We start from the raw sequence: 57,671 nt of genomic DNA, 5'->3' as shown, positions 1-57,671 counted from the left end.
AAACTGCGGGAAGTGCGCGAAGTCGCCGACCGTATCACGGTCATCCGCCTCGGCGCGGTCGTGGGCGAAGCCAGCCCTACCGCGAGCAACGAGGAATTGGCCACGCTGATGGTGGGCCGCGCGGTCGACCTCACCGTGGAGAAGACCGAGGCCGCGCCCGGTGAGGCGGCCCTGGTCGTGACCAACCTCACGGTGCACGATGCGCTGGGCCACGTCGTCGTCGACGATGTGAGCTTCACGGTCGCTGTCGGCGAGATCCTCGCCATTGCCGGGGTGCAGGGAAACGGCCAGACTGAACTGACCGAGGCCCTGATGGGGCTCCAGCCGCGGGTCACCGGCGGGATCACCCTCGACGGCGTAAGCCTGCGCGGCCGCACGGTACGTCAAGTGCTCGATGCCGGCGTTGGCTTCGTGCCGGAGGACCGAACCGAAGATGGCCTGGTCGGCGAGTTCACCATCGCCGAGAACCTCATGCTCGACCGCTCGCACACCGAGCCGTTCGTCAAGCGTTTCAACGTACAGCTCGAGTACCTCTCCCGCTTCGCCACCGAGAAAGTCGCCGAGTTCGACGTGCGGTCGCAGGGAATCGACACTCCCGTCGCTCGACTCTCCGGCGGCAACCAGCAGAAGGTCGTGCTCGCCCGCGAGCTCAGCCGCTCCCTGCGCCTGTTCATCGCCGCCCAGCCCACCCGTGGGCTTGACGTGGGTTCCATCGAGTTCGTGCACGATCGCATCGTTGCCACCCGGGATGCGGGCACGCCGGTCATCGTGATCTCCACCGAGCTCGACGAGGTGGCGGCACTGGCCGACCGCATCATGGTTATGTACCGCGGTCGCATCGTCGGTATCGTGCCCGGCCTGACCCCTCGCTCCGTGCTCGGGCTCATGATGGCCGGCGAAGTGCCCAACCCGGCCGGTCCCACGAATACGCCCGACACCGACACGCCACGTACAGAAGGAGCTGCCGCATGAGCGACAGTCAGACTCCCGCCCCGAGCACCCCAGCAGCAGGCACTCCCGACTCCACGACGCGCGGCCCAGCTCCCCACACGCCGGAACAGTCGCGCTGGCACAACGCATTCCGGGAAATCACCACGGGGAGCGCCCTCATCTCGGTGCTCGCCGTCCTGCTCGCACTCGTGGTGGGCGCGGTGATGATCGCGTTCACCAATAAAGACGTGCAGGCCGCGTCCGGCTACTTTTTCTCGCGCCCCGCTGATACCGTCTCCGCCATCTGGCAGGCCGTGAGCGGTGCGTACTCCGCCCTGTTCCAAGGGTCGATTTACAACTTTCGCCGCCCCGATTTCGCCGACGGCATCAAGCCCCTCACGGAGACGCTCACCTTCGCCACGCCGCTGATCGCGGCGGGGCTCGGCGTGGCCCTCGGCTTCCGGGTGGGCTTGTTCAACATCGGTGGGCGCGGGCAGATGCTCATCGCCGCGGCCATTGGCGGCTGGGTAGCCTTCGCCGTCGACCTGCCCTACGGCATCCACCTCGTTGCCGCGCTTGTGGCTGGCATCCTCGGCGGCGCGCTCTGGGGCGGTCTGGTGGGCCTATTGAAGGCCCGTACCGGCGCCCACGAAGTGATCACGACCATCATGCTCAACTACGTTGCTTTCTACCTCGTCAGCTACCTCCTGCGCGACGGGTTTCTCAAGACACCCGGCTCGAACAACCCGCAGAGCCCCGCCACTCAACCGACCGCTATCTTTCCCGACCTGCTCGGACCAAACTACAATCTGCACTTCGGCTTCGTGCTGGTGATCGGTGCGACGGTGTTCACCTGGTGGCTACTCAGCCGCTCCAACATTGGCTTCCAGTTTCGCGCCGTGGGTGAGAACCCCAACGCCGCGCGGGTCGCGGGCATCAGCGTGCAGCGCATGTACGTCTACGCCATGTTGTTCTCCGGTGGCCTCGTCGGACTGGCCGGAATCAACCAGGTGCTCGGTACCACGACGAGCGGTTTCGGCGCCGGAATCGACTCCGGAATCGGCTTCGACGCGATCACGGTCGCCCTGCTCGGTCGTTCCAAACCGTGGGGTGTCTTCGCCGCCGGCATCCTCTTCGGTGCTTTCAAGGCCGGTGGGTTCTCGATGCAGGCCGCCGAGGGCGTGCCGATTGACATTGTGCTCGTGGTGCAGTCCCTCATCGTGCTCTTCATCGCCGCGCCGCCGCTCGTGCGCACTATCTTCCGTCTGCCCACACCCGGCGCCCTTCCCCGCCGCCAACGGCCCATCATCACCAAAGAGGCGGCAGCTAAATGAGCGTCATTGCCCCCAGCGTTCCACGCACCCCGTCAGCCCTGAGCGGGGACACGACCCTGGTGAGCTGGAAAGCACCGATCGCCCTCGCGATCTTCACGGCCCTTGGCATCCTGCTGCTCGTCGTTTTCGCCAGGGACGGGATAAGCACCATGCGTCTCTCGACCTCGACCGACCTCCTCCAGCTGCCCGAGGTCGAGCTGCCGACGCGGGCCACCGGCATCGTCGTCACCCTCCTCCTCGCCCTGATCACCGGCTGGAGCTCGTGGCTCGTGCGCTCGTCGAAGAAGACGCCGATCTGGTCGATCAGTGTGTTCGCGTTCCTTTTCCTGGTCGGCTTTTTGGCCTGGGCATCCGCGGGAAACACCATCCCGGTTCCCGGCCTGTTGTTCGGCTCGCTCAGCCTCGCCGTTCCGCTGATCTTCGGCGCCCTTGGCGGAGTCATTTCTGAGCGCGTCGGCGTGGTCAATGTCGCTATCGAGGGCCAGCTGCTCGCCGGTGCTTTCACGTCAGCACTCGTGGCCTCGCTCACCGGTTCGGCCATCGCCGGCCTGTTCGCCGCCATGGCCGCCGGCGTGCTCGTTTCATTCGTGCTCGCTGCGTTCTCCATCAAGTATTTCGTCGACCAGGTTATTGTCGGTGTCGTGCTCAATGTGCTCGTCACGGGCTTCACCGGCTTTCTGTTCTCGCAGCTTCTGGCTCCGAACTCGGACCGGCTCAACCAGCCTCCGCGCTTCGACCGCATCAACATCCCGCTGCTGAGTGAAATCCCTGTTATCGGACCGGTGTTCTTTCGCCAGACGCTCATCGTGTACATCATGTACGTGTCCGTTGCGGCGGTGTATTACGGTATTTTCCACACCAAGTGGGGCCTGCGCCTCCGCGCCGTGGGGGAACATCCGCAGGCCGCCGATACCGTCGGCATCAATGTGGCGGCCACCCGCTTCTGGAACGTGTCGCTGGCCGGCGCCATCGCGGGTCTCGGTGGCGCCTACTTCACCCTGGGCTCGGTGGGAGCGTTTGGCAAGGAGATGACGGCCGGAGCCGGGTTCATCGCCCTCGCCGCGGTGATCTTCGGCCGCTGGGATCCCATCCGCGCCACCCTCGCCGCTCTGTTGTTCGGCTTCGCGAGCAATCTGCAGAACGTGCTGAGCATTATCGGTTCGCCCGTGCCGAGCGAGTTCATGCTCATGCTGCCCTACCTCGTGACGATATTTGCCGTGGCCGGCCTCGTAGGCAAGTCGCGGGGCCCGGCAGCATCCGGCAAACCGTATATAAAATCATGACCGGGGCCGACTTGGTCGACTGGGCCGCCCTGCGCGAGGTCGCCCTCGCCGCCATGAAGACGGCCTACGTGCCGTACTCGAAGTTTCCGGTCGGCGTCGCCGCGCTCGTCACAGACGGGCGAGTCATCAGCGGATGCAACGTGGAGAACGCCTCCTACGGCCTCACCCTCTGCGCCGAGTGCGGTCTGGTGTCGGCGCTGCACCGCAGCGGCGGCGGCCAGCTCGTCGCGTTCACCTGCGTCGACGGCAATGGCAACATCCTCATGCCGTGCGGTCGTTGCCGGCAGCTGCTCTACGAACACTCCGCTCCGGGCATGCTGCTCGAAACGGTGTCGGGGGTCAAGACCATCGACGAGGTGCTTCCGGATGCGTTCGGGCCTCGCCAACTCGCCGACTACCGCGCTGCCAAGGAGTCCACGCCATGACCGCCATCGAAGCGTTTGACGCCGTCGACCTCATTCACACCAAGCGCGATCGCGGTGAGCTCAGCGAGCCGCAGATCAACTGGCTCATCGACGCCTACACGCGTGGTTTTGTCGGCGACGAGCAGATGGCCGCCATGACCATGGCCATCTTTCTGAACGGCATGAGCCGTCACGAGATTCGCGCCCTCACCATGGCCATGCTCGCGAGCGGTGAACGCATGAGCTTCGATGGCCTCGGCAAGCCGACCACCGACAAGCACTCCACCGGCGGTGTCGGCGACAAGATCACCCTGCCGCTGATGCCGCTCGTCGCGGTGTTCGGCGCGGCCGTTCCACAGCTCTCCGGCCGTGGCCTCGGCCACACCGGCGGCACCCTCGACAAGCTCGAGTCCATACCGGGCTGGCGCGCCAACCTCACCAACATTGAGATGCGGAAGCAGTTGCAGGAGATCGGCGGCGTGGTGTGCGCGGCCGGCAGCGGCCTGGCCCCGGCCGACGGCAAGCTCTACGCCCTGCGCGACATCACCGGCACGGTCGAGTCGATTCCGCTGATCGCGTCGTCGATCATGTCCAAGAAGATCGCCGAGGGCACCCGTGCGCTCGTGCTCGACGTGAAGTTCGGCTCCGGCGCCTTTCTCAAAGACATCGAGCGGTCGCGGGAACTGGCCCGCACGATGGTGGAGCTCGGCGAAGATGCCGGGGTGGCGACATCCGCTCTGCTGACCAACATGAACGTGCCGCTGGGACGTGCGATCGGTAACGCCAACGAGGTGCGTGAGTCGGTCGAGGTGCTCGCCGGCGGCGGACCTTCCGACGTGGTCGAGCTCACGGTGGCTCTCGCCGAGGAGATGCTGTCCCTGGCCGGAATCACCGGCGTCGACGTGGGAGCAGCCCTCACGGACGGCCGGGCCATGGATAAGTGGCGTGCGGTGATTCGGGCGCAGGGCGGCGACCCGGATGCCGCGTTGCCGGTCGCCCGCGAAACCCACGTCGTGCTCGCCGAGAGGAGCGGCGTGCTGGTCGAACAGCAGGCACTGCCCTTCGGCATCGGCGCCTGGCGGCTTGGGGCTGGCCGGGCGCGCAAGCAGGATCCCGTGCAGCATGCCGCCGGAATCGACCTGCACGCCAAGCCCGGTGACACCGTCGTCGAAGGCCAGCCGCTCTTCACCCTCAGTGCCGACGAGCCGGCGCGGTTCGCCCGGGCGCTCGAGGCCGTTGCTGGTGCCTGGCGCATCGATGATCCGGGGGAGCCCGTGCACACCGGCGGTCCGCTGATCGCGGAGCGCATCGGGAGTCGGTAGCACAGCGTCACCCGCGTGCCCGGCGCCCTCTCGCGCACCAGTGGTGGCGCGAGGTGCCATCTCTGGTCCCTTGATCTTGGTGAGGTGCCACTTTTGGCCCCATGGTGAGCTTTCATGGGGCTAAAGGTGGCGCCTCGCCTGGGTCGGGCAGTGCTCATGGGGCTAAAGGTGGCATCTCGCCTGGGTCGGGCAGTGCTCTTCGGGCTAAAGGTGGCATCTCGCGTGGCTCACGCGAGGTTGCGGGGCGAGATCGCGGAGGACTGCCTGCAACCCTGTGGATAACTGCCGGGCCGGCCGCCGACCGTGGCACTGTCAGGCCATGCATATCCAAACTTCCCTCCCTCCCGGCTTCGAGTCCGGAGCGTTCACCTGTGCCGAGGCGCTGGCAGCGGCCATCTCGGCTAAGCGCCTGCGGTCGCGCGATGTTGATCATCCGTTCTGGGGAATCTGCGTTGCGGGTGGCAGCGTTCAGAACCTGCAAGACCGTTGCCGGGCATTTCAACAACGGATGCCTGCAGGCGCCTTTTTCAGCCATGCCACTGCTGCCCGCCTGTACGGGGTACCTCTGCCAGCAGGACTCGAGGCTGACCTGCGTATCCACGTGACAGTGGTGGACCCGGATCGGGCTCCGCGAGCAGCGGGGGTCATCGGACATCATGTGGCGAATCTTCCTGGAGTGGGCACCGTCGGCGGGATTCCGGTGCTCGCGCCGATTTCGGCGTGGTGCCAGTTGGCATCCGTTCTGGAATTGAACGATCTGGTGGCCGCTGGAGATCATCTACTGCGCGCCGAGCTTGGACTTGCGACGGCCGTGGAGATCGCCGCGCGGGTTGCGCAGTACGCGGGGCATCGGGGCGCCCTGCGATTGCGCGCGGCTGAGGCACTGATTCGGCCTCGCGTTGAATCCAGGCGGGAAACTTTCCTGCGCCTGTTTCTTCTGATGTGTGAGTTTCCCGAACCGGAAACAAACATGGATATTCCACTGCCGCTCGGTAAGCGACGCGTGCGCGGCGACCTCGTCTACTTTCGCTATAAGGTTTTGGTGGAATACGACGGGGAGCAGCACCGCACCGACGACGTGCAGTACAACCGCGATGCCGAACGCCTGCACGATCTGCGTGAGGCGGGCTGGATGGTGATCACGGTGCGGAAGGGGTCGTCGAAGGAATGGGTGCGTGATGCCGTTGATGCGGCGCTGCGGTCGCGAGGGTGGCGCCCGTAGCTTCGCCGCCGTCACAAAACGGGGCGCCCGTGCCTAAGCTGGGGGCATGCAAAAACGAATCCTCGGAAGAACCGACCGCACTGTTTCCGTGATCAGTCTCGGAACCTGGCAGCTCGGGGGTGACTGGGGCGCCGTGACTGACGCCGATGGGGTTGCTGTGCTCGCGGCATCCGTTGATGCCGGAATCACCTTCTTCGACACAGCGGATGTCTACGGTGACGGCCGCAGCGAGCGTTTGATCGGGCAGTTTCTTGCGAATGACGCTTCCGGTGCTGAAATCACCGTCGCCACCAAAATGGGTCGCCGGGTCGAGCAGCTGCCGGAGAATTTCGTGCTGGCCAATTTTCGCGAGTGGACCGACCGGTCGCGGACCAACCTCGGCATGGACACCCTCGACCTCGTGCAACTGCACTGCCCGCCAGGCGCGGTCTTTGAATCCGGTGAGGTCTACGACGCGCTCGACACCCTCGTTGGCGAGGGCGTCATCAAAAATTATGGTGTGAGCGTGGAGACCTGCGACCAGGCCCTCGCCGCGATCAGCCGCCCGGGCGTCGCCACGGTGCAGATCATCCTGAACGCTTTTCGGCTCAAGCCGCTCGACGAGGTGCTGCCGGCTGCGCGCGCCGCCGGAGTCGGTATCATCGCCCGGGTTCCGCTGGCCAGCGGGCTGCTGACCGGCAAATATTCCCGCGAGACCGTGTTCGCCGACAGCGACCACCGCAATTACAACCGCGACGGCAGCCACTTCGACGTCGGTGAGACCTTCTCCGGCGTCGACTTCGAGGTCGGCCTGCAGGCCGCCACCGAATTCGCTGCCCTGGCTCCGGCTGGCCTCACCCCGGCGCAGGCCGCACTGGCCTGGGTCGCCCAGATCGACGGCGTGAGCGCCGTCATCCCGGGAGCCCGCTCGGTCGCGCAAGCGCAGGCCAATGCCGCGGCCGGTATGGCCGAGCCGCTCGGCGTCGCCTTCAACGAGGGCGTTCAGGACATCTACGACCGGCTCCTGCGGGAGCAGATTCACCCGCGCTGGTGAATGCGACCGGCCCCGGTTGAGCCCGGGATCAGCCGGTCACTCCAATGCGTCAGAGTCGCGGCGGCTGTCGACAGGCCGGCTTCGGATCGATCGCGCCTGCAGGCACGCAGCTCGCAGGCCGCGGAGTCAGCTGGTGGGCCGCCGGCAGGATCATGGCTGCAGTCGCCGCGCATGACGTGATTCGGCAGAGCGGCGGGAGAACCACTAGCCGTGATGACCAAACCTTGCAATCCACTATGAACGGAGTACGGTCCGTCTACGGGTTTTGATTCATTGTGTATCTCGTTTGGCTGGGGCCCGTTGTGCAGACCGGGAACCCCGTCACTGGTTCGATGCCGGTTGCAACATGGATTGATGAGCGGTCGGGCCTGCGACCACCTCCCGCGGTTCCGGGCTCGGCCCGCGGCCGCTCAGTCGAGGTCGTCGGGGTCCTTACCGGTGCGCTCGCCGCTGTCGAGTGCCGCAATCGCGGCAAGGTCCTGCGGGTCGAGCACAATGTCGAACACGTCAATGTTGGCGCGAATGCGCGCCGGTGTGACCGACTTGGGAATGACAATGTTGCCGAGCGACAGGTGCCAGGCGATCACGATCTGCGCCGCCGACTTGCCGTGCCTGGCGCCGATCGCGTCGAGGATCGGGTTGCCGATCGCGCGCCCTCGGGCCAGGGGTGACCACGCTTCGGTCCGGATGCCGCGGGCCGCGTCATACACGCGCACCTTGGTTTGCGGCAACCACGGGTGCAACTCCACTTGGTTGAGCACGGGCACGACCTCGGTCTCGGCCAGGAGCCGGTCGAGGTGGTGCGGGTGAAAATTGGAAACGCCGATCGAGCGGGCCCGGCCCGTGGCGCGGATCGCTTCGAGGGCGCGATAGGTGTCGACATAGCGGTTCTGCTTCGGGGCCGGCCAGTGGATCAGGTATAGGTCGACGTAGTCCAGGCCCAGCTTGGCGAGGCTCTCGTCGAAGGCTTTCACAGTTTCGGCGTAGCCGTGGCGGTCATTCCAGACCTTGGTCGTCACGAATACGTCTTCCCGAGGCACGCCGGAACGCGTGAGTCCCTGCCCGACGCCGACCTCGTTCTCGTAGAGCGCGGCGGTGTCGACGTGACGGTACCCGGCGTCGAGCGCGACCTGCACGGTCTCGGCGGCCAGGTCATCCGCTACCTTGTACACCCCGAGACCGAGCTGGGGAATCAGGTGGCCGTCGTTGAGGGTGAGTGAGTTCATGCCTTCATGCTAGGAGAACTGGGCTAGGAAACCTGCACCTGAATGGGCTCGGTATCGGGGATGGGGCTGATATCCCGGCCGCGCAGGTCGGGGTGCCAGCGGCGACCGAGTGCGGGAATGATGCAGCCGAGGGCGGCGAAGCCCGCTGCGACATAGATCGCGGAGACCGGTCCGGAGTGGTCGATGGAAAAGCCCGCGATGGCCGATCCCATAGCGGCGCCGATCAGCTGGCCGGTACCGACCCAGCCGTAGGCTTCGGCGGTGTCGCTGAACTTCACGCTCGCCGAGACGATGCCGAACAAGACCGCGAAGGCTGGAGCGATGCCGACCCCGGCCACGAGCAAGGCCAGGGACAGCCACCAGAAGGTGAGCCACAGGCTCGCCAGGGCGAGTCCGATCGTGACGATCAGCATGCGGGCGGCCAGTGCCCACGGTCCGATCGGGGAATGGCCGAGCGCGAGCCCGCCGATCAGGGAGCCGATGGCGAAGATGCCCAGCACCCAGCCAGCGTCGGCGCTGCCGTGCCCGAACACCGCGACCACTCCGGCTTCGACGGCGGCGCAGGCGGCTACGAGGGTGAACCCGACGATAGTGCTGAGCAGCACTGCGGGCTTCTTCAGCACCACACCGAGCTTGCGGCGGCTGCGCGGAATGCGCACCCGCCCCACCTCCGGAAGGGAGACGAACCAGATTCCGCCCGCGACCAGAAAGAATGCGGCGAGCAGGATGCCCGCGGTCGTCGAAACCTGGAGCGCCACGAAGGTCGCGATGACGGGGCCGAGCACCCAGATGATCTCCTGCGCCGAGGCGTCGAGTGAGAACAGCGGGGTGAGCTGGCGAGAGTTGACGATTTTGGGATAAATGGTGCGCACGGCCGGCTGAATCGGCGGCGTTGACAGGCCGGCCACGAATCCGATGAGCATGAGGCTCAGCACCGACAGCGGAACCAGCGCCATGACGACGATCGACACCGCGCAGATGAACATGGTCGCGATGATCACCGGGCGCATGCCGAGCTGTCCCATCAGACGGCTGGTGAGGGGGCCCGCGATGGCCTGACCGATGCTCATTGCCCCGAGAACCAGCCCCGCAGCGCCGTAGGAATCAAAGATCTGCTCGATGTGAATGAGAAAAGCGAGCGAGAGCATGCCGAACGGAAAACGGGCCGTCAGCTGCGCGCCGATCAGGCGGGACACGCCGGGTGTGCGCAGGAGCGTCCAGTAACTTTTCACAATGATTTCAGTCTAGAGTCGTGCGCGTCGAAAACCGGGGCGTCGCAACTGGGGCGATCAGACCGGGGCAGTGAAACCGGGGGAGACGGGTGGCCATGCTGGGTCCTTATGCAAAGCCCACTGTAAGGCAAGGCATGCCATACTTAGGTAATGCTTACCTTACCGATTCGGACCGGCTTGGGAGCCCGGGCGGTCACTGACCGCCCGGCTTACCGGCCCTACCGGGGCACCGTGGTCGGCATCCGCTCGCTGAGTGATCATTTCACCCGGGTGACGTTTTTCGGTGCGCAGTTCGATACTTTCGGCACTGCAGGGCTCGACCAGCGCATCAAAATAGTGTTGCCGCTGCCCGGCTGCGGCCTCTGTGATATCGGCGCAGATGATGATCGCGCCGGCGCCGACGGCACCTGGTATGACCGCTGGCGTGCGTTGCCCGACGCCGAACGTAACCCCCTTCGCACCTACACGATTCGAGCAGTGCGCCCCGAACAGCGCGAAATCGATGTGGATTTCGTGACCCACGCCGGACACGGCGCCCTCGGGCCGGCCGCGCGCTGGCTGCAGGCTGCGTCCATCGGGAGTGACGTTGTCATCGTCGGCCCCGACGAACGCAGCCCGGAGCGTGCGATCGGCCTCGACTGGCACCCGGCCCACGCGACCGACCTGCTGCTGGCCGGTGATGAATCCGCCGCCCCCGCTATCTGCAGCATCCTCGAGAGCCTGCCCGCTGGCCGTCGTGCCCGCGCCTTCATCGAAGTGCCTGTCGAAGCGGATGCTCTACCCCTCGTGTTACCGACCGGTTGCGAGATCACGTGGCTGGCCCGCAACAAAGCGCCGCATGGAGAACGCCTGGATGAAGCCGTGCGCGACTGGGTCGCCGACAACGGCGCGCTCATCAATCTGGCGGTCGCCGCACACGCGCAGCCGCTCGCCGAGGTCGACGTGGACTGCGACCCGCTCTGGGAATCACCGAACAACGGGAGCGGCACCGGTTTCTACGCCTGGCTTGCAGGCGAATCCGGCATGATCAAACTGCTTCGACGTTTTCTGGTGAGCGAGACCGGCATCGACCGTTCACGGGTGGCTTTCATGGGTTACTGGCGGCTGGGCCGGTCCGCAGCTCAATGACCCTGGCTCTCGAACGACCTGCACCCGCTGCACCGGCGCCGGCCCGCGTTCACCCGCGTCGCGTCGTCATCGGCTTCATCATGGCCCTCGTGCTGCTGGGGCTCAGCATCGCCGCGTCACTCCTTGTCGGCACCCGCGAGATCTCCCCGGGCACCGTGTGGAGCGCGCTGTTCAACCCGAACCGCACCCTGACCGACCACACCGTCATCCTCGACCTGCGCGTGCCGCGCACGGTCGTGGGCCTACTGGCCGGCCTCGCCCTCGGCCTGGCCGGCGCCCTCATGCAGGGCGTCACCCGCAACCCGCTCGCCGACCCCGGCCTACTCGGCGTCAATGCCGGAGCCTCCCTGTTCGTCGTTGCCGGCATCGCCTGGTTCGGCGTGACGTCCTCGCTCGGCTACGTCTGGTTAGCCTTCGCCGGCGCCGCCGTTGCGGCAACGATCGTGTACCTGATCGGATCGCTCGGCCGTGAAGGCGCGACGCCGGTGAAGCTCGCCCTCGCCGGAACCGCGCTGACGGCAGCGTTCACCTCGCTCATCACGATCGTGCTATTGGCCGACTCCGAGGCTTTCGACCGCTACCGATTCTGGGCGGCCGGCTCACTCGTCGCCCGCGGCCTCGACGCCGCCCTACCGTTGGCCCCGTTCATCCTGGTGGGGACGATTCTCGCCATCGTGGCGGCCCGCATGCTCAATACCCTCGCTCTCGGCGACGATCTCGCCCGTGGTCTCGGCCAGAATCTGGTCACTGCCCGCATCGTCTGCGCCGTCGCGATCGTTCTGCTGTGTGGCTCGGCGACCGCGATGGCCGGTCCGATCGTGTTCGTCGGCCTCGCCGTGCCGCACGTGGCCCGCTGGATCACCGGCCCCGACTACCGGCTCATCATCGCGTTCTCCGCTTTCTTCGGGCCCACCCTGCTCGTCACGGCGGACGTACTCGGCCGCATCATCGCCCAGCCGGGGGAGATCGAGGCCGGCCTCGTCGTCGCGTTCCTGGGGGCACCGGTACTCATCGCCCTGGTGCGCCGTGTGAAGCTGGCCGGTCTGTGATGACCACCCGCAGTAAAATACAAACGGATGTCGCGCCGCTCAGCTACGCGCGCGCCCGGCAGAGCAGGCGCGAGCGGCGGCTCGTGCTCGCGCTGCTCGGTGCCCTCGTTCTCGTGGCCGCCCTCAGCCTGGCGGTCGGCGCGTACTCGCTGAGCGTGCCCGATCTACTGCGCACCCTCACCGGTCAGGGCACCCAAAGCGAGAACTTCATCGTGCTCTCGCTGCGCTTACCCCGGCTGACCCTCGCCGTGCTGGTCGGGGTAGCGTTCGCGATCTCCGGCGCGCTGTTCCAGACCGTGCTGCGCAATCCGCTCGCGAGCCCCGACATCATCGGGGTCACCGGGGGAGCGAGCGCCGCCGCGGTGTTCGGCATGCTCATCCTCGGTTTCGGAAGCGTCGCCACTTCCCTCGCTGCGTTTGCCGGCGCCAGCATCGTTGCCGGCGCCATCTACCTGCTGGCGCGCCGCGGCGGCGTGGTCGGCGACCGCTTCGTGCTCATCGGCGTTGGCGTCGCGTTCATGGTGCAGGGCCTGCTCGGCTACTTATTGTCCCGCGCCGATCTCAACGACGCCCAGGGCGCCCTGCTCTGGTTGGTCGGCAGCGTCAGTGGCGCCGGATGGCACGACATCGCGGTCGTGGCCGTCGTGTTACTCGCGCTGCTGCCCGTCATTCGTATTCTGAGCGGCCGACTGCGCGTACTGCAACTCGGCGATGACCTCGCCACGAGCCTCGGCGTCGGTGCTGAACGCACCAGGCTCGTGCTGCTCGTGGTCGCTGTCGCGCTCGCCGCGACGGCGACCGCCGCCGTCGGACCGCTCGCCTTCGTGGCGTTCGTGGCGGCACCGATCGCCCGGCGCCTGCTCGGCACCGGCGGTCTGGCCCTGATTCCCACGGCGCTTATCGGAGCGCTCATCACGACCGTCGCCGACTTCACCGCCCAACACCTGCTGCCCGGGCAGCTCGAACTACCAGCCGGGATCATCACGGGAGCCATCGGCGCCCCGTACCTGCTCTGGCTGCTCGCCACCAGCAACACAACCGGAAAGAGCGCCTGATGACCCACCTACTGCGCGCCGAGAATGTCAGTCTCGGCTATGACCACACACCCATCATTGAAAACCTCGACCTTGAAATCGTTCAAGGTGCTGTCACGGTCATCGTCGGAGCCAACGCCTCGGGCAAATCCACCCTGCTCAAAGGTCTCGCGCGCCTGCTGAAACCGGATACCGGCCAGGTCACCCTGGGCGGGCGCAACATCGCCGCGCTCCCCGCAAAGAAGGTCGCGACCGTCGTGGGCCTGCTGCCGCAACAGCCCATCGCACCTGACGGCATCACCGTGGCAGACCTCATCAGCCGCGGCCGCTACCCGCACCAGGGGTGGTTTCGGCAGTGGTCGAGCACCGACGACGCGATCGTCGCCGCAGCAATGGCCGCCACCAACACTCACGAACTCGCCGCGCGCCGCCTCGAAGACCTCTCCGGCGGACAGCGCCAGCGCGTCTGGATCGCCATGGCGCTCGCGCAGGACCCCGAGATTCTGCTGCTCGACGAACCGACCACGTTTCTCGACGTGACCCACCAGATCGAGGTGCTCGACCTTCTGCTCGAGCGCAACCGTGAGCGCGGCACGACCGTCGTGATGGTGCTGCACGACCTCAACCTGGCCGCCCGCTACGCCGACCACCTCGTCGTCATGTGCGCCGGACGTATCGTGGCCAACGGAACGCCCGCCGAGACGCTCAACGCCGACATCGTGCGCAACGCCTTCGACCTCGACGCCACGATTGTGTCCGACCCGGTCTGCGGTGCGCCCATGGTCGTGCCGATCGGACGGTTCCACGGACTTGTTCCGCCGGGCTCACCGAGGCTGAACGTCCCTGCTCTTCAGCGTCAGCACATTAGAAATTAGGTTAGGCTAACCTTATATTGGCGGGGCACCCTGTCGCCCGCTCCCGACGACTGGAGAAATTCGTGTCCCGACGCCTGACCGTCACGCTTGTTGCCGCAGCGAGCATCCTTGCCCTGGGCCTGAGTGGTTGCACGGCCGCCAACGATACGGCTGCCCCTGTCGACGCCGCGGCATCCGGCAGCTTTCCCGTCACCATCGAGCATGCCTTCGGTGAAACCACGATCGACTCGCAGCCCGCCCGCGTGGTGGCCTGGGGATGGGGCAGCGCCGACGACGCGATCGCGCTCGGCGTGATCCCGGTGGCTATCCCGTTCCAGAGCTACGGTGGCGACGAGAACGGCGTGCTGCCGTGGATCGCCGAGGCTCTCCAGGGTGAAAAGATTCCCCTCGTGCTGCCCGATACCCAGGAGCCGCCCTATGAAGACATCGCAGCAGCAGCCCCCGACGTGATTCTCGCCGCCTACTCCGGCATCACCGAGCAGGAATATGACCTGCTCAGCAAGATCGCCCCCGTTGTCGCCTACCCGGGCGACGCCTGGGCCACCCCGTGGCGCGATCTGATCGAGATCACCGGAACCGCGCTCGGCAAGACCGACGAAGCAACCGCCCTGCTCGCGTCGATCGACACCGAAATCGCTGACCAGGCCGCCGCGCACCCCGAATTCGCCGGCAAGACCATCGCCCTCACGAGTGACAGCGCCGGCACCTTCTACGTCTACAAGAAGCACGACCCGCGCGTCGATTTCACCCTCGACCTCGGCTTCGTCAGCGCGCCCGCCGTCGATGAGCTCGCAACCGACGAGGCGAGCTTCTATTACACGCTCAGCTACGAACAGCTCGACCAGCTCGGCAGCGACCTGCTGGTGAACTTCGGTTCCACCCCGGAGGAATCCGACGCGTTCCTTGCCGCGAGCTACGCGCAGGCCATGCCGCAGGTGCAGGCCGGCACGGTCGCATCCCCGGTCGGCGCGGCCTTCATCGCCTCGGTCTCCCCGCCCACGGGTCTGTCGTTGTCCTGGGGCCTAAAAGACTACGTCGCGCTGCTCGCAGCCGCAGTCGAGTAGGACTGTTTTCGAAACGGATGCCGCAGCGCCGGCTTGCTGTGGCATCCCTTGGCCTCGGCTTCGACCAGCGACCCGGCGGCGTGTACAAAATGTTCGGTCTGCGGTTGGGCACGTTTCGTGCGATAGATCCGCCGCATCCGCTCGTCAAAATTTCACCGTGGGGTAAACGCTCGAATTTACCGCGCCGCGCGTGCACTAAGCTCGATAGGTCTTACCCGCGTGTGGGTTCATCGGCGAACTCGCGCATTTTCGACCATCTAGAGAAGGAAGTGCCATGCGCGCACGATATCTTATTCCAGCATTCGCTGCCGTTGCCGTAGTGCTGCTGACCGGCTGTGTCGACAACTCCACTCCTGCAGCCACGACGACGCCCGATGCGGCAAGCACCATTGAAGCGGATCCCGCCGCGGTCGCGCTGCTCCCCGCGGACATCAAAAGTGCAGGGGTACTCGTCGTCGGAACGGACGCGGCCTACCCGCCGAACGAGTTCAAGGACCCGTCCGGTGCACCGATCGGCTGGGGTATCGAGCTCGCCGACGGTATCGCCGCCAAGCTCGGCCTCACCACCAAGTATCAGATCGCGTCGTTCGACACCATCATCCCGAGCATCACCGGTGGCACCGTCGACATTGGCGAATCCTCCTTCACCGACAACCTCGAGCGCGAGAAACAGGTTGACTTCGTCAACTACTACAACGCCGGAATTCTTTGGGCCGCGCCCGTTGGCAACACCGTCGACCCCGACAATGCCTGCGGTCTGACCGTCGCCGTGCAGGACAACACGGTTGAAGAGACCGACGAGCTGCCCGCCAAGAACGCGGCCTGCGTCGCCGCCGGCAAGGAGCCCATCGACGTGCTGCCCTACGGCTCCCAGGACGAAGCGACCAATGCGGTCGTGCTCGGCAAGGCCGATGCCCTCAGCGCCGACTCGCCGGTCACTCTCTACGCCATCAGCAAGGCCGACGGCGAGCTGGAGCCCGCCGGCGAGAGCTTCGACACGGCGCCGTACGGAATCACCGTCGACAAGGGATCCGAGCTGACGGCGGCCGTGCAGGCCGCCCTGCAGTCCATGGTCGATGACGGCTCCTACGGCAAGATCCTCGACGCGTGGGGTGTCGCCGATGGTGGCATCGACACCATCACGATCAACGTCGCCTCCAAAGGCTAGAAAGAGTAAGCGACCCACATCATGACTCACATGACCGAGACCGGCGTCGAGACCGAGCCCGGTATCAAGGCCATCCGCCTGCGCCACCCATGGCGCAACATCTTCGCGGTCGTGTTACTGCTCATCGTTGCGCTGTTCGTCGCCGATGCGGCGATGCGCCCGGCCTACGACTGGCCGGCGGTCGGCAAGTACCTGTTCGACCAGCGCATCTCGCAGGCGGCGTTCATCACCCTGCAACTGACGGTCTACTCCATGGTCATCGCGATCATCCTCGGAGTGACCCTCGCCATCATGCGGCTCTCACCCAACACGGTCGTCAGCAGTATCGCCTGGGTCTATCTCTGGATCTTCCGTGGTACCCCGGTGTACGTTCAACTCGCATTCTGGGGCCTGATCGGTACGATCTACCAGACCATCGACATCGGGTTGCCCTTCACCGAACCGTGGGTGTCTTTTCCGACCCGCGTCGCGCTGAGCGCGTTCATTCTCGCCATCGTGGGACTGGCCCTGAACGAGGCGGCCTATATGGCCGAGATTGTGCGCGCCGGCCTGCTCTCGGTCGACAGCGGGCAGGAAGAAGCGGCGACCGCGCTCGGTATGAGCTGGTTCCAGACCATGGTGCGCATCATCGTTCCCCAGTCGATGCGAGTGATCATTCCGCCGGCCGGCAACGAGGTCATCTCGATGCTCAAGACCACCTCGCTGGTGACGGCCATTCCGTTCACCCTCGAGCTCTACACACGTTCCCGCGACATCGCCGCAGTGACCTTCGAAACAGTGCCGATGCTCATCGTCGCGTCGATCTGGTACCTGTTCTTCACGTCTATTCTCATGGTCGGCCAGTACTTCCTCGAAAAGCGGTTCGCCCGCGGTATTGGCGACCGTCGCCCAGACAAGAAAGCGGATGACGCGGCCGCGTCGCTCACGGGGGCCACCCCGGTCGTCGGCAGCGGCCAACCCACCGTGGTGCTGCCCCCCACCGACCCGCCCCAGGGAGATCGCTGATGCTCGACACACCCATGGTCGTCGCCGACCGCGTCTCCAAGAGCTTCGGCTCCAACGAGGTGCTCAAGAGCATCTCGCTCGAGGTCAAGCGCGGCGAGGTCATGTGCCTGGTCGGCCCCAGCGGTTCGGGCAAGTCCACCTTTCTGCGGTGCATCAACCATCTCGAAGTCGTCTCGTCCGGGCGGCTCAGCGTCGACGGAGAGCTCATCGGCTACCGCGAGACCAATGACAAGCTCTACGAGATGCACCCGAGGGAAGCGGCCCGGCAGCGCCGGGACATCGGCATGGTGTTCCAGCGGTTCAACCTGTTTCCACACATGACCGCTCTGGAGAACGTGATGGAGGCACCCATCCGGGTCAAGGGCCTGTCGAAGGCCGGGGTCGAGGCCAACGCCCGGGCTCTACTGGCACGGGTCGGTCTCGCCGAACGCGCTGACTACTACCCGGCGCACCTCTCCGGCGGCCAGCAGCAGCGGGTCGCGATCGCCCGCGCCCTGGCGATGGAGCCCAAGCTCATGCTGTTCGACGAGCCCACCAGCGCGCTCGACCCCGAGCTCGTCGGCGAGGTGCTCGACGTCATGCAGGGCCTGGCCCGCGACGGCATGACCATGATCGTGGTCACCCATGAGATGGGTTTTGCCCGCGAGGTCGCCGATTCGCTGGTCTTCATGGACGGCGGAGTCGTCGTCGAGAGCGGCGTGCCCACCGAGGTGCTCGCCAACCCGCAGCACCACCGCACCCAGGCCTTCCTTTCCAAGGTGCTCTAGCCCCGCACCCGCACTTGCACCCGCACTTGCACCACCGGACGGGGCCCGGGCCCCGTCCCCGGGCCCAGTTTATAGACTGGGCCCGGGTTCATAAGGTGGGCCTGGAGCGCTAACTATCCGGCGAGCGCCTTCTGAATGCGCTGCAGCGAGACGGGCTCCGCAGCCCTGAGCTCCTGCGCGAACAGGCTGATGCGCAGCTCCTCGATCATCCAGCGGGCGCGCAGAACGGATGCCGCGGCATCCGCTTGGAGCGGCATGGTACCGCCAGCGTTCTCGAACCGGGTGGTGGCCGCCTGGGTTTCGTTCATCCAGACCCGGTCGCGGCTCGGGTTGTCGACGAGTTTGGGTACCCGGGCGCTGATGCCACCGAGGTAGCGCGGCAGGTGGCGCAGCTGGGCGAGACCGGTTTCGCTGACGAAGCCGGGATAGACCAGGGCGGTGAGCTGCTGGCGGGCATCGCTGATTCCCGGCAGCAGCGCCATGCTGGTTGCGGCCTTGAGCGCCTTATCAGCCAGGCGCTGCGCGGTGAGGATGCGGGCGACCAATCCGACCGTTTCGAACATGGAATCCATCACCACCCCGGACACCCGGTCACGGATGGTGTCGAACTCCGCCTTCATGAACACCTGGCCGTCGGGGCGCACCCGAAACAATACGTCGTCGACCGCGGCGGCCAGGCAATCCTCAAACAGGGCCTGCGTGGTTTTGTATGGGCTCGTCGCGAGGCTGAGCTTTTCGGCGGCGGTGAGGTGCTGCTGTACGTACGCGGCGGGTGACGGCGTCGCGAGCAGCAGCAGCCGGCGCACGCCGCGGGGCAGAGCGCGGGCCTGCTCCAGCTCGGTGCTCATCATGCGAATAGAAACGGATGCCCCATCATCGACGAGCGTCGGATACCCGCGAATCGTATTGTTACCCTGCTTGGTGTCCAGAAAGCGGGGGAGTTCACCGAGGTCCCAGGTCGTGAGGCCACCGCGCTCGATCGCGTTGCTCGGCGCAGCGGCGCTCGTCGCCTTCGCGACGCTCTCGCGCACCCGGGTGCCAAGCCGGCGTTGCAGGTCGGCGAGGTCCTTGTCGGCGGCGACCGTGCGACCGCGCTCGTCGGTGACGACGAAGGTCATGCGCAGGTGCGCGGGAAGTCGGTCGAGCTCGAAATCGCGCATGCTGACCGGCACGTAGGTGAGTTTCTGAATCAGTGCCGCGAGCGTCTCGGCGAACGATGCTTCGGGCACCGCTGTCGGCAAGGCCTCGACGATGCCGGGCTCGCCGGGCAGTTCGCCCAGCAGCCGCGCGGCCCAGTCGGCAGCGGGGACGACATTACGCCGGATACTTTTCGGCAGCGACTTGATCATGGCCGTCACGAGTTCGGCGCGAAGGCCGGGCACCTGCCAGTCGAAACCGTTCGGTGACAGGCGGGCCAGTAACGCGAGCGGAATACGCACGGTCACTCCGTCATCTTCTTCGCCGGGCTCGAAGCGGTAACCAAGGTTCAGGCGCTGGTCGCCCTGCTGCCAGCTCGGCGGAAAGAGTCCCTCGTCGATTTCGGGGGAGTCCTCGGCCACGAGGGCGTCGGCGGTCATCGTGAGCAGGTCGGGGGTGTCGAACCTGGCCGTACGCCACCAGCCCTCGAAGCTCTTGGTCGATGACACCTCGGCTGGAATACGACGCTGGTAGAAGTCGAAGACGGCTTCGTCATCAAAGAGGATGTCCCGGCGCCGGGTGCGTTCCTCCAGCTCGGCCAGTTCCTCCCGCAGCCGTGCATTGGCGCGTTCAAACGCCCACATGCCGGGGTCTCCCGTTTGGCCGGGCCGTCCGCCACGGCTCGCGCTCGAGCCGACGGCGGGCGCGCCGTCTGATCGGCCGGAACCGCGCCCACTCGACGCTGTGCTGCCATCGACCGAGATGCCGACGCGTTCGTTGCGCGACGGCCCGCGACCGCCGCGATCCGCTTCCTTCTCCGCCGCAGGCGATTGCGGCCCCGAGGCACGGTCCCACTCCCCGGCGACCAGCGCGTGCCGAATGAACAGCTCGCGGGCGTAGGCCGCGTCGATCCGCGAGAACTGCACCCGACGGCGCGCCACGATCGGCACGCCGTACAGCGTCACTCGTTCGTAGACCACGGCGGCGCCCTGCTTCATCTCCCAGTGCGGTTCGGAGTAGCTGCGCTTGCACAGGTTGCCGGCAAGCGGTTCCGCCCAGGCTGGATCGACGACCGCGTTCATGCGGGCGAACAGCCGGCTGGTCTCGACCAGTTCGGCGCTCATGACCGCGTTCGGCTGCTTCTTGGCCAGGGTCGATCCGGGAAAGAGCACAAAGCGCTGCGCTCGAGCGCCGACGTAGTCCTTCTTCGCGACGTCTTTCAGGCCGATGTGCGAGAGCAGCCCAGCGAGCAGTGAACGGTGGACGCCGTCGGGGTTCGCGCTCGGCTCACCGAGGTGCAGGCCGAGCGGCTTGGCCAGCTGGCGCAACTGCCGCAGCACGTCCTGCCACTCGCGCACCCGCAGGTAGTTGAGGTATTCGTTCTTGCACAGGCGTCGAAAGGCACTCGAACCCAGTTCGGACTGCTGCTTCTCGAGGTAGTTCCAGAGGTTGAGCAGGCTGAGAAAGTCGCTCGTGGGGTCGGCGAACCGGGCATGGAACTGGTCAGCCTGGGCGCGACGCTCGAGCGGGCGCTCCCGCGGGTCCTGGATGGTGAGTCCGGCCACGATCGCCATGACCTCCCGGCTGGTGCCCTGCGTCTTCGATTCGATCACCATGCGGCCAAAGCGCGGGTCGATCGGCAGTTGCGCGAGTTGCTGGCCGATACGGGTGAGGCGCGGGGTGGCCGGGCCGGTGGTGACGGCTGGCGCCGCGGCATCCGTTTCACCGCGGGCAGCGCCGCGACCGCTCTTGGTGCGCCCGGTGCCCGCGGCCTCGATGGCGCCGAGTTCGGCGAGCAGGTCAAGGCCGTCCTTGATATTGCGGCTGTCCGGCGGAGTCAGGAACGGGAACGAGGCGATGTCGCCGAGGCCGAGCGAGATCATCTGCAAAATGACGGCGGCGAGGTTCGTGCGCAAAATCTCGGGCTCGGTATATTCCGGGCGGCGCATATAGTCTTCTTCGGAGTACAGCCGAATCGCGATGCCGTCGCTGGTGCGCCCGCTGCGGCCGCTGCGTTGGTTACCGGAGGCCTGTGAGATCGCTTCGATCGGTAGTCGTTGCACCTTGGAGCGCACGCTGTAGCGGCTGATGCGCGCGGTTCCCGCGTCGATGACATAGCGGATGCCCGGCACGGTCAGGCTGGTTTCGGCCACGTTGGTCGCGAGCACGATGCGTCGTTTCACCCCCGCCACGGTCGACGGCTGGAACACCCGATGCTGGTCGGCCGACGACAGACGGCCGTAAAGCGGCAACACCTCGGTCGGGTTACGGCTGGCCGAGGAGGCGTACTTGCCCTGCAGCGCGTCGGCGGCGTCGCGAATCTCGGTCTCGCCGGAAAGAAAGACGAGAACGTCGCCGTTCGACTCCCGTTCAAGCTCGTCAAGAGCCGCGGTGATGCCCTCGATGTAGTCGCGGTCAACCGGGGGAGCGGAGTCGGTCGTGTCGTCATCGTCGTCGATTCCCGGCTCGGCGACGAGTGGTCGGTAGCGAATTTCGACCGGAAAGGTGCGGCCAGACACTTCGACGACCGGTGCCGGGGTGCCGTCGGCGGCGGCGAAGTGCTTCGCGAAACTGGCCGGGTCGATGGTGGCCGAGGTGATGATGAGCTTGAGATCGGGGCGTTTGGGCAGCAACTGCCGCAGGTAGCCGAGTAGAAAGTCGATGTTGAGGCTGCGTTCGTGCGCCTCGTCAATGATGATCGTGTCGTACTTGCGTAGCATGCGGTCGCGGTGAATCTCATTCAAGAGGATGCCGTCGGTCATCAACTTGATGCGGGTGTCGGCGCCGACCTTGTCGGTGAACCGCACCTGGTAGCCGACCAGTTGCCCGACTTCCTGCCCGAGCTCCTCGGCGATCCGTTCGGCGATGGTGCGCGCGGCGAGCCGGCGCGGCTGGGTGTGGCCGATGTTCTTGCGGCCGAGCTCCAGACAGATCTTGGGCAACTGAGTGGTCTTGCCCGACCCGGTCGACCCGGCGACGATCACGACCTGGTTATCGCGAATCGCGCGGGCGATGTCGTCCCGACGCTGGCTGACCGGCAGTTCGGGCGGGAAGGTGATATTCAGCGTTTCCATGAAGACTTAATATTACGTCGGCTGCATCGCTGCTTTCGCGGTGAGTGAACATTAGGTGTTCACGGGGGTTGATGCAGAACACCAGCCAATAGGCTGCTGGGATGACGAAATCTGTTCCCACCATCACCCTCAACGACGGCCACACGATTCCGCAGCTCGGTTTCGGCGTGTTCAAGGTCGAACCCGACGAAACCACCCGCATCGTGGCCGACGCGCTCTCGGTCGGCTACCGCCACATCGACACCGCCTCCGTCTACGGCAACGAGGAGGGCGTGGGCAAGGCCCTCGCTTCCTCCAACATCGACCGCTCCGAGCTGTTCATCACCACCAAGCTCTGGAACGACCGTCAGGGCACCCAGTCGGCCTTCGATGCGTTCGAGGAGAGTCTCGAGAAGCTCGGCCTCGATTACGTCGACCTCTACCTGATCCACTGGCCGGCCCCGGCCAACGACAAATTCGTCGAGAGCTGGAGAGCTCTCGAGAAGATTCAGGAGTCTGGCCGGGCCCGCTCCATCGGCGTCTCGAACTTTCTGGTGCCACACCTTGACCGCCTGCTGCATGAGACGAGCATCGTGCCGGCCATCAACCAGATCGAGCTGCACCCGGCCCACCAGCAGCCAGAAGTCAGCGCTTTCGCCCGCGAGAATGGCATCAAAATCGAAGCGTGGGGCCCGCTCGGCCAGGGCAAGTACCCGCTGTTCGAGGAACAAGTAGTAGCGGATGCTGCCGACGCGCACGGCAAGTCGCCCGCACAGGTCGTCATTCGTTGGCACCTGCAGGTCGGCAACATTCTGTTCCCCAAGTCGAACCGGGTGGAGCGCATGACCGAGAACTTCAACGTCTTCGACTTCGAACTCACCCACACCGAGGTCGCCATGATCTCCGCCCTGGAGCGCGTCGGCCGCGTCTCGGCGCACCCCAACGAGGTTAACTAGTACGCAGCATGCATGTGAGGCCGTGGCCCCGCCGACTCATGGTCGGTGGGGCCACGGCCGTGTGCCCGGCCGGATTCGACCCGCCAGCGGCGTACATTGGGATGCGTTGCGTTTTTATGAGGCGCGGGTGCGCGCGTCTGCGCCGATAGGCAGAAAGATCCCATGAATCCGATTGAATGGCTGTTCGACGCCCAGTTGCAGATCGGCACCCAGACCATTCTCTGGCGCGAGGTCGTCGGCAATGCGTTCGGAATCGCGAGCGCGGTCGGCGGCATGCGTCGCAAGATCTGGGCCTGGCCGGTGGGCATTATCGGCAATGCGCTGCTGTTCACCGTGTTCCTCGGCGCCGTTTTCGGTACACCCAACCCGGTGAACCTGCTCGGGCAGGCTGGCCGCCAGATCATGTTCATCGTTGTGTCGATCTTTGGTTGGGTGCAGTGGCGCCGCAGCCGCGACTCCGCGGTTCAAGTGGCCGTCGTGCCACACTGGGCCAGCAATCGCACGCGTGTTCTGCTGGGTCTCGGCCTCGTCGCTGGCACGCTGGTGCTCACCCCGATCTTTCGCGCGCTCGGCTCCTTCGAGCCGGTCTGGGCGGATGCCTGGATCTTCACCGGCTCCCTGCTGGCGACCTACGGCATGGCCAAGGGCTGGACCGAATTCTGGCTCATCTGGGTGGCCGTCGACATCGTCGGGGTGCCGCTATTGATCAGCGCCGGCTACTACGCCTCCGCCGTGCTGTACCTGTTCTACGGGGCGTTCACCGTCATCGGGTTCATCGTCTGGGTGCGGGTGCATCGCCGCGCCCAAGCGCTTACGCTACGTCGTTGAGCGTCTTCTCCATCGCCTTGAACCGGCTCTCAATCAGTCGCAACTGTTCTGTAACGTCGCGTTGGGCGGTAATACCCTCCCGCATCACTTGCAGGGTCTCCTGGGTCGTTGCCACGCTCGCGCCATTTCGACGCTCTTTCTCCAATCCACACGAGAACCACGAAGCATCCGGGGATAGCCTGCCCGAACAAAGTTTTGATTGTCAAATAAACATTTCATGTCGATTTTTTCTAGATGAAATTGTCCGACGGTATATTGTGCGAGCACATGATTGGATTTCTGATTCATCACCAGAATATTTTTCGCTACAGTGTGCTAATTTATCGTCACGTTTGCTGAGGTAGCGACCGAGCGCGGGTACCCTAATCTGCGCGGTCGGAGCACAATGGAAGAATGCCCAACCACCTAGTTGATGCCGTCAGTCCGTACCTGCGTTCCCACTCAGAAAACCCGGTGCACTGGCACAGCTGGGGCATCGAAGCCTTCGTCGAGGCAAAAAAACGTGATCTGCCCGTTCTCGTATCGATTGGATACTCGACCTGCCACTGGTGCCACGTGATGGCCAGGGAAAGCTTCAGCGATCCAGACATCGCCGACTATCTCAACGAGCACTTCGTGAGCATCAAGGTGGACCGCGAGGAACACCCCGATGTCGACGCGAGCTATCTCGCGGCCGCGAGCGCCTTCGTGCAGGGCCTTGGCTGGCCACTCAACGTGTTCGTCACACCCGACGGGCAGGCCTTCCATGCCGGAACGTATTTTCCCCCGGTCGGTCAGCCGGGACATCCATCATTTCGCGACGTACTGTCCGCGGTGACGGATGCCTGGCTCACCCGCCGCGAGGAGGTGACGGCGGGCGCAGCTCGCGTAGCGGAAGTGCTCGCCGAATCGGCTCGGCAGCTTGCCGCGGGGTCGGAGTCGGTCGGCGCGGACGGTTCCGCGGATGACGCCCGACCCAGCGCGGAAGAACTCGACCACGCCGTCGCGGAGCTCGTCGGCTTCGAAGACACCCTTTTCGGCGGCTTCGGCGGCGCGCCGAAGTTTCCGGCGTCGCCGACGCTCTCCTTTCTGCTCGGGCACGGCAGGGCGTCCGCGTCCGCGTCCGCGCCCGAGCCCGATCCCGACGCCGCGCCGAGTAGCGCGGCCCCAAGCGACGGCACCGACCTTGCGCTGCGCACGCTCAAGATCATGGGTGCATCCCCGCTGAGGGACCCGATCGAGGGTGGCTTCTTTCGCTACGCGGTCAACCGGGATTGGAGCGATCCGCACTACGAACGTATGCTCTACGACAACGCTCAACTGCTCGGCCTCTACACCCGCGCCTGGATGCTCACCGGCGGGGCGTGGGCTCGCCACGTGGCCGAGGGCGTCGCAGGTTTTCTCACTGATGTGATGCAGCTCCCGAGCGGCGGGTTCGCCAGCGCGCAAGACTCTGAGAGCACGGTTGATGGCGTGCGGGTCGAGGGTGGCTACTACGCGCTCGAGGCGAGTGAGCGCCAGCGGCAAATTCCTCCCGCACTGGACGAGAAGGTGCTGACTGGCTGGAACGGCCTCGCCATCCAGGCCCTGGCCCGGGCCGGTTTCGTCTTCGACCGCCCCGACCTCATCAGCGCCGCCCGTCGTGCCGCTGAGTACCTGCACGAGCAACACGAGCGCGCCGACGGTACCCTCGTGCGCGCCTCTGTTGCCGGTGTAGACGCAGCCCGGGTCCAAGCGCACCGCACCGCCCACGACGGTACTGCTGCCGACGGTATCGCTGCCGACGCCTCTGCTGCCGATGATATCGCTGCCGACGCTACTGCTGCCGGTCGGGCTGTCTCCGGCCGCACGTCAGCGGCCAAAGCCACGCTGGAGGACTACGGCATGTACTCACGGGGGCTCCTCGAACTCGCACTCGTCACCGGCGATGTGACCTACGCCAGCCGGGCTCGCCGCCTGCTCGACAGCACGATATCAAACGCCCCTTCCGCCGCCGAATCGTCGCAATCAGCGGCTCGGGCCGGAGCCAGTGGCACGCACCAATCCGCCGTTTTCCGCCCGCCACACGGCGCGGATCCGGTGCTCAGGGCGCAAGGGCTGGTCAGCGCCGTCGATCCCTCCGAAGGTGCCTACCCGTCCGGACTGTCCGCGAGCGCCGACGCCGCCGTGCTGCTGTACCGCCTCACCGGCGACGATCGCTATCGCCGGGCCGCGCAGGCCGGCCTCAGTCTGGTGGCCTCACTCGCGCCACAGCAACCGCTCGCCTTCGGCGCCGCACTGCACCTGTTCGACGAACTGAGCACCCCGATCGAGCAACTCGTTATCGTCTCGCCCGACCGAAGCGACGAAAACCAGCAGACCGTCACACCGCGCCCCGTCACTCTCCCCGATCTCGCGCGGCGGCATCCAGCGCACGTCGTCGCATCCGTTTCAGAGGCGCAGGCCCGGGCCTTCGCCGCCGCCGGCTTTGCCTTGTTCGACCAGCGCACCGCGCCGAGCGGCCTGCCCACCGCGTATCTCTGCCGCGATTTCGTCTGCCAGCTGCCGGTGACCGAACCGGGCGAGCTACCAATGCCGGCCGCGACGACCGACCTGATCGCTCGCATTGTGGCCGAACGGCAACACCCCGGTTCGGCGCCCACGCACTGACGGCGGGGAACCCGTCCCATATCCGGGAAACCGGAGAAAGAACCGTCATGGTTTCCGAAATCAACATCTGGGCCGGATTCACCGCAGCCCGCAAGGTCACGCACGACGCGTTCGGCCGCCGCCCGGCCGGCCTCACCGGCTCACCCTCGCTCGTGAACGGGTGACGATCTTGTCGATGGCCCTGATCAGGGGCCTCTTCAGTATCACCGCGCTCTGACCCCCGCTAAACCGGCCGAACGGGTGCCACAGCATCCGTTCATGCGCGGCCGGTCGCGGCAACGAATTACCAACGTCAAGACGTACACTAAGTACAAATGCCACCGCGTTTCACAAAACGCCAGTCGCTCATCGAGAACCTCGTCGCTTCTCGAGAAGATCGTCGCTGCGAAACACCCTGAATCATTCACGCCGGCAATTTCGATGCACTCCTCGGTGTCAGCCCTGGCTGGTCCACGATCGAGTGCACCACTTTCTCAAGGAGGACCATGGCGACACGCGATATCCCCAAGGCACAACCCGAGACTCCCAACCAGGGCTATGCCGATACTTTCGACGGTGACATTTTTGACACCGACGCCTTTCGCCCCGACTCCGTCGGATTCGACTCGAGCGAGCCTGAACCCCCCACCAACACCGGGCTGATTCCGACCCTGTCCCTCAGCAGTGAACCCGAGTTGGTGTTGATAACACCGGATGCCCGTACCCGTCGCTTCGACCGTGACGATCTCGTCGTGCGCAAGGGCGAGATAGCCCTCATCAACGGCCACTACACGCCGCACGAGTCCATGGTGAAGGACCTCGTGGCCGTGTACGACGCCCTCACCGCTGCTGGCATCGACTTTCTGCTTGTGCGCGGCGACCACAACCGGCCGGTCATCGCCGTCGACCGCAAACGACGCAAGGAAATCACCAAGGTATTGAGCCGGGCGTTCGCCAACGAGCCCTTTTATGCCAAGCCGCAGGATGGCAACGTCAGCCAGCAATTTCTGCTTGCCGACGGCGCTCTCATGACGCTGCGCAAATCCTCCGTGTTTCGCGTTTACCGGCCGCGTATCGAACCGATCGGCCGCCTGCGCTATGGCGCCCAGACCGCGTTCCAGCTGGAATTGTGGCGCTTCGGCGAAGACGAAATAATCGCCCCCGTGGAAAACGCCCTCATGCGCACCCGACTGCCGCGCTCTGAAGCCCGTGAAACGACGATCGACCTGCATGGGCGCTCCTGGCTGACCCTGCAGAACATGTTCGACGACCTCGCAAGCGACGTTTCTTTCGACATCGACCTTGTGTTCAGCTGGGTCGACGGGTCGAGCGACGAATTTCAGCGGGAACGTGCCAAGCGTATGAAGGCCTACGTCATCGGCGAGGGAGACGATTCCGACGCCCGTTTTCGCCAGATCGACGAGCTCAAGTACGCGCTGCGGAGCGTGTATATGTTCGCCCCGTGGATTCGACGTATCTTCATCGCGACCGATTCGCCCGCGCCGGAGTGGCTGGCCGAGCATCCGCGTGTCACGATCATGCGCAGTGAAGACTTCTTCGTTGACACGAGCGTGCTGCCCATTCATAATTCGCACGCCGTGGAAAGCCAGCTGCACCACATTCCGGGCCTGGCCGAGCACTTTCTATACTCGAACGACGACATGTTCTTCGGTCGCCCGGTCGGTCCAGAGCTGTTCTTCTCGCCGGGCGGGGTGACCAAATTCGTAGAGGCAGCCACTCGTATCGGTTTGGGCGAGAACGACCCGACCCGCAGTGGGTTCGAGAACGCCGCTCGGGTGAATCGCGCGCTGTTGCGGGGGCGCTTTGGCAAAGTCACCACTCGGCACCTCGAACACACGCCGGCGCCCATGCGCAAGAGCGTGTTGCTTGAGCTGGAACAGGAGTTTCCCGAGGACTTCAGCCGCACAGCCGCCAGCCGGTTCCGCTCGGCGACCGACATCTCGGTCACCAACTCGCTCTATCACTACTACGCCTTGATGACTGGTCGCGCGGTCGCGCAGACGCAGGCGCGCTCGCTTTATATCGAAACGACGCTGCGCATCGCCCTGCGACAGATGAATCACCTGCGCAAGCATCGCGATCAGGACATGTTCTGCCTGAACGACGGCAGTCGCCCGGAAATCTCCACCGAAGTGCGCCGCGCCGCTGTGACCGAATTTCTGGAACTGTACTTTCCGATCGTGGCACCGTGGGAACGGACCAGCCCGGCGACTAGCGCAGAACCGGGATCGGCCTGGTCATCGGGGGCTCGCGCAGTGCGGGCAGAGTTGCCGACGGCGTAGTCTCGACGCCGGAAGCGTGCAGGCGACGCGCGCTTTCGGCGGCATCGACGTATTCCAGCGTTGGATGCTGGCCGAGTGGCACCACGGAGTGCAGCACGGTGCCCGGGAAGACGTGCACCAGGTTGAATGCGCGAGCACCGTCCCTGCCGAGGGTGCCGCCGACGGGAACGTTGAGGTCCTGGGTGTAGCAGGTCGCTGACGAAACCGACACGGGGATGCCCGCGAACATCGCCATCGACGAGTAATGCAGGTGACCGGCGATGATGCTGCGCACGTCGGAACCGCGCAGTACCTCGGCCAGACGCTCCTGATCGCGCAACTCGACGGCGGTGGCCAGGTCGAGCACGCTCGGAATCGGCGGGTGGTGCATGGCGAGAATGGTGCCGTCGGGCGCGGGCACGCGCAGTTCCTCGGCGAGCCAGAGCAGCTGCTGGTTGGTCACGGCGCCGTGGTGGTGGCCCGGAACAGACGTATCAAGGGTGATGATTCGCAAACCATTGAGGTCATAGGACCGGTCGATGGGCGATTCACTGGGCAGTTGGTCGAGCAGTTCAGTGCGAAACGCCGAGCGATTGTCGTGGTTGCCCATCACCCAGATAACGCGGGCGCCAAGACGTTCAGCGGCCGGCTCGACGATTGCACGCAGCAGTTCATAAGCGCCCGGTTCGCCCTTGTCGGCGAGATCGCCGGTGAAGACGATGGCCTCGGGGCGGGCGCCAGAGGCCTCGACCTCGGCGAAAAGGTCGGCCAGATGGATTTCAGCATTGACGCTGCCATAAAGCTTCGAGCCCCCCGCCAGCAGGTGGGTGTCGCTCAGATGTAACAGAAAGTGGTCCGGCCGGGGGAATTCAGCCGTTCGAATGCTCACAGAGCGTCCATTCGTTTGTCGCGGGCGTGCTCAATCTGGCGCGTCGTCACGATTGTTTCTACTATTCGATCAGAAGTTCTTGAACAACGGGTGTACGCCACACATCAATCGAACATCACTGGGGTAAATGGGGAAAAAGTTCGTTCGATCAGTGAAGGCGCTACGCTGGCGGCCCGGCTGTACCACGCTACGAGGCGGTTTCGCCCGGCGGCAACGACTACGGCAACGGCAACGGCTACGATTTCTCCGGTGTCGTCGACGAGTTAGGCGATGCTGTCGCGGGTTTTCCAATCGGTGATGCCGTTAGCGGCGGCAAGCGGATGCATGCCCAGGTAAACGTCGTCGTCGACGCGACGCGCATCCTCACGGAGCCGGCCGCGATCACCGACGGGCAGGCAGGGGGTCTCGACCTTGCGGTACGTGCAGCCTGGGCTAGTGTTGCGGCCCCGGCCTGATCGCAGGCGACACCGTACCTCCCCGAAACACGTGGCATGCTTGACCGTGCGCAATTGGTTACCGCGAAGCTCCCTCCGGCAGGGATCGCTGATGTACCTCGTCGGGGCGTCGTTGACCGCGTTCGCCTTCTTTGGCCTCTACCTGTTCTTCGTGCGCAGCCACGCCGGCCAGGAGGCCGACCAGCTCGCGTATGACGGCGCCGAATTCGGTCGCCTCAGCATCACGCCGTTCACTGGCCGGGTGCTCGACTCCGTGCCGGATATCGCCGTGGTATTCGGGGTGGTCCTGACTGCGATCATCGCGCGAGTGCGCCGCAACTGGCGCACCCTGATCGTTGCGCTGGTCGCGGCGGCGGCGGCCACGGCGTCGGCGCAACTGCTGAAATACGGGATACTGGCCCGGCCCGACCTTGCGGTCGAGGGGTATGCCGGAAATTCATTCCCGTCGGGGCATACGACGGTGGCGGCGGCATCCGCTCTCGTGGTGTTTCTGGTCGCGAGCCCGCGCCTACGCCCGATGGTCGCGGGCTGGGGCACAGCCTTCGCTGTGCTGGCCGGTGTGGCAACGCTCGCCAACCAATGGCATCGACCGAGTGACGTCATCGCAGCCCTGCTCTGGGTCGCCCTGTGGGGGTGCCTCGCCGGGGCGGTTCTGGCCTGGCCGCGCCCGGGCATCGTGACGCGAGCCGGTACTGCGACCCCGGCCCCGACAGCCCGGCGCCGGGAATTCACCGGGCTGCGCCACTCGACGGTTCGCATTGTTCGGTGGGTATCGATTGGCTGTGGGGCGTTCTCTGCCGTGGCGTTCATCGCGACTCTCGTGTTGGACAGCAGCCTGTTCGAGCGCGTCGGCACGCTGGGAACCGTCATTGCCTACCTGGGCGGAGTGGCGGCCATCGTGACGGCCGGGCTGCTGCTCGCGCTCAGCGGAACCCGGCTGTTCGCCCGCCTGCACTAGATTCATCGCCGAGGGGTGTACTCAATCAGAGCCACGTGCGACACTGGCTCATGGCCGTCACGCTAAGAGCGATCCAGACTGTAGTTCCCCCGACGATTCTGATTCAAGAGCAGGTGCGCGATATCTTCGCGGCCCAGCCGGGGCTGAGCCGACTAGCTCAACGGCTGGTCAGCACGAGTTTCAACGTGTCGGGCATCGAGACCCGACACACCGTCATCGACGAACTCACCATCGACAACGATGCGGCCGAACCACATTTCTTCGATGCGCGCCAGCAGCTTCTGCTGGTGCCGAGCACCAAAGTGCGCAACGAGCTCTACATCACCGAGGCCACCAAACTCTTCGTTGAGGCTGGCCGCCGGGCGCTCGCCGCCTGCCCCGACATCCGGCCCGACGATGTGACCCACGTCGTCACCGTCTCCTGCACCGGGTTCTACGCGCCCGGCCCCGACTACATGCTGGTGCGGGAGCTCGGGCTGAAGGCCAATACCCAGCGTTACCACCTGGGATTCATGGGCTGCTACGCAGCAATGCCGGCCCTTCGCACCGCAAAGCAGTTCGTCGAGGCTGACCCGAACGCGGTCGTGCTCGTGGTGAGCGCGGAACTCTGCTCGCTGCACCTGCGCACCTCGAACGACCCGGACACCATCGTTGCCTCCTCGCTATTTTCTGACGGTGCCGCCGCCGGCATCGTTAGCGCCAGAGCCCCGCTGCCCGGTGAGAAGGCCCTCGGCCTCGACCTGTTCGAAACGGTGATCACCCCGGTCGGCGAAGGCGACATGGCGTGGAAGATCGGCGATGAGGGCTTCGAGATGATTTTGAGTACTTATGTGCCGCACATCATCGACGAGCACATCGAGGGAGCCCTCGCCCCACTGTTCGCCCGCGATGCGTCAATTACCGCGCAGCTCGCGGCTCCGCTCCGCGAGGAAACGAGCGAATCAGCTGCGGGAGGTAGCGAGGCCGCCCATGTTCTCACCCTCGCGCCCCCGGCCTCGCTCAGCTCGGTGATCGAGCACTGGGCAATCCACCCCGGCGGCCGAAGCATTCTCGACAAGACCGAAGCAAAGCTCGAACTGCGCGCCGACCAGCTGAATCCATCGCGAGAGACTCTGCGCACCAACGGCAATATGAGCAGCGCGACCATTCTGTTCGTGATGAAGTCCATTCTCGACGGCGCGGCCACCGCCGATGGCGAACGGGTCTGCGCCATGGCGTTCGGGCCCGGCCTCACGGTGGAGTCCGGCCTGATGACTGTGATCGAGGGCTGAATGGCCCTTCCCTCGCTCCGCGTGCGGGCGCACAGGGCCGTGGAAATCATGGATTCTCCGCTGTGCGACCCGGCCATGCTCACCCGCACCTATCAGGATTTTCGCGTGGTCAATGCAGTCGTGTCTGGCTGGTGGAAGATCTATCGCCGCAGTATCCGCCCTGCTCTGTCGACGACGACCGAGATGACACTGCTCGACGTCGGCTCCGGGGGCGGCGACGTGTCGCGGGCGCTGGCTCGCTGGGCCGTGCGCGACGGCCTGCGGCTCAAAGTGACCGGCATCGATCCGGATGCCCGCGCGCACGTGTTCGCGACCAGTCAGCCGAAAATCGTCGGGCTGTCATTTCAGCGGGCGCTGAGTTCTGACCTCGTAGCCGACGGCGAGCGCTTCGACTTCGTGGTCTCGAATCACGTGCTGCACCACTTGAGCGTCGACGAGCTGAAAGGGTTGCTCTTGGATTCGGAGGCGCTCGCCCGTCGCCGGGCGCTGCACGCCGACCTCGAGCGGTCGAATTTCGCCTACCTCGGGTTCGCGGCGGCGACGTCGCCGTTCTTTCGGCACTCCTACATACGCCCCGACGGGCTCACCTCGATTCAACGCAGCTATACCGCCGAAGAATTGCGGGCGGTTGTGCCCGCCGAGTGGACCGTGTCGCGCGGCCTCCCCTCTCGGTTGGAGCTGCGCTGGGAAGCTCCGAGGCAGCCGGCAACGACCGCGGCTGAGTCCGCGCTGCAAGAAGCGCCACCTGCGCCGGATGCGCCACCTGCGCCGGATGCGCCAGGGCCTGCGGGCAAACGATCAGGGCCTGACTCGGCGTCAGAGGCGGAAAGCACATCGGATGCGTGACGTGCTTATCGTCGGTGGGGGACCGGTGGGCACGATGCTCGCCTGCGTCCTGGCCGTCGGTGGGCTCGACGTCGAGGTACTCGAGCAGCGTGCGCAGCCGTCGCTGCGCTCGCGGGCGATCGGCATCCACCCGCCGTCGCTGCGGGCACTCGCCGCAATCGGCGTTGCCGACGCCCTCCTTGAGCGAGCCGTGCGCATTCGCGCGGGGGAGGTGCGCTCCGACGGCCGTAAGCTCGGGCAGCTGTCGTTTGAACGGGCAGCGCCGGGATATCCGTTCGTGGTCGCCCTGCCGCAGTACGAGACGGAGGCCCTGCTGCGCGCGCGGTTCGACGAGCTCCGGCCCGGACGATATCGCAGCGGCGTGACGATGACCGGTGTGCGCGACCACGGCGACGCCGTCGCGGTGTCCACCGATTCCGGCCCGATCGAGGCTCGCTATGTGATCGGGGCCGACGGAGCGCGCAGCCGGGTACGCGAGGCGGCGGGCATCGCGTGGCGGCAGCTCGGGCGCAGCGAAACCTATCTCATGGGCGACTTCGTCGACACTGCCCCGACGAGCACGCATCCGGACGACGCCGGCGCGGTGCTCTATTTCGAGCGCGGTGGCGTGGTCGAGTCGTTTCCGCTGCCCGATGGTCGTCGCCGCTGGGTGGCGATGACCGATTTTCTCGCAACGGATGCCGACAGCGCCGACCTGGCCGCGCTTATCCGTCATCGAACGGGGGTGCGTGTGGTCGAACCCCTCGGGGCCGCCAGCGCGTTCGCCGTACAGCAAAGGCTGGCCCGGCGCATGCATTCGAAATCGCTGCGCGTTCCGGGCGGGCCGATGTCCGGTCCCCGCGCTGCGGGCCGCATCGTGCTGGTTGGGGACGCGGCGCACGAGATCAGTCCGATCGGCGGGCAGGGCATGAATCTCGGCTGGCTCGACGCCGTTGCACTCGCACCGGCGCTGCAGCGGGCGTTGCTCGATCCGGCGGCGGCGGCATCCGTTTTGGCAAAATATGACCGCACCCGTCGCAGTGCAGGGCGTCGCGCTGCCCTGCAGGCCGGATTCAACATGAATATGGGCCGCCCCGCCCACGGTGCGCGGCTCCGCGCCCGCAACGCCGTCGTGCGCTCACTCACGTTGGCGCCGGCCAACGAGGTCGTTGCCCGCGCGTTCACCATGCGCTGGCTGTGACTGGTGCGGGCGCCGGCCGCTCATCGAGTTGAATAGGTGAGTGACTTCTGCAACTCTCATACCTCGCCTCCGCACCGACCTCGCTGCCGCCCACTTCTCGGTTCCCGGCCTGACCGGCCTGTGGGGGATCGAAGCGGATGCCGCGCTGCACCGCAACCAGCGGGTTCCGGCCCGGCGGGCGCTCGCCGCCCTTGCTGTCAAACTCGGCCGAAACGAGCCCGCCGCGACCCTGGCCCGGCTGTTCCTGCTCGGTGACCCGGTTTCGGTCGCTGACCTCGACGCCGCGCTGCCGTCGCTCGGGGCTGCCGGCGCTCGGGAGCTTGGTCTTGTGGCCACCGACGATGACTCGCGCGTGCGCCCGCTCGTCGACCTGCGCCCGTATAGCTTCATCGACGCCCACGGCGCCGACAGCTGGTGGATCGTGAGCGATCTCGGGGAGCTGGCGCTTGGGCATGCGCTCGGCGAAACCCATGTTCTCGGCATCGGCGGGGCGTCCCTCACCCTGAGCGGACTCATGATGCCGAACCCGGTGGAGCGCGCGCTCGACATCGGCACCGGCTGCGGAATCCAGGCCATGCATGCCTCCCGGAACGCCGAGCATGTCGTTGCGACCGATATCTCGGTGCGGGCGCTCGAGCTCGCGGCGCTGAACGCGACGCTCAACGAGATCGACAATATCGAGTTTCGGTTCGGCAGCCTGTTCGAGCCGGTGGCGGGGGAGAAGTTCGATCACATCATCTCGAATCCGCCGTTCGTGATCACCCCCCGGGCCGAGGGCGTGCCGAGCTACGAGTACCGCGACGGCGGAATGGTCGGCGACGCGCTGGTCGAGGCCGTCGTGCGCGGGGCCGCCAGCCACCTCACGCCCGGCGGCGTCGTGCAGCTGCTCGGCAATTGGGAATACCACGGCGAGACGGATGCCTTCGAGCGGCTCGAGCGCTGGCTCACGCCCGCGACGCTCCCGGGGGCCGGCGCGCCCGCGACATTCCCGGGGGCCGCACCAGCGGCATCCTCGCCGGCACTCGACGCCTGGATCATCGAACGCGAAGTGCAATCGCCAGGCCAATACGCCGAAACCTGGATTCGCGACGGCGGCACCCGGCCCGGCCCCGACTTCGACCGGCTGTACGACGCCTGGTTACAGGACTTCGACGCGCGCGGCGTGCGCCGGGTCGGGTTCGGCTACCTGCTGCTGCGGCTGCCTCACGCGGGTCTTGCCGCCCCCACCCTGCGTCGCCTCGAACGGATGCCCGATGCCCTCGGCCACAACCCGGCCGGCCTCGGCGCGCACCTCGCCGAGTGCCTCGCCGCCCACGACTGGCAGGTTCAAGCGGAGGACGCGCTCCTGTTGCGCACGCGGCTCACCGTGGCCTCCGACGTCACCGAGGAACGCCACTACTGGCCCGGTCAGCAGGATCCGACGCTCATGACCCTGCATCAGGGCAGCGGATTCGGTCGCTCGGTTCCCCTCGACACGGCCCTGGCCGGGCTGGTCGGAGCCTGCGACGGCGACCTCGCCGTCGGCGCCATCATTGGCGCTCTCGCCCAGCTGCTCGCGGCGGACGAGGCAGCGCTCACCGTCGAACTCCTGCCGAAGGTACGCGAGCTGCTCGTCGACGGCTTCCTGTTGTTGCCCCAGCCCGCCTAGGGCAGCGGCCCCGCCCCGCCCATAACTCCTGCAATGTGCACACGCCCCAGAAAATTCGGCCACAAATTGCAGGAGTTATGCGCCGGGCGCGGGGCGTCGGGCGCGGGGCGCCGGGCACGGGGTGGCGGGCGCACCGCGCTTGTCACCCGGGCGGGGAGCGCCACCGGCATCGGCTTCGCTGCAGCACGGATGCTCGGTGAACTCGGCGCCCGGGTGATTCTCACCGGAACGACGGCGCGGGTATTCGACCGCGCGGAAGAACTCACCGCCGACGGCCTCGATGCCGTTGGAATCGTCTGTACCCGCGACTCGGCCGCCGGCGCTGCGGGGCTGGAGGCGGCCCTCACCGCGGGCGGGCACAAGCCGACGATTCTCGTGAACAACGCCGTCGGCGACGCCGCGATGGGCCACGGCGACATTCTCACCAGCCCCGCCGAGTGGGATCGGGGCCTTGCCAGCAACCTGTCCACGGTCTTTCACGCCACGCGCACCGTGACCAGTTTCACGCGCGCGGCCGGCTGGGGCAGCGTTGTGACGGTGTCGAGCGTGAGCGGAACCATCATGGCGAGTCGCGGCGATGTCGCCTACGCCGCGGCGAAGGCCCGCTTGGTGGGGCTGACCCGAGCCCTCGACCTCGCCGTCAACGAAGCCGGTGCCGGCATCACCTCCAACGCCGTCGCCCCTGGCTGGATCGCGACCGGCTCCCAACTCACGAGCGAGGCCCTGGCAGGTGCGCTCGTACCGGCTGGTCGCAGCCGGTTCACCGGTCAGTCGGTCAGATGACTGACTAACGACCTTCAGGATAAAGTGTCAGCCCGCACGGTCTGCGGTAGTTTGGACTCATGACTGGCGCCGTACTGAACAACCACGGGCGAGCGCCCGAGATCAGCCGTTCTGAAACAGACCGATCGTGAATCGGCGCACTTTTCTGCTCGGCACGGCGTCGGGATTTTCGGTCTTGGCGCTCGCAGCGTGCGTGACGCCGCAGCCGGTGCCATCACCGTCCGTGACACCATCCACGCTGACACCGTCGATCGTGCCCCAGCCGCTCACGGTCTCCCGCACCAACTGGTCGAGCGACCCCTTCTCCCGCGGATCCTTCAGCTACGCCGCCGTCGGAGCCACTCCCGAGCACCGTGTGGACCTCGGTCAGTCCGTCGACGCCCGCGTGTTCTTCGCCGGTGAAGCTACCGCGGCTGAGGAGCCCGGAACCGTGCAGGGCGCGCGTGCCTCTGGCCTGCTGGCGGCCAGCCAGGTACGTGACGTCGCGGCCCCGGGAGAACGCATCACCGTCATTGGTGCCGGAATTGCCGGCATCACGGCGGCTCGCCAACTCGTCGACGACGGCTTCAACGTGGTCGTCATCGAGGCGCGGGACCGCATCGGCGGGCGTATCGACACCGTCAGTGGCGACTGGCCGTTTCCGATCGAACGGGGTCCCTCGTTCGTGCATCGCACGTCGGTGGATTTTCTGGACGACGAACTGACCGCCCTCGGGGTGAGGCTCTTACCGTTCGCGCGCACGCCAGAGGTGCGTACCCGGGCCGGGGCTGTCGTGGACGTGTCGCCGCTGGGTGCTCAAGCCGTAGCCGGCGCCCTCAGCTGGGCGGCCAGTCAGCAGCAGGATGTCTCGGTCGAACGCGCCCTGATCGATTCGGGCGAGGCCAGCCTGTCGAAGACCCCGAACGCCGAAGGCCTCTCGGATGCCGACTGGCTCGAGTACGAAATCGCTACGAAACTCAAGGTCGAATCCGGGGCCACCCCGAGCCAGCAATCGGCCTGGTACACAACCGACATCGCGAGTACCGACGACGATCAAATCGTGATCGGCGGATACTCGACCCTGCTCAACAGCGATGCGGAAGGCCTCGAACTGTTGCTCTCCAAGGTGGTCAACCGTGTGGCCCACGACAACAACGGCGTGAGCCTGCGCCTCGGCACCGGTGAGTCGTTGTCCGCCGATCGAGTCATCGTGACCGTGCCGCTTGGCGTGCTGAAGGATGCGGCGATCGAATTCTCGCCGGCGCTGCCGTTTTCTCACCGAGGTGCCATCGCCGCCCTTGGCATGGGCGTGGTCGATAAGATCTGGCTGCGCTTCGACGTGCCGTTCTGGGACACGTCGGCCAGGCTCTGGACCATCGTGGGCGAAGACGCCGACTTTCCGGTTTGGATCAACATGATGCCGCTCACCGGCGAACCCGTTCTGATGGGCCTGGTCGCCGCCGAAAACGCGACGAGGCTATCCGAGCTCGATGATGACGCCTTTCTCGCGGCAGCGCTCACCGGCCTCGAGCCGTTCCTCGCGGTGCCTGACGCGAAGTAGCCGAACGTCAAGTAGCCACACGTCAAGCAGCCAAAGCGGAAGGCTCAGGCAGAGTTGCGCCACGGCGGAAGAAGATGCCGCGGCATCCGCTTCAGCCGGGTGATCCCCGTGAGCAGCGCCGCAATTCCGGTGATGATCATCACGATGATCAAGCAGTACAACACGGTCTCGCCGGGGCCGTTCACCTGCCGGGCGTCGAGAAAAAAGTAGGGGTACCAGCCCACGATCGGCCCACGAATGAGCGTGAAGACTAGCCAGAACACGGGAAAAACGATGGCCCAACCGAGATATTTCCACGGCAGGCGGGCCTTATACGGGTCGACGACCCAGTCGATGAGGGCGAATACCGGAATCACGAAGTGCAGAAACTGGCTCGACCACGGCACCTCGATGGAGTAGTTCGCGCTGGAGGACTGCCAGACGATGATGCCGTAGACCACGCCCGAAACCAGAATATAGGTCGTGACCATGGCCCGAAGCATGTCGAGCCAGGCCGGGTCGGTCGGCCGTCGCAGCGCGACAACGGCAGCCGACATGAAGACGAGAATCGATACGATGGCGCTCTGCACCGTGAAATAGCTGAAGAAATTCGCGATCGCGAACGTGGACACGCCGAGTGTGTACTGAAAATATCCGATGAGGGCAACGAGTCCCGTCGCGGTCAATCCCAGGCGCGCCACACCGAACGCGGTCCGCGCTCTCATTCCCGTACCCTGGCAGGGCTCGTGCGCGCGGTCATGCACTAACGCTACGCCAGCGCCGGGGAGCGACCATCCGCAGGAGATGATCAGAAACTCGCCCTCGACGGTGGCAGCGGCATCACTCACCTTGAGGGCGGTCACGGCGGCGCAGCACGGTGCGGTTTTCAGCCAGGGCAGCATGCATATAACGGATGCTTTCCACCCCTCGATCTCGACACTGCCTTCGGGTTGGTTATGAGCGCAGGTGTGCACGGTTACGGCAGGCACGAGGCCGGGCCCTACTCTGGAAGCACCGAGACCCTGGAGGAACAATGACCGTTTTGACCGCCGATTTGTATGATGAGCGTGGCGACGAGCTGCAATCCGTACCCCTGCAGTTTCAGACGATCGGCGGACGAGCCCGGTTCAGCGGCCCCATCCGCACCGTCACCTGTTTCGAAGACAACGCGCTGCTCAAGTCGATCCTGTCCACGCCGGGTAATGGGGCGGTGCTCGTCATCGATGGCGGCGGCTCACTCAACACGGCGCTCATGGGCGACATGATCGCCGACCTCGCCGTGGCGAACGGCTGGTCCGGCGCGATCATCAACGGTGCCGTGCGTGACCGTATCGCTATTGGAGCCCTCGACCTTGGGGTGAAAGCCCTCGGCAGTAACCCGCGTAAGAGTTCCAAGACCGGGGCCGGTGTAGCGGATGCTGTCGTCGAGATCGCTGGCGTCGTCTTCACGCCCGGACGCACCGTCTACTGCGACGAAGACGGCATCCTGGTCGAGCGCTAACGACGTCGAACGCGTGTGGCGCTGAGCGAATTCGCTCAGCGCCACACGCGAAAACGGGTCTTACTGCTGCACGTCGTCGATGCTGACGACGACGAAGTTGGCGTCGAGGTCGACGTCGCGGTCGGTGCCATCATCGACGGTGACCTCAACCTCGTAGAGGTGGTTCCAGTCGTCGTCCCGGTCGAAGTCGGTCACCCGGCCGCTGCCGATCGCAGCGAGAGCGGCGGCCTCAGCGCTGGCTCGCTCGCTCGCCGCCTGGTCGATGGCACTCGTGTCGGCTTCGGCGCTAGGGGTGGCGTCGGGCGTGGATGAGCTGCTGCTGGTGCTTGAACTGTCGGAGTCGTCAGTGTCGAAATCGCCAACCCACACCACATCGAATGCATCGTTGAGCTCAACGTCGACGGTCCTGCCGTCGTCGAGGCGCAACTCAAGGTCATAGGCGCTTCCGCCGTCATCATTGCGTTCGGCCTTGGTCACGGTGCCGGGGCCGACCCCGGCCATGGCTGCATTGCTCGCGCGGTCGAGGGTCTCGCCGGTGAGCGGGCCGTCATTGTCGTTGCCGCTCACGGCCAGGGCAGTGCCGGCGCCGGCGAGTAGTAGAACTACGCCTGCGGCGGCAGCGATGAGAATATTCTTCTTATTCATGGTGCAAGTGCCTAACGTCGGTGCCCCCAGAAGCCGGAGACCGAACGGCCGTGCCCAAGTTGCTTGGTTCAGCATAAGCGAAGAAATGTACGCCCCTTTTATGCCGGCGCAAGCCCCAGTCGATTCCCGGGAAGATCATGCAAGCGCCGTTGACCTGCCAGCGCGGTCGGCCGGTCAGAGGCGGTTCAACGCATCCGTTGCGGCGAACTGTTCGAGCACGGCCCGCACCTGAATAGACGCCTCGGTGCGCCCCGATCGTACGTCCGGGATGCGCAGGGCCGGAAGCTCGCCCGGCGTCGGAAAATTCGTGTAGGCATCGCGCATGAATCGGTCGAGGCGCTCACCCACCTTGGGATCCTCGGTCCACGTCCGCGGAAGTCGGGCCGGCTGGCTGAGCGGATCAAAACCGAGCAGGGCTACCCGCGTAACGGATGCCGCGGTTGCGCTTGCGTCGTCCAGGGGCAGCGGGCGAGCCATGCGCACTCCGGCGAAGACCACTCCGGTGCCAAGCAGCAGCCAGGCGATGGGAAGGATCGCCTGCATGCTGACTTGACCGCCGGTGACCAGGACAAAGAAGTAGGCGAAGACCCAGACCACCGGGGACAGCAGCATAAGAGCGACACCACCTCGACGAATGGATCGCGAGCGTTGTGATCGAGACGCGGTCGTGCCCAGCTGACTCGTGGTGAAGGCTTCGCGCTGTGCCGACGAGATGACCTGGCTGGCATCGAACCGCCAGGCGGCGGTGATGGCTTCATCGCGAGCGGCGATCGCCTGGCTCAGCAGGGCTGCTCGGGGAGCCCAATCACAGTATTTCTGACCATCGAGCGACTGCATCCACAACCGATAGTTGATGTGACGCTGCTCGCTGACTCCTTGCTGGGTGGCGTAGGACGTCGCCGAAGCAGCGGCGGTCGCCCGGGCGTTCGTCGTGAAGGAGGTTTGCTGGCCCTCCGGTAGCTCCGGTGACGTGCTCGCATTGAACGCGACCACGGCGGCCGTCGCTGCGGCCTGCGTGTTTGTGACAGCGCGCGACAGATCATTGTCGATCATGGACTTCCCCTGGACATTTTTACGACTGGAGGCAACATGCCTTGCTGGTCGTGCCGTGGGGTTGCTGTCGAACAACCGGGCCCTGTCATCGTGGCACACCCCGTGGGGTGGCAGGCTATCCGGGCCGATGCCTCCCCCCGTACTGGGGTGTACGAAGTTCTCGGAACGCGGTAATTCAGGCACCTGGTGTGCGCACCGCCCGATCGGGGGCTGCTCCAACTGGCTGCCGGGCGGTTATATTCAAGCACCGAACAGGAGAACCGTGACAATCGATGCGCCCATAATGCGACTGCGGTGCCCCGCGCAGTCGATCATAGAAGTGCTCCTCCTCGAGCAACGGCTGGTTGCCCCCCGCCGGAAGCTGGAGCGCCTGGTCGGTCGGTCGCCGCTCGGCGCCGACAGCGTGCGTTGCCTCGACGCCGCCCGGGCGGAAATCGCCGTGGGGCTCGCGCTGGCCGAGCTGCCTCGGGGATGGATCGTCTTCCATTCCCTGCCGGTGGGCGACAGCGGCGCCGACGTCGACCACCTCGTGATCGGACCCGGCGGCGTATTCGCCCTCCATTCTGACCGTCAGGCGCGCAAATCTGTACTGGTCGCCGGACGCAGCGTACTCGTCGGCGCCCGAAAGATTCCGTATATAAGGGAGGCCGAATTCGAGGCGGTCAGTCTCACCACCCTGCTTTCCAAGCGGATGCCGAGCACAGTGTCGGTACGGGGTGTCGTCGTACTCGTCGATACCAAACGTGTGACCGTGCAGACGCAGCCGTCGCGGGTAAAAATCATCGAGGCCACCGACCTGTGTACCTGGTTGCAGGGGCTCCCCTCCGTACTAGCCCCCCTAGACCGGTTGGAAATTACCCGATTCGTCGAGAACCCCGCGCTCTGGCAGGCGCTCACAGCACTGAAGCCGGCTGAGATTCTGCAGCGCTTTAGCGAGCTCGAGGCAGAAGTGGCCCACGCGCGATACACCCGCCTGCGATGGATGACACTCGGAATAGTTCTCAGCACACTTGGTGCCCTGCATGTGCTGCTGCTGCTTCCGCAGATTGCCAGCGCTCGGTAGCCGCGCCGGAACCAAAGGGTCGAGCCCTGCAGAAGTGGCGCGACACTATGCGAGCGCACGGCGCAAAGCGGCTTCTGCGAGGGACTATTCGCAGCCGGCGCCGTCGCCGTCGCGATCGAGATGGCCGCCGTAGCCGGGGTCACCGACGTGAACCGGGGCCGCACCGGACTCACGGGCCGCGGTGCAGTTGTGAAAATAGACGTCGCGCGGAGTCTCGGCGACCGGCGCCGACGTAGGCGCGACGACGGCGTCCGTCGTCGGGGTCGTCGTCGTCGTCGTCGCGAGTTCGTTGGGGCAGTTGGACAGGATGCGCGTCATCGCATCGTGTTCGGCGGCGGTCACCCACAGCGCATAGGTCGCCTTCACCGAAACCTGCCGTGCTACGTAGGCGCAACGGAAGGTTTTCAGCGGCGGCAACCAGGTGGCCGTGTCGCCGTCACCCTTGCGTGAATTGGTCACGCCGTCAACGGCGAGCAGATTGAGGGGATCATTGGCGAGCGCCACCCGCTGTTCCTGCGACAGCTGCTGCGCTCCGGTCTGCCAGGCATTGGACAGTGCCACGAGGTGGTCGATCTGCACGAGCGACGAGGTCGCCCGCCCGCGCACGAAGGTGATGGTCAGGCCGGTGTACGGTCCGAGCAGGGTGCCGCCCTGCACCTCGCAGCCGCCCTCGACCACGAGGGCGCTCAGGTCGCGGGCCAGGATGTCGTTGCGGGTGTCGCATCCGTTCTGGTCCACGTCTTGCCAGGCCGATCCGAAACTTTCCTCGCGGTCGTAGCCGGTCTGGGGCGCGCGCCCCTTCACCGGCAGGGTCTCCAGCACGGAAAGGGCCGCGATGTCGGTCGTGGCCGTCGCTTCGGCGGTCGAATCGGGCGTCGAATCGGGCGTCAGTGCGGGTTCGGCTGTCGCTGTTGGCAGCGCGCTGGTTGTCGGGACGGCCAGGTTCGACGAGACGGATGATCCCGCCACCGCGGTTCCCACCAGGATCGCCCCGAGCACACCCACGACCAACCCCATCACCAGAAATGATCGGGTCGAGCGTCGAACGGTCATGATGCTCCTTCTGGCCGCACGGCACGACCCTCCGAATATACGTGGTGTGGCGCGGGCGCCTCGCAACGGGGCAAGATTCGTTTCGAAAAACGTCCCCCATTCTGGGGGTCTTGCGACAGGGGTGGCACTGGCAAGATATAGAACCCGGCGAGGAGCACTGATGATTCATATACTCTCCACGTGGCGGCGTCCTTCGACGCCCCCGGAACCACTCGAATCGAATCGCACCGCAACGCCACGATCATTGGTAGGACCAGCCTGGCTGCCCGGCTATGCGCCCCGCCCTGCGGTCACGCCGATCGACCTGGCGTTGGCCAGAGCTCGCAGTGAATCGGCCATCGACACGCTGCTCGCGGCGCTTCCCGAAAACTGGGCCGCATTCACGTTACCCAGGTTCGGCGGTGATGGCGCGGGCGTGATGCGCCTGCTAGTGGGCCCCGGCGGGGTTCTTGCCCTGCATGCACGACTGTTCGACGGCCAGATCGCCTGGGTGCACCGACAGACTGTGCTCGTTGCCGGGCAGCGCTCGCCGGATCTCACGGTGGCCACAGCCGGCGCCAACCGCCTCACGGTGCTCCTGCGCGGTCGACTGCCGCTGCGCACCGCGGTGCAGCCCGCACTCGTGCTGCTGGGCACCCGCGCGCTATGGATCACCGGCCGTTCGGGTTGGGTCAAGTCGGGTTTGGGCACGGCCGGGCCGACCAAAATGGCCTCTGGCCGGACACCATCGGTGCCGGTGCCGGTGCTCGGTGCTGCAGCGCTCGGCGACTGGCTGGTCGCACGCCCACAGGTGCTACGCCCGATCGAACGAATGGAACTCGCCGCCGTGATCGACAACCCGCTGACCTGGGGTATTCGTCCGACGATCCTGCCCCAGCCCGGTAGCGTGGGGGTCTAGCGCACGCGCTTCGTCGGGCCGTGACCCTTGGCCGACAGCAGTCGCGCGCGCACCGAGAAAGCGCCACCGACGACGAGCGAGACCACGGCGGCCGGTAGGATCACGTCGACGAACTGGTTACTCGAGAGCAGGTTGGCCAGCAGCAGAAGCACGGCCAGGCCGCTGAAGGCGAGTCCCGCGATCGCGCAAACAGTGAAAGTCAGGTGTTTCACGAGTGAATCCAATCGGTGGGGTGATTTCAGGCTAGCCGACGTTGCCCTACTTAGTGGGGGAGGCCCCGGCAGGGGACGCCACCTTATATTGACAGCAAATGCTTTGCACCAGCCTCGGGGTCGCCTCGGAGCGTGAATGAGTATTACTTACGATTTGCTAACTAAAGCTGTGGCGCAGCCGATTGTTAGGACGGAATCGGCAGGTGTCGGTGGCACGATGATACGGGGTTCGAACCCGTGGTGAGGCAAGTGAACGTGGCTATGACAACTCTTGGTGCTGGAATGCAGGCTCATGATCACGAGCCGGCAGTCTCTGTGGCGCGCAGCATGCCCCCGGTGTCCATAGCCCCGGGTCGGTTCGCCGGTCAATCCGTTGTCGAGGAACTGCTGCGCCAGCACGAAGACCGGCCGCCGCAGTCCTGGTTCGCACGCACCCTGGGTGTCGCGCCGCTCGATGCGAATGGACTGGGCTGGCTTCGCGCTGCGCAGGCCGAGATGATTGTCGGCGACATTCTCACACGGCTGCCCGATGACTACAGTGTTTATCATTCCCTGCCCATTCGCAGTACGGCGTTCTGGGTCGACCACCTCGTCGTGGGTCCGGGAGGGGTCTTCTCGATCAACGCGAAAACTCACTGGGACCGCGACCTGACCGGGTCGCCGCGCTCGATTCCCATCGGCAACCACGCCATGCCGTACCTGCGTGATGCTCGGTTTGAATCGGCCCAGATCACCGCGTTGTTGGCGGCGGTGATGCCGGCAGCGAGCGTTGTTGAACCCATGATCGTGCTGGTCAACCCGCACAAAATTCTGCTTGACCGCAAACCCAATGCCGTCACAGTCATCGATTCGCCGCGACTGCGCCGGTGGCTCGTGGCGCGCCCGCGAACGCTCACCCCGGAACAGCAGGCCGCGGTCACCGCGCTCATCGACGACCCCGCGACCTGGCGAGCAGCTCCCCAGCGGCTTGCGCCAGCGCACCTGCACGCCCGGTTCACCGCACTCGAACAGCAGGTCGCGGCCGCCCGAACGCGGCGTACCACGTTCACGGTGCTCGCCGCCGCGGCGGCCGCGACGTTGCTCGCCGCCTGCACATCGCCCCTCATCGTCGCTGCCGTGGAGTACCTCGCCGTACGCTGAGCCAATGGGTCAGGCGAGGCGCTCGAGAACCGTGCCCTCGCGCATCCGCTCGACGCGTACGACGTGGTCGCGCAGGTCGCGCACCCCGCGCGCGATGGCGAGTTCGGCGATGTCCTGTCCCTTGGTCACCGCGTGAGAACGGGTCGGGTGCCGGTAGTCTTCGATCGATTCGAAGGTGCCCCGCCCGCGCGGCTCCTTGTTGTGCCGATGCGCGAAGCCGGAGTTGATCGCGCTCAGCTCGATCTCGTCTTCGTGGGCAGCGACCAGGCTCCTGGTGTTCACGGTGATCACCGTGTGGGCATCGTCGCGATAGGAGCGGGCATTCAGCAGGTCGCGCAGCAGCCGTGGCTGCAGGTGAAAGAAGACGCGGTCGTTCAGCGCCGCGTACCATTCGGCCAATGTCATGTCTTCGAGGGCGTCTTCGAGCGACGGCTCATGGATGGCCTTCTGGTGACGGATGACCGCGGTGCCGAATTGGGCATGCTCCAGCACGCGCGACTCGCCTCGGCGCTTGCCCAGAATGGCAGCCTGAGGGGCACCCTGCTTGACGCCCCATCGGGTGACGAGCGCGGCTGGACTGAGCAGCCCGTGCCGCCAGATGGCGGGCCAGCTTCCATCGGCGGCCACGTGGTAGAGCTCGGGGTACAGCCGAATCAGATCGCGAGACAACACATTTCGAGCGTACTCGTCGCCGGAGCGGCCCCGAGCCAGCCCGAAAGTTCGCCGTCGGCACCGTCGGCACCGTCGGCGCATTCGGCGCAGGCAGCCGGGGCAGCCGGGGCAGGTCGAGCGTCGTGAGCGCCGCCGTCAGGGCACCATCCAGCTGAGCACGGGGGTGGATTGCAGCCAGATCAAGAGGGTCATCAGCACGAGAAGGCCCAGACTCCAACCGATCAGCTTGCGGAGCAGCGCGCTCTCCGCCCCGGCGAGCCCCACGGCAGCCGCGGCCACTGCAAGATTTTGCAGCGAGAGCATCTTGCCCAGCACCCCGGCTGAGGAATTCGCGGCAGCCATCAAGACCGGCGAGAGGCCAGCCGAGTTGGCGGCGGAGACCTGCAACTGCCCGAACAGGGAGTTGGACGAGGTGTCGGATCCCGTCAACGCCACACCGATCCATCCCAGCAGAGGGGAGAGTAGGGCGAAGAAACCGCCGGTGGAGGCGAGGGCGACGCCCAGCGTGCTGGCCTGTCCGGACAAATTCATCACGAATGACAGGGCGAGTACGGCGGTGACGGTGACGATGGTCCAACGCAGCTGCATCAGGGTTTCCCGGTAGATCCGCAGTCCCTGGCGAGGCGTGATCTTGTACAGGGCCATCAAGACCGCACCGGAGATCAGCACGGATGTGCCCGCTGCTTTGAGATGGTCCAGTTTGAAGAGCTGAGCGACAACCGGATTGCCGGCCGGGTCGATCACATCCAGTCCCGGCCACCGGAACGTCACGCTGCCGAAAGCGGTCAGCCAGGCCTTGACTATCGGCACTTGGGCAATCGAGAAGATCGCGATGATGATCAGGTAGGGAGCGATGGCCGTCCAGACCTGGCGGGCGGCGGGCCGCATCGTTTTCATCGGCGCCGCGTCGATCGATGACGTTGCCACAGCGAAGGAGGAAGCGGCAGCGGACGCCCCGGCCCGAGCCGCCAGCGCACCGCCGTTGTGGGCGGCGCCGGTGCGCACCCGCAAGTCATCCAAGGGTGAATTGGTGGCTGTCGCTGACAATCCGATGGTTTCGCGCGGCTGCCAGAACCGCAACATGGCCAGCACGGCGGCGATGGTTGCGAGGGCGGCAATCACGTCCACAAGTTCGACGGCGAGAAAGTTGGAGGCGAAAAACTGTGCCACCGCGAAGACAACGCCGGCGACTACCGCCACCGGCCAGGTCTGTTTCACGCCGCGCTTGCCGTCGACGATGAAGACCAACACGAGCGGTACCAGCAGGGCCATGAACGGGGTTTGCCGACCGATCATCGACGCGAGGTCATGAATGGGGAGCCCAGTGACGCCGCTGAGGGCGATGATCGGTGCCGCCACCGATCCAAAAGCCACCGGGGCAGTGTTTGCAAGGAGGGCCACCATCGCCGATTTGAGCGGTTTCATGCCGGCGGCCAGAAGCATGGCCGCAGTGATGGCCACCGGTGCCCCGAAACCAGCCAGTGCCTCGAGCAGGGCGCCGAAGCAGAAGGCGATCAGGATCGACAGAATCCGCATGTCATCGCTAATGGAACGGATGGTGCGTCCGAGTACCTCGAACCACGGGGTCGCGACGGTCAGCTTGAAGATCCACAGGGCGTTGATCAGGATCCACAGGATCGGGATCACTCCGTAGACGGCTCCTGCTCCGACGGCGCTGAGTGTCTGGCCGAGGGGCATCTGCCAGCCGACCAGGGCGAGCATAACGGACAGCAGCAGGCTGGCCAGGGCGGCCTTGTGCGCCTTGACCTTGAAAACGCCCAGCAGCACGAAGAGAAGAATGAGGGGCAGGGCCGCGCAGATGGCCGAAAAGACCAGGGATCCAGCGATCGGATCAATGATCTGCTGAAATGGTGCATCGACTAATTTCACAGAAAAACTCCTTTGTTTTCAAGTGGTGGTGCGTGTTGGAGCTTCAGCTCACTAGGGTCGCGTCACCTCCTCCAGGATTTCGAGTACGTGGCGATACGGTTTGCCGGTGGCACGCGTCATTCCGAGTTCGCAGGTGCGGTTGCAGGAGGCGTGGGCGGTGGCGCCCATGGCGACGACGTCCGCGGCCTGAGCGCGGGTGGCAGATGCGGTGAGTTCAGGATGGAGCATTCCTCGGTCGCCGGCGAACGCGCAACACCCCCAATTCTCAGGGATCTCGACGCGTTCGGCGATGGCGTCGGCGATGGTGTCGAGGGCCGGGTTGATGCCCATTCGGGTCGAGGAGCAGGTGGGGTGCAGCGCGAGAGACTCGATTTTTTGATACCCCGGCAGGCTCGGCAGAATGTGGGTGGCTGCGAACTCCACCGCGTCGATGACGGTCAGGGGCCGCGCGCTGGTATCGCCCTCGATGATGTGGCGAAGGCCCTCGGTACAGGAGGAGGCATCACAGATGACGGGCAGGACGCCCTCGCCGGTGGCGGCGCGCAGTACGGCAAGGGTTTTTTGGCTCATCGTGGCGAGCCCGTCGGCCATGCCCTTGGACGACCATGGTGTGCCGCAGCACAGCGCGTCGATTCCGGCCGGAACGAGAAGGGTGATACCGGCGCGTTCGCACAACTGCTCGAAGCCGACCTGCACGCCGCAAGTTCCCGTGGTGGCCGGACCGAACATTGTCTGCACGCAAGCGGGAAAATAGACAGCCTGCGGCGCATGTGTTGGCACGGTACGCTGCCGGGTGGTTTCCGACGGTGGATTACGCATGTCTGGTTTCGCTTTCTTCGACTGTGATGGACGGGCGTGCTTTAGGCGCAGTCGTCACCGCCCGATGTTTGCGGCTGGCGCCGCCACCGGGCAGTTCGGGGGAATAGAGGGGCACGGCGTCTGTGCCGAGCACGGCGCGGGCCAGCTTGTTGGGTACGAGGATGACGTCGACGGGTACCGTGCGAACCACACTCAAGGCCACGCCGGCAACCCGGGTCACGGCGCCCCAGTTCTTCGCGGCAACATTCCAGATGGCCTTCTCGACCGGGTTGGCGTCATCTCGGCGCAGGCGTTTCATGAGGTCGCCGGTGTTGATCGTCACCGGGCAGGCTGTCTGGCACATGCCGTCGGCGGCGCAGGTCTGTACGGCGTCGTACTCGTAGTCTTTCTCCAGCTCGGCCACGAGGGCGAGATTGCCATCGAGCCGGGCCTGTTCGATTGCACGCAGCGACACGATGCGTTGCCGGGGGGTGAGCGTCACATTACGGCTCGGGCAGACCGGTTCGCACCAGCCACACTCGGTGCAGCGGTCTACTTCGCTTGCCACGGCTGGGATGGCCTTGAGATCTTTGAGGTGCGCGTTCGGGTCGTCATTGATGAGCACACCCGGGTTGAGCAGGCCGGCCGGGTCGAACAATACCTTGATGCGCCGCATGACGTCATAGAGCTCGTCGCCGTATTGGCGTTGCACGTAGGGTGCCATGACGCGCCCGGTGCCGTGCTCGGCTTTGAGCGAACCACCCTCGCCGAGTACGAGGTCGACCAAGTCTTCGGTGAACCGGCTGAACCGTTCCAGCCCGGTCGGGCTGCCGAAATCGTCGGTGAGCATGAAGTGTACGTTGCCGTCTTTGGCATGACCGAAAATCATCGAATTCTCGTATTCGTACTTGGCAAATAGTCGCATGAGCTCCATGCAGGTGCGGGCGAGCGCCGGCACGGGGACCACGATGTCTTCGAGCAGGGCGCTCGTGCCCTGCGGCCGGGTGCCGCCCACGGCTGGGATGATCCCCTTGCGCAGGTACCACAGTTGGCCGCGAATGCCCGCATCGGTCGTGAAATCGGCCGGCAGGGTGAGATCCAGCATGTTGACGGTCTGCATGCCGGTCTCGAGCAGCTGCGCCAGTTTCTCGGACGACTCGGCGTGGTATTCCACGAGGAGGGCGGCATGCTCCTGAACAACGAGGTCGAGCACGATGGCCGGGGCACCGGGCATCTGCTGCCCCACAGTCAGCGATAACGCGTCCATCAGTTCCAGGGTGGCCGCGCCGGTCGCCACAAGGGCCGGCAGAGCGGCTGTGGCGGCCTCGAGCCCGGGAAACACGAGCAGCGCCGTCGTCACGTGCGGCAGTTTGGGCACGGTACGAAAAACCGTCTCGGCCACGAAGCCCAGCGTGCCCTCGCTGCCCACAATCAGGTGCGCGAGCATGTCCACCGGCCGGTCGAAGTCCAGAAGAGAGTTCACGCCATAACCCATGGTGTTCTTCATCGAGAACTGCTGCCGAATGGTGGCGACGGAGGCCGGATTGCTCCGGGTGCGCCGTGCCAGTTCGAGCAGGCCGTTATATAAAACCGGCTCCCGCTTGTGGAGCTGATCGTCGGCATCCGCTGCACCGGTGTCGACGACGGTGCCGCTAGGCAGCACCACGACGACCGATTCGAGGGTCTGGTAGGTGTTGTCGACGGTACCGCACGCCATTCCGGAGGAATTGTTGGCCACGACGCCGCCGATGGTTGCGGCGGACTCGCTCGCCGGGTCGGGCCCGAACTTGCGGCCGTACTTGGCCAGCCGGGTGTTCACGGCCCGCACGGTGGCGCCCGGCTGCACCCGCACCCGCAGACCCTCGTCGAGCACCTCGATGTTTTTGAAGTTGCGACGCACATCGACCAGGACCCCGTCGGTGATGGCCTGCCCGCTCAGGCTGGTGCCTCCCGACCGGAACGTGAGGTGCACACCCTGTGCGGCAGCAACGCGCAGGAGCGCGCCGACCTCCGCAGCGTCCGTGGCCACCACGACCGCCTGCGGGATCAGCAGGAAGTGCGAGGCATCGTGGGCATTGGCGTAGAGGTCGATGGCCCGGGTCTTCACCCGGGCCGGATCGGTCACGGCCGTGCGGAGGGCTCCGAACACGGGACTGCCGGTCTGGGCACTAACGGTTGTTGTACTCACAAGAACTCCTTTGTTCGTGAATTGCACGTGCACTCAGTCAATGGGGCGAGTCAGGCCGTAAAGGACAGCGCGGTGGGTACATCCGCCGCTGTCTCAGCCAGGGCTTCGAACTCGATCACGGCGTCGATCTCGGCGGCGGCCATGGAGATATTCGTGACCCGCTCGAGGATGACCTCGACGACCACGGGTACCCGGAACTCGGCCATCCATTCCCGAGCCTGGGCGAACGCTGCCTGCAGATCGTCGGCTTCGCGCACCCGGATGGCCTTGCAGCCGAGGCCCTCGGCCACCTTGACGTGGTCGACGCCGTACCCCTCGAGTTCGGGCGAGTTGATGTTCTCGAAGGCGAGCGACACCTGATAATCCATGTCGAACCGGCGCTGCGCCTGCCGGATCAGGCCGAGATAGGAGTTGTTCACGACGATATGGATGTACGGGATGTGGAATTGGGCGCCCACCGCCAGTTCTTCGATCATGAACTGAAAGTCGTAGTCGCCGCTGAGCCCGACGACCGTTTTCGTCGGATCGGCCACGGCTACGCCGAGGGCGGCGGGCAGCGTCCAGCCGAGGGGACCGGCCTGGCCGCAATTGATCCAGTGCCGCGGGTGGAACACGTTCAGAAACTGTGCCCCGGCAATCTGGGAGAGCCCGATCGTGGTCACATATCGGGTCTCGGTGCCGAATGCCCGATTCATCTCCTCATACACGCGCTGCGGCTTCATCGGTAGGTTGTCGAAGTGGGTCTTGCGCTGCATCGTGTTCTTGCGGTGCACGCAGCTCTCGACCCAGCTCTCCCAATCGGGCAATCCGCCTTCGGCCTGGTAGCGCCGTGCGAGTTCAACCAGACCGCGAAGGGCAGCCCCGGCATCGGAGACGATGCCGAAGTCGGGGGAGAAGATGCGCCCGATCTGGGTGGGTTCGATGTCGATATGAATGAACGTGCGACCCTTCGTGTACGTGTCGAGGCCTCCAGTGTGCCGGTTGGCCCAGCGGTTACCGATGCCGAGAACGAAATCCGATTCGAGCATGGTCGCATTGCCATAGCGGTGCGAGGTCATCAGTCCCACCATGCCGGCCGCGAGCCGGTGGTCGTCCGGAATGCTGCCCCAGCCCATCAGCGTGGGAATCACCGGAATATTCAATACCTCGGCGAGCTGCACCAACTCCCTTGAGGCATCCGCGTTGATCACGCCGCCACCGGCGATGATCACCGGGCGCTTGGCCTGCAGCAGCATCGCGAGTGCCTTCTTCAGCTGGGCAACCGATGCCGCGGGCCTGGCCACCGCCAGTGGCTCATAGGTGTCGATGTCGAACTCGATTTCCGTGAGCTGCACATCGATGGGCAAGTCGATCAGCACCGGGCCCGGGCGGCCGGAGCGCATCAGGTAGAACGCTTTCTGGAAGACGCCGGGAACCTGCCCGGCCTCGAGCACGGTGACGGCCATTTTGGTGACGGGGGCCGCAATAGAGGCGATGTCGACGCCTTGGAAGTCTTCCTTGTGCAGCTTGCTCACCGGCGCCTGGCCGGTGATGCAGAGGATGGCCGTGGAGTCGGCCCACGCGGAGTAGAGCCCGGTCATCATGTCGGTGCCGGCCGGTCCGGAGGTGCCGATACACACGCCGATGTTGCCGGCTTTGGTGCGGGTGAATCCCTCGGCCATGTGCGAAGCGCCCTCGACGTGACGGGCCAGGATGTGGTCGATGCCGCCATGGGCGCGCATAGCGGAGTAGAACGGGTTGATGGCGGCGCCCGGAACGCCGAAGGTTTGGGTAGCTCCCTCTTTCTCGAGGATGGCGACGGCAACGTCGACTGCACGCATTTTAGACATGTGGTTCTCCTTGGAGCTAAATAGTTGGTGGGTCGACGTGTGAGCGGCCGGACATCTGCTCGACCAGTAACAGCAGAGCCGAGTGATCGAGCGAACCGTGGCCTTCGGCGCGCAGGGCGCCCATCAGCTGGGCCACCACCGCACCCAGCGGAATGGCGACACCGGCGGCGCGGGCGGCGGCGGTGACGATGCCGAGGTCCTTGTGGTGCAGGTCGACCCGGAAACCCGGTTCGAAGCGGCGTTCCAGCATCGAGGCGGCCTTGCGGTCCAGGATGCGATTACCGGCCAATCCGCCGGCGAGAACCGTGACGGCGGCCTGGGTGTCAACCGAGTGGGCCTCCAGAAAAACGAGCGCCTCGGAGACGAGCTGGATGGTACCGGCGACGATGAGCTGGTTAGCGGCCTTGACCGTCTGGCCGGACCCGGCCGGACCGACGTGTACAACGGTGCTGCCCATCGAGTCGAGCACGCCGCGAACGGCCTCGACGTCGGCGGCATCCCCACCGACCATGATCGACAGGGTGCCCTCGATCGCCCCGGCCTCACCGCCGGAGACGGGGGCGTCGACGGCTTTGAGGCCGGCTTCCCGTGCGGCATTGGCGAGGCGAACGGTGACGTCGGGACGGATGGTGCTGGTGTCAATCCACGTGGCGTCGGCCGGGGTGTTGGCGAAGACGCCGTCCGGGCCGTCGACGACGTCTTCGACATCGGGCGAGTCGGGCAGCATCGTGATGACCACATCGGCTTCCCGCACGGCTTCGATGATGTTGGCCGCGCCGCGGCCGCCCGCGGCGACCAATTGATCGATCCGTGCCGGACTGCGGTTGAAGCCGATGACGTTATGGCCGGCCTTGACGAGATTGATCGCCATGGGAAGGCCCATGATTCCCAGGCCGATGACGGCAACATTGATCATTTTCGTTGTCCTTTTCTCACTGGTGGTGAATGCGCGTGGTCGGTTGGACAGCTTCGAGCCAGGCGAACGGATCTGCTGCGGCCGTCTTGTACTCAAGCCCGATGACGCCCTGGTAGCCGAGCTCCTGACTATGCGCGAGCCACTCCTGAATCGGCAACGTGCCCGTTCCTGGTTCGCCGCGGCCCGGTGCATCGGCAATCTGGATGTGGCCGAATTCGTGTGCGTGCTCGATGATCACGGCGTCGACGTCGTCGCCGTTGACGGCGAGGTGGTAAAAGTCGGCGAGCAATTTGATGTTCGTGTCGCCGGTCTCGGCGCGTACCCGGTCGATGACGGCCAGCACGTCGGCCGCCGTTCGCAGGGGATACCTCGGTGCACCGCTCACCGGCTCCAGCAGCACGGTGCCACCGATCGGGGCGACGGATCGCGCGGCGAGGGAGAGGTTTTCGACAGCGAGCTCGTCTTGTTCCTCGGCGGCGACGCCGTCGATGCGGTTTCCGTAGAGGGCATTGAAGGACGTGCAGCCGAGGCGCCCGCCGATACCGGCCGCGACCGCCAGGTTGTCGCGGAACTCGTGGGAACGGGCGGGCCAGGAGACCAGGCCCCGGTCTCCGGCCGGCATGTCCCCGGCCGCGAAATTCAAACCGGTCAGCCGAACATCGGCATCCGTGATCGCGTTCTCAAAGTCGGCAATGTCCGATTCGGTGGGAACCGCGGCGGCAAAGGGCCACCAGAACTCGACCGCGTCGAAGCCGGCGGCCTTGGCGGCGGCCGGGCGCTGGAGCAACGGCAGCTCGGTCAGCAGGATGGAGCAGTTTACGGTGTACGGCATGGGCGTCCTTGCTCGAGTCGACAAATCAGTGACTTCGTTCCAGATAATTTCGTATCGTGGAAGTTAGTTTCTGTTATACGAAAAGAATAGGGTCGGTGCGGCCCCGCGTCAACTGCTGTGTACTCTGAAGAACCCGGCGACGATTTTCGCAGTGCAGAAATCCGTTGTCACACACGGTCTGGAGGCTGGCAGATGGCGGAACGCGGCGCTGGTAGCGGTGTGCAGTCCGTAGAACGGGTTTTCGAGCTCCTGGAGCTGATCACGGCTGCCGGTGGAGAGGTGATGCTGAGTGAGCTCGCGGCCTCTACCGACCTGCCGCTGCCCACCATCCATCGACTGCTGCGCACGCTGATGGCCAAGGGGTACATCCGCCAGCTCGCCAATCGGCGGTACGTCCTGGGCCCCGGACTCATTCGCCTCGGAACGGCAGCAAGCCAGCAGCTTGGCGTTCTCGCCGGCCTGCAACTTCGGTCGCTGGTCGATCAGCTCGGGGAGACGGCGAACATGGCCGTTCTCGATGCCGACATGGCGCTGTACATCGCCCAGGCTCCGTCCAAACACTCCATGCGCATGTTCACGGAGGTCGGCCGACGCGCGCACACTCACGCCACCGGGGTCGGCAAGGCGATTCTGGCGCAGCTGGGCGATGACGCCGTGCGCGCCATTATGGCCAGGACAGGCATGCCGACGCCCACGACCATGAGCATCGGAACGGTGGATGATCTACTGGTGGACCTGGCTCAAATCCGGGAACGCGGGTACTCCATCGACGATGGCGAGCAGGAACTCGGTGTGCGCTGCTTCGCGATGGGGGTTCCGAATGCGCCGACGCCCACCGCCATCAGCGTGTCCGGGCCGGTGTCGCGGGTCGATGATGCGTTTGCGCAGCGTGCCATTCCCGCTCTGCGCGCCGCTGCGGACTCCATTTCTCTGGACCTGAACCCCGCAGCCTAAGTGGCATCGGGCGCGGGGCCGCACCGCACTTCCGCTCAAACGCACCCATTCCTGTCGCTCTAGCCGCCGAGCTCGAGGTCGATGCGGCTGAGGCGGGCGAGCGACGCCAGATAGGCGGCATCGGCGAAACCGACCAGTTGGCCGAGGACCGGCACGGCGATGCGGTCGTCGCTGCCCATCTCGGTTGCGCACCAGAGACGCAGCAGCTCGGCGTTTCCACTGGCGCGAACGGATGCCCCCACCGCGCTCGTGAGCTCGGCGCGCAGCGGTTCGATGGCCCGGCAGGTCGACCGGGCCAGTAGCGGGGCGGTGTACGCCGCGAGGGCAGCAGCCACCTGCCCGCCGCGCACCAGTCGTAACACCCGCGCCGAGTCAGACGAGCCGCGCAGACTGGGTGCGAGGCGATAGGGCGCAGATTCCAGCGCATCGCCGAGCACCCGGCGAATACGGTGCATCTCGATACGGATGGCCGCGGCGGAACCGGTCTCGCCATGAACGGCATAGGCGAGTTCGTCGGCGCTCCAGCCGCGCTCCCGCGACTCGAGCAGGGCCAGAATCTCCGCGCGGCGTAGCGACAACGGCATCCGACTGCCGTCGGCGCTGAGTACCGATGGGCTCTCACCGAGCAGCTCGAGCGAGAGGACAGATGAAACCACCAATGATCGCCCGGCAGCCACCGCCTCGGCCCTGCGCGCCGGTTCTCGTCGCGCCGCCCGCAACAACTCCTCGGCCAGCCGCACCCCGCACTTGATCATGCGCATGCTGTCGGCCGTGACCGTGTTGAGTGGCCCGGACACGTTCAAAACCCCGATCACCACGCCACTATCCGGGTCCCGAATGGGTGAGGCCGTACACGCCCACTCGTGGTGCGTGCGCACGAGGTGTTCGGCCGAAAACAACTGCGCGGCGCGCCCGCTCAGCACTACTTCGCTGATGGCGTTGGTGCCCACGCCGGCCTCGGACCAGTCGGCACCCTCCACGAATTCCAGCCCGTCGGCCTGCCGCATGGCCGAGCGACTGCCGACCCGCCACAGTACTTCGCCGCGAGCGTCAGTGAGCACGAGCAGGTGCTGCCCATCCGTGCTCTCATCGGCCAGAAGTTCGCGGAGCGCCGGCATCACGGTCTCCAGCGGATGCCCGCGGCGCAGCGCCACGACGTCGGCTACCTCGTGCAGATGCCGAGGCAGGTGCCGGTCGGGGTCGATGCCCGCGGCCAGGGAACGTTGCCAGGATTCCCACACGGCGGCGGTGATCGCGGGCGGTGGCGCACCGGCGTGAACGCGTTCGTGGGCCGCGCGAAGCATCCGTTCATATTCTTCGGGGCAGGAAAATCGCAGGCCAGCAGTGTGAACGGGGGTACTCGGCCGGTAGGGCATGCGCTGTCTCCTCCATTGGATCCGACGATGGCGCCGATCAGGAACACCGGGTGTAACGCCGGTGTAACCCCTGTGGCCGTGTACTTGAACATACAGGTCGCGTCCGACGAGGGGCTGACCTACCGCTGGCTCACAAAGGAGTGACATGCCCGATTCACCGACG

49 protein-coding genes and 1 pseudogene (2 of these 50 cut by a window edge) are annotated in these 57,671 nt (G+C 65.7%); 33 read left to right on the top strand and 17 right to left on the bottom strand.

The genetic code is table 11. The features are described 5' to 3' along the window. From CXY83_RS15780 to CXY83_RS15750, 7 genes are all read left to right on the top strand, one after another. On the top strand, nucleotides 1-972 hold the 3' portion of the coding sequence (locus CXY83_RS15780) for an ABC transporter ATP-binding protein (RefSeq protein WP_104198265.1). Its footprint begins 591 nt before the window's first position; 972 of the gene's 1,563 nt are visible here — the last part of the coding sequence; its start codon lies off the left edge, out of view; it ends in the stop codon at nucleotides 970-972. Beyond that, nucleotides 969-2,264 (top strand): ABC transporter permease, encoded by a 1,296-nt coding sequence (locus CXY83_RS15775; RefSeq protein ID WP_104198264.1) that lies wholly within the window; start codon nucleotides 969-971, stop codon nucleotides 2,262-2,264. The genes CXY83_RS15780 and CXY83_RS15775 overlap by 4 nt, the downstream gene beginning before the upstream one ends. Beyond that, nucleotides 2,261-3,547: an ABC transporter permease gene (locus tag CXY83_RS15770; RefSeq protein ID WP_104198263.1), complete on the top strand. Its 1,287-nt coding sequence runs from the start codon at nucleotides 2,261-2,263 to the stop codon at nucleotides 3,545-3,547. The genes CXY83_RS15775 and CXY83_RS15770 overlap by 4 nt, the downstream gene beginning before the upstream one ends. Continuing rightward, complete coding sequence (locus CXY83_RS15765; protein ID WP_104198262.1) at nucleotides 3,544-3,972, top strand: cytidine deaminase; 429 nt, start codon at nucleotides 3,544-3,546, stop codon at nucleotides 3,970-3,972. Before CXY83_RS15770 ends, CXY83_RS15765 begins: the two co-directional genes overlap by 4 nt. Then, complete coding sequence (locus tag CXY83_RS15760) at nucleotides 3,969-5,273, top strand: thymidine phosphorylase (RefSeq protein WP_104198261.1); 1,305 nt, start codon at nucleotides 3,969-3,971, stop codon at nucleotides 5,271-5,273. Before CXY83_RS15765 ends, CXY83_RS15760 begins: the two co-directional genes overlap by 4 nt. 319 nt (nucleotides 5,274-5,592) lie before the next feature. Next, nucleotides 5,593-6,495 (top strand): DUF559 domain-containing protein, encoded by a 903-nt coding sequence (locus CXY83_RS17485; RefSeq protein ID WP_146069960.1) that lies wholly within the window; start codon nucleotides 5,593-5,595, stop codon nucleotides 6,493-6,495. A gap of 46 nt (nucleotides 6,496-6,541) precedes the next feature. Further along, complete coding sequence (locus CXY83_RS15750) at nucleotides 6,542-7,528, top strand: aldo/keto reductase (RefSeq protein WP_104198259.1); 987 nt, start codon at nucleotides 6,542-6,544, stop codon at nucleotides 7,526-7,528. A 410-nt stretch (nucleotides 7,529-7,938) separates the two neighbouring features. Here CXY83_RS15750 and CXY83_RS15745 read toward each other — a convergent pair whose 3' ends face one another. Both CXY83_RS15745 and CXY83_RS15740 read right to left on the bottom strand, forming a co-directional pair. Continuing rightward, nucleotides 7,939-8,754 (bottom strand): aldo/keto reductase, encoded by an 816-nt coding sequence (locus CXY83_RS15745; protein WP_104198258.1) that lies wholly within the window; start codon nucleotides 8,752-8,754, stop codon nucleotides 7,939-7,941. Between the two features lie 23 nt (nucleotides 8,755-8,777). Continuing rightward, complete coding sequence (locus tag CXY83_RS15740; protein ID WP_104198257.1) at nucleotides 8,778-9,986, bottom strand: MFS transporter; 1,209 nt, start codon at nucleotides 9,984-9,986, stop codon at nucleotides 8,778-8,780. A 150-nt stretch (nucleotides 9,987-10,136) separates the two neighbouring features. On the opposite strand from CXY83_RS15740, the gene CXY83_RS15735 reads away from it, so the two are divergent. The 8 genes from CXY83_RS15735 (at nucleotide 10,137) to CXY83_RS15700 (ending at nucleotide 18,076) form a co-directional block, all read left to right on the top strand. Continuing rightward, complete coding sequence (locus tag CXY83_RS15735) at nucleotides 10,137-11,114, top strand: siderophore-interacting protein (RefSeq protein ID WP_104198256.1); 978 nt, start codon at nucleotides 10,137-10,139, stop codon at nucleotides 11,112-11,114. Next, complete coding sequence (locus CXY83_RS15730) at nucleotides 11,111-12,163, top strand: iron ABC transporter permease (protein ID WP_104198255.1); 1,053 nt, start codon at nucleotides 11,111-11,113, stop codon at nucleotides 12,161-12,163. Before CXY83_RS15735 ends, CXY83_RS15730 begins: the two co-directional genes overlap by 4 nt. Continuing rightward, a complete protein-coding gene (locus tag CXY83_RS15725; RefSeq protein WP_104198254.1) occupies nucleotides 12,163-13,218 on the top strand; it encodes an iron chelate uptake ABC transporter family permease subunit in 1,056 nt (351 codons plus the stop codon). The genes CXY83_RS15730 and CXY83_RS15725 overlap by 1 nt, the downstream gene beginning before the upstream one ends. Continuing rightward, the gene (locus tag CXY83_RS15720) at nucleotides 13,218-14,072 is read left to right on the top strand and encodes an ABC transporter ATP-binding protein (RefSeq protein ID WP_104198253.1); all 855 of its coding nucleotides are present in this window, start codon (nucleotides 13,218-13,220) and stop codon (nucleotides 14,070-14,072) included. The genes CXY83_RS15725 and CXY83_RS15720 overlap by 1 nt, the downstream gene beginning before the upstream one ends. Nucleotides 14,073-14,134: 62 nt before the next feature. Next, nucleotides 14,135-15,136, top strand: coding sequence for an iron-siderophore ABC transporter substrate-binding protein (locus CXY83_RS15715; protein WP_104198252.1), 1,002 nt, complete (start codon nucleotides 14,135-14,137; stop codon nucleotides 15,134-15,136). A 274-nt stretch (nucleotides 15,137-15,410) separates the two neighbouring features. Beyond that, complete coding sequence (locus CXY83_RS15710) at nucleotides 15,411-16,304, top strand: ABC transporter substrate-binding protein (RefSeq protein WP_104198251.1); 894 nt, start codon at nucleotides 15,411-15,413, stop codon at nucleotides 16,302-16,304. Nucleotides 16,305-16,325: 21 nt separating this feature from the next. Beyond that, nucleotides 16,326-17,309: an amino acid ABC transporter permease gene (locus CXY83_RS15705; RefSeq protein ID WP_369831173.1), complete on the top strand. Its 984-nt coding sequence runs from the start codon at nucleotides 16,326-16,328 to the stop codon at nucleotides 17,307-17,309. A 14-nt stretch (nucleotides 17,310-17,323) separates the two neighbouring features. Continuing rightward, nucleotides 17,324-18,076, top strand: coding sequence for an amino acid ABC transporter ATP-binding protein (locus CXY83_RS15700; protein WP_158251920.1), 753 nt, complete (start codon nucleotides 17,324-17,326; stop codon nucleotides 18,074-18,076). A 113-nt stretch (nucleotides 18,077-18,189) separates the two neighbouring features. Here CXY83_RS15700 and hrpA read toward each other — a convergent pair whose 3' ends face one another. Then, on the bottom strand, nucleotides 18,190-22,287 hold the full coding sequence (gene hrpA, locus CXY83_RS18250) for an ATP-dependent RNA helicase HrpA (RefSeq protein ID WP_233201004.1): 4,098 nt from the start codon (nucleotides 22,285-22,287) through the stop codon (nucleotides 18,190-18,192). 101 nt (nucleotides 22,288-22,388) lie between these two features. On the opposite strand from hrpA, the gene CXY83_RS15685 reads away from it, so the two are divergent. Next, entirely contained in the window at nucleotides 22,389-23,222 is an 834-nt protein-coding gene (locus CXY83_RS15685; protein WP_104198248.1) for an aldo/keto reductase, read from the top strand. A gap of 162 nt (nucleotides 23,223-23,384) precedes the next feature. After that, nucleotides 23,385-24,050, top strand: coding sequence for a nicotinamide riboside transporter PnuC (pnuC, locus tag CXY83_RS15680; protein WP_104198247.1), 666 nt, complete (start codon nucleotides 23,385-23,387; stop codon nucleotides 24,048-24,050). On the opposite strand, the gene CXY83_RS18405 is transcribed toward pnuC, so the two are convergent. Next, complete coding sequence (locus CXY83_RS18405) at nucleotides 24,034-24,165, bottom strand: hypothetical protein (protein WP_255408786.1); 132 nt, start codon at nucleotides 24,163-24,165, stop codon at nucleotides 24,034-24,036. The two genes, pnuC and CXY83_RS18405, sit on opposite strands and share 17 nt — an antisense overlap. A gap of 278 nt (nucleotides 24,166-24,443) precedes the next feature. Between CXY83_RS18405 and CXY83_RS15675 the strand changes: the two genes are divergently transcribed. Together CXY83_RS15675 and CXY83_RS15670 are read left to right on the top strand one after the other, a co-directional pair. After that, complete coding sequence (locus CXY83_RS15675) at nucleotides 24,444-26,678, top strand: thioredoxin domain-containing protein (protein WP_104198246.1); 2,235 nt, start codon at nucleotides 24,444-24,446, stop codon at nucleotides 26,676-26,678. Between the two features lie 485 nt (nucleotides 26,679-27,163). After that, nucleotides 27,164-28,960, top strand: coding sequence for a stealth family protein (locus CXY83_RS15670; protein ID WP_104198245.1), 1,797 nt, complete (start codon nucleotides 27,164-27,166; stop codon nucleotides 28,958-28,960). On the opposite strand, the gene CXY83_RS15665 is transcribed toward CXY83_RS15670, so the two are convergent. After that, nucleotides 28,890-29,828, bottom strand: coding sequence for a phosphodiesterase (locus CXY83_RS15665; protein ID WP_104198244.1), 939 nt, complete (start codon nucleotides 29,826-29,828; stop codon nucleotides 28,890-28,892). The genes CXY83_RS15670 and CXY83_RS15665 overlap by 71 nt on opposite strands. A 320-nt stretch (nucleotides 29,829-30,148) precedes the next feature. On the opposite strand from CXY83_RS15665, the gene CXY83_RS18400 reads away from it, so the two are divergent. From CXY83_RS18400 to CXY83_RS15630, 8 genes are all read left to right on the top strand, one after another. Beyond that, nucleotides 30,149-30,283 (top strand): hypothetical protein, encoded by a 135-nt coding sequence (locus tag CXY83_RS18400; protein WP_255408785.1) that lies wholly within the window; start codon nucleotides 30,149-30,151, stop codon nucleotides 30,281-30,283. A 91-nt stretch (nucleotides 30,284-30,374) separates the two neighbouring features. Continuing rightward, a complete protein-coding gene (locus CXY83_RS15660) occupies nucleotides 30,375-31,241 on the top strand; it encodes a phosphatase PAP2 family protein (protein WP_104198243.1) in 867 nt (288 codons plus the stop codon). A gap of 50 nt (nucleotides 31,242-31,291) precedes the next feature. Beyond that, nucleotides 31,292-32,512, top strand: coding sequence for a type III polyketide synthase (locus CXY83_RS15655; protein ID WP_104198242.1), 1,221 nt, complete (start codon nucleotides 31,292-31,294; stop codon nucleotides 32,510-32,512). Continuing rightward, nucleotides 32,513-33,358, top strand: a complete 846-nt coding sequence (locus CXY83_RS15650) for a class I SAM-dependent methyltransferase (RefSeq protein ID WP_104198241.1) — start codon at nucleotides 32,513-32,515, stop codon at nucleotides 33,356-33,358. Then, nucleotides 33,351-34,538, top strand: a complete 1,188-nt coding sequence (locus CXY83_RS15645) for an NAD(P)/FAD-dependent oxidoreductase (protein ID WP_104198240.1) — start codon at nucleotides 33,351-33,353, stop codon at nucleotides 34,536-34,538. The genes CXY83_RS15650 and CXY83_RS15645 overlap by 8 nt, the downstream gene beginning before the upstream one ends. 40 nt (nucleotides 34,539-34,578) lie before the next feature. Further along, the gene (locus CXY83_RS15640; RefSeq protein ID WP_104198239.1) at nucleotides 34,579-36,186 is read left to right on the top strand and encodes a methyltransferase; all 1,608 of its coding nucleotides are present in this window, start codon (nucleotides 34,579-34,581) and stop codon (nucleotides 36,184-36,186) included. A gap of 33 nt (nucleotides 36,187-36,219) precedes the next feature. Continuing rightward, nucleotides 36,220-36,969, top strand: coding sequence for an SDR family NAD(P)-dependent oxidoreductase (locus tag CXY83_RS15635; protein WP_104198238.1), 750 nt, complete (start codon nucleotides 36,220-36,222; stop codon nucleotides 36,967-36,969). Nucleotides 36,970-37,096: 127 nt separating this feature from the next. Then, on the top strand, nucleotides 37,097-38,509 hold the full coding sequence (locus CXY83_RS15630) for an NAD(P)/FAD-dependent oxidoreductase (RefSeq protein ID WP_104198237.1): 1,413 nt from the start codon (nucleotides 37,097-37,099) through the stop codon (nucleotides 38,507-38,509). A gap of 44 nt (nucleotides 38,510-38,553) precedes the next feature. Here the strand turns inward: CXY83_RS15630 and CXY83_RS15625 are convergent, their stop codons facing one another. Continuing rightward, nucleotides 38,554-39,477 (bottom strand): Pr6Pr family membrane protein, encoded by a 924-nt coding sequence (locus CXY83_RS15625; protein ID WP_146069959.1) that lies wholly within the window; start codon nucleotides 39,475-39,477, stop codon nucleotides 38,554-38,556. A 44-nt stretch (nucleotides 39,478-39,521) separates the two neighbouring features. Between CXY83_RS15625 and rraA the strand changes: the two genes are divergently transcribed. After that, nucleotides 39,522-39,989, top strand: a complete 468-nt coding sequence (rraA, locus tag CXY83_RS15620) for a ribonuclease E activity regulator RraA (RefSeq protein ID WP_104198235.1) — start codon at nucleotides 39,522-39,524, stop codon at nucleotides 39,987-39,989. A 60-nt stretch (nucleotides 39,990-40,049) separates the two neighbouring features. Here the strand turns inward: rraA and CXY83_RS15615 are convergent, their stop codons facing one another. Beyond that, complete coding sequence (locus tag CXY83_RS15615; RefSeq protein ID WP_158251906.1) at nucleotides 40,050-40,634, bottom strand: PepSY domain-containing protein; 585 nt, start codon at nucleotides 40,632-40,634, stop codon at nucleotides 40,050-40,052. A 174-nt stretch (nucleotides 40,635-40,808) separates the two neighbouring features. Continuing rightward, nucleotides 40,809-41,687 (bottom strand): hypothetical protein, encoded by an 879-nt coding sequence (locus tag CXY83_RS15610; protein ID WP_104198233.1) that lies wholly within the window; start codon nucleotides 41,685-41,687, stop codon nucleotides 40,809-40,811. Between the two features lie 262 nt (nucleotides 41,688-41,949). Here CXY83_RS15610 and CXY83_RS15605 point away from each other — a divergent pair, with 262 nt between their 5' ends. After that, entirely contained in the window at nucleotides 41,950-42,750 is an 801-nt protein-coding gene (locus tag CXY83_RS15605; protein WP_158251905.1) for a nuclease-related domain-containing protein, read from the top strand. 84 nt (nucleotides 42,751-42,834) lie between these two features. Here CXY83_RS15605 and CXY83_RS15600 read toward each other — a convergent pair whose 3' ends face one another. Beyond that, on the bottom strand, nucleotides 42,835-43,803 hold the full coding sequence (locus tag CXY83_RS15600) for a DUF1524 domain-containing protein (RefSeq protein ID WP_104198231.1): 969 nt from the start codon (nucleotides 43,801-43,803) through the stop codon (nucleotides 42,835-42,837). 160 nt (nucleotides 43,804-43,963) lie between these two features. Here CXY83_RS15600 and CXY83_RS15595 point away from each other — a divergent pair, with 160 nt between their 5' ends. Then, nucleotides 43,964-44,701 carry a hypothetical protein gene (locus tag CXY83_RS15595; RefSeq protein ID WP_146069958.1) on the top strand — a complete coding sequence of 246 codons (738 nt, stop codon included), beginning with the start codon at nucleotides 43,964-43,966 and terminating at the stop codon, nucleotides 44,699-44,701. Here the strand turns inward: CXY83_RS15595 and CXY83_RS15590 are convergent. Next, nucleotides 44,698-44,913 (bottom strand): hypothetical protein, encoded by a 216-nt coding sequence (locus CXY83_RS15590; protein WP_134572642.1) that lies wholly within the window; start codon nucleotides 44,911-44,913, stop codon nucleotides 44,698-44,700. The two genes, CXY83_RS15595 and CXY83_RS15590, sit on opposite strands and share 4 nt — an antisense overlap. Before the next feature lie 336 nt (nucleotides 44,914-45,249). Here CXY83_RS15590 and CXY83_RS15585 point away from each other — a divergent pair, with 336 nt between their 5' ends. Next, on the top strand, nucleotides 45,250-46,053 hold the full coding sequence (locus tag CXY83_RS15585; protein ID WP_158251904.1) for a nuclease-related domain-containing protein: 804 nt from the start codon (nucleotides 45,250-45,252) through the stop codon (nucleotides 46,051-46,053). A 9-nt stretch (nucleotides 46,054-46,062) separates the two neighbouring features. On the opposite strand, the gene CXY83_RS15580 is transcribed toward CXY83_RS15585, so the two are convergent. The 6 genes and pseudogenes from CXY83_RS15580 to CXY83_RS15555 all read right to left on the bottom strand — a co-directional run bounded on the left by CXY83_RS15580 (nucleotide 46,063) and on the right by CXY83_RS15555 (nucleotide 55,178). Beyond that, nucleotides 46,063-46,725: a hypothetical protein gene (locus CXY83_RS15580; RefSeq protein WP_146069957.1), complete on the bottom strand. Its 663-nt coding sequence runs from the start codon at nucleotides 46,723-46,725 to the stop codon at nucleotides 46,063-46,065. 135 nt (nucleotides 46,726-46,860) lie between these two features. Further along, nucleotides 46,861-48,615 carry an L-lactate permease gene (locus CXY83_RS15575; RefSeq protein ID WP_104198226.1) on the bottom strand — a complete coding sequence of 585 codons (1,755 nt, stop codon included), beginning with the start codon at nucleotides 48,613-48,615 and terminating at the stop codon, nucleotides 46,861-46,863. Nucleotides 48,616-48,666: 51 nt separating this feature from the next. Beyond that, nucleotides 48,667-51,562: pseudogene (locus CXY83_RS15570) on the bottom strand (FAD-binding and (Fe-S)-binding domain-containing protein). An 89-nt stretch (nucleotides 51,563-51,651) separates the two neighbouring features. Then, on the bottom strand, nucleotides 51,652-53,430 hold the full coding sequence (gcl, locus tag CXY83_RS15565; protein ID WP_104198225.1) for a glyoxylate carboligase: 1,779 nt from the start codon (nucleotides 53,428-53,430) through the stop codon (nucleotides 51,652-51,654). A gap of 16 nt (nucleotides 53,431-53,446) precedes the next feature. Beyond that, entirely contained in the window at nucleotides 53,447-54,346 is a 900-nt protein-coding gene (locus CXY83_RS15560) for a 2-hydroxy-3-oxopropionate reductase (RefSeq protein WP_104198224.1), read from the bottom strand. Nucleotides 54,347-54,362: 16 nt separating this feature from the next. Then, nucleotides 54,363-55,178 (bottom strand): hydroxypyruvate isomerase family protein, encoded by an 816-nt coding sequence (locus CXY83_RS15555; protein WP_104198223.1) that lies wholly within the window; start codon nucleotides 55,176-55,178, stop codon nucleotides 54,363-54,365. A gap of 192 nt (nucleotides 55,179-55,370) precedes the next feature. Between CXY83_RS15555 and CXY83_RS15550 the strand changes: the two genes are divergently transcribed. After that, a complete protein-coding gene (locus tag CXY83_RS15550) occupies nucleotides 55,371-56,132 on the top strand; it encodes an IclR family transcriptional regulator (protein WP_104198222.1) in 762 nt (253 codons plus the stop codon). 59 nt (nucleotides 56,133-56,191) lie between these two features. On the opposite strand, the gene CXY83_RS15545 is transcribed toward CXY83_RS15550, so the two are convergent. Further along, the gene (locus tag CXY83_RS15545) at nucleotides 56,192-57,508 is read right to left on the bottom strand and encodes a helix-turn-helix domain-containing protein (RefSeq protein ID WP_104198221.1); all 1,317 of its coding nucleotides are present in this window, start codon (nucleotides 57,506-57,508) and stop codon (nucleotides 56,192-56,194) included. A gap of 145 nt (nucleotides 57,509-57,653) precedes the next feature. On the opposite strand from CXY83_RS15545, the gene CXY83_RS15540 reads away from it, so the two are divergent. After that, a protein-coding gene (locus CXY83_RS15540) for an NAD(P)/FAD-dependent oxidoreductase (RefSeq protein WP_104198220.1) crosses the window boundary here: on the top strand, nucleotides 57,654-57,671 show its beginning. Its footprint extends 1,773 nt past the window's final position; the window shows 18 of its 1,791 coding nt (coding positions 1-18); it begins with the start codon at nucleotides 57,654-57,656; its stop codon lies beyond the right edge, outside the window.

Origin of the sequence: Cryobacterium sp. M15, assembly GCF_002929675.1 — a bacterium.
Taxonomy (GTDB): Bacteria; Actinomycetota; Actinomycetes; order Actinomycetales; family Microbacteriaceae; genus Cryobacterium; species Cryobacterium lyxosi.
The sequence above is the reverse complement of the archived record's forward strand: the minus strand, read 5'-3'. Positions and strand labels throughout refer to the sequence as shown.

Coding starts and splice junctions, on each gene's coding strand:
- CXY83_RS15775 (WP_104198264.1), top strand. CDS start 969: ATGAGCGACAGTCAGACTCCCGCCCCGAGCACCCCAGCAGCAGGCACT.
- CXY83_RS15770 (WP_104198263.1), top strand. CDS start 2,261: ATGAGCGTCATTGCCCCCAGCGTTCCACGCACCCCGTCAGCCCTGAGC.
- CXY83_RS15765 (WP_104198262.1), top strand. CDS start 3,544: ATGACCGGGGCCGACTTGGTCGACTGGGCCGCCCTGCGCGAGGTCGCC.
- CXY83_RS15760 (WP_104198261.1), top strand. CDS start 3,969: ATGACCGCCATCGAAGCGTTTGACGCCGTCGACCTCATTCACACCAAG.
- CXY83_RS17485 (WP_146069960.1), top strand. CDS start 5,593: ATGCATATCCAAACTTCCCTCCCTCCCGGCTTCGAGTCCGGAGCGTTC.
- CXY83_RS15750 (WP_104198259.1), top strand. CDS start 6,542: ATGCAAAAACGAATCCTCGGAAGAACCGACCGCACTGTTTCCGTGATC.
- CXY83_RS15745 (WP_104198258.1), bottom strand. CDS start 8,754: ATGAACTCACTCACCCTCAACGACGGCCACCTGATTCCCCAGCTCGGT.
- CXY83_RS15735 (WP_104198256.1), top strand. CDS start 10,137: ATGCTTACCTTACCGATTCGGACCGGCTTGGGAGCCCGGGCGGTCACT.
- CXY83_RS15730 (WP_104198255.1), top strand. CDS start 11,111: ATGACCCTGGCTCTCGAACGACCTGCACCCGCTGCACCGGCGCCGGCC.
- CXY83_RS15725 (WP_104198254.1), top strand. CDS start 12,163: ATGACCACCCGCAGTAAAATACAAACGGATGTCGCGCCGCTCAGCTAC.
- CXY83_RS15720 (WP_104198253.1), top strand. CDS start 13,218: ATGACCCACCTACTGCGCGCCGAGAATGTCAGTCTCGGCTATGACCAC.
- CXY83_RS15710 (WP_104198251.1), top strand. CDS start 15,411: ATGCGCGCACGATATCTTATTCCAGCATTCGCTGCCGTTGCCGTAGTG.
- CXY83_RS15705 (WP_369831173.1), top strand. CDS start 16,326: ATGACTCACATGACCGAGACCGGCGTCGAGACCGAGCCCGGTATCAAG.
- CXY83_RS15700 (WP_158251920.1), top strand. CDS start 17,324: ATGGTCGTCGCCGACCGCGTCTCCAAGAGCTTCGGCTCCAACGAGGTG.
- hrpA (WP_233201004.1), bottom strand. CDS start 22,287: ATGGAAACGCTGAATATCACCTTCCCGCCCGAACTGCCGGTCAGCCAG.
- CXY83_RS15685 (WP_104198248.1), top strand. CDS start 22,389: ATGACGAAATCTGTTCCCACCATCACCCTCAACGACGGCCACACGATT.
- pnuC (WP_104198247.1), top strand. CDS start 23,385: ATGAATCCGATTGAATGGCTGTTCGACGCCCAGTTGCAGATCGGCACC.
- CXY83_RS15675 (WP_104198246.1), top strand. CDS start 24,444: ATGCCCAACCACCTAGTTGATGCCGTCAGTCCGTACCTGCGTTCCCAC.
- CXY83_RS15670 (WP_104198245.1), top strand. CDS start 27,164: ATGGCGACACGCGATATCCCCAAGGCACAACCCGAGACTCCCAACCAG.
- CXY83_RS18400 (WP_255408785.1), top strand. CDS start 30,149: ATGCATGCCCAGGTAAACGTCGTCGTCGACGCGACGCGCATCCTCACG.
- CXY83_RS15660 (WP_104198243.1), top strand. CDS start 30,375: ATGTACCTCGTCGGGGCGTCGTTGACCGCGTTCGCCTTCTTTGGCCTC.
- CXY83_RS15655 (WP_104198242.1), top strand. CDS start 31,292: ATGGCCGTCACGCTAAGAGCGATCCAGACTGTAGTTCCCCCGACGATT.
- CXY83_RS15650 (WP_104198241.1), top strand. CDS start 32,513: ATGGCCCTTCCCTCGCTCCGCGTGCGGGCGCACAGGGCCGTGGAAATC.
- CXY83_RS15645 (WP_104198240.1), top strand. CDS start 33,351: ATGCGTGACGTGCTTATCGTCGGTGGGGGACCGGTGGGCACGATGCTC.
- CXY83_RS15635 (WP_104198238.1), top strand. CDS start 36,220: ATGTGCACACGCCCCAGAAAATTCGGCCACAAATTGCAGGAGTTATGC.
- rraA (WP_104198235.1), top strand. CDS start 39,522: ATGACCGTTTTGACCGCCGATTTGTATGATGAGCGTGGCGACGAGCTG.
- CXY83_RS15615 (WP_158251906.1), bottom strand. CDS start 40,634: ATGAATAAGAAGAATATTCTCATCGCTGCCGCCGCAGGCGTAGTTCTA.
- CXY83_RS15610 (WP_104198233.1), bottom strand. CDS start 41,687: ATGATCGACAATGATCTGTCGCGCGCTGTCACAAACACGCAGGCCGCA.
- CXY83_RS15600 (WP_104198231.1), bottom strand. CDS start 43,803: ATGACCGTTCGACGCTCGACCCGATCATTTCTGGTGATGGGGTTGGTC.
- CXY83_RS15595 (WP_146069958.1), top strand. CDS start 43,964: ATGATTCATATACTCTCCACGTGGCGGCGTCCTTCGACGCCCCCGGAA.
- gcl (WP_104198225.1), bottom strand. CDS start 53,430: ATGTCTAAAATGCGTGCAGTCGACGTTGCCGTCGCCATCCTCGAGAAA.
- CXY83_RS15560 (WP_104198224.1), bottom strand. CDS start 54,346: ATGATCAATGTTGCCGTCATCGGCCTGGGAATCATGGGCCTTCCCATG.
- CXY83_RS15555 (WP_104198223.1), bottom strand. CDS start 55,178: ATGCCGTACACCGTAAACTGCTCCATCCTGCTGACCGAGCTGCCGTTG.
- CXY83_RS15550 (WP_104198222.1), top strand. CDS start 55,371: ATGGCGGAACGCGGCGCTGGTAGCGGTGTGCAGTCCGTAGAACGGGTT.
- CXY83_RS15545 (WP_104198221.1), bottom strand. CDS start 57,508: ATGCCCTACCGGCCGAGTACCCCCGTTCACACTGCTGGCCTGCGATTT.